Source organism: Citrobacter sp. wls711 (genome assembly GCF_005281055.1).
GTDB lineage: Bacteria > Pseudomonadota > Gammaproteobacteria > Enterobacterales > Enterobacteriaceae > Citrobacter > Citrobacter gillenii.
This window is the reverse complement of the sequence record NZ_SZXC01000027.1, coordinates 1-57671: the sequence shown is the minus strand read 5'-3', so window position 1 is coordinate 57671 and position 57671 is coordinate 1. Positions and strand designations below refer to the sequence as shown.

Genomic DNA, 57671 nt, shown 5'->3' with positions numbered 1-57671 from the left:
CTGGGTTCAGTCAGCAAAACAGCACCTAATGCCGCGATGGGGGCAAACAGGATGACGCTGTATCCGCGATAGGCTGCCAGCATCAGCAGGCCCAGCGCGGCCAGGGCGATTAATACACTCATCTTGACTCCTTATTATTATAGTTGGGTGCAGAAAGTGACATTATGGTTTCAGGGCAAAGCGCAGCTGATGTTCCCGGCGTTGCTGGATGTATTCCTTGCGCGAATCATCCCAGTGATAGAACCCCTGACCGCTGCGTAAACCGGTTTCACCGCGAGCAACCTTGTCAGCGACCAGCGACATCATGTCGCTGCCGGTGGCAAGTGTTGGAAGCAGATGGCGACAAATATCCTGCACGGTGGCAAGCCCGGTCATGTCCGCCGCTTCCAGCGGGCCGACCATCGCGTAACGGCGGCCCAGCGACGCACGCATCACCTGGTCTACCACCTCGGCGCTGGCAATACCGCTTTTGACGATATGCAGCGCTTCACGCAGCAGGGCAAACTGCAGGCGGTTGCCGACAAAGCCCGGCGCAGCACGGTCGAGCACCACCGCCTCAAGCTGCATCGCGACCAGCCATTGCTGCAATTCACTGAGATATTCAGGTTTGGTTGCTGTGCCCGGCACGATTTCAACCAGCGGAATAAAGTGCGGTGGATTCCAGAAATGTGCGATCAGCAACCGCTCCGGGTGCGCGAGTCTTTCCGCCAGCGCATCCGGCGGCAGGCCGCTGGTGTTGCTGGCGATAATCGCTTCCGGTGAGATAACGGCTTCCAGCTGTGCGTACAGCGCGTGCTTCAGCTCTAGCCGCTCCGGGATCGCTTCAATCAATAATCCTGACGCAGCGATATCCGCCAGAGAGGTTGTGCCGTGCAGTCGCGCGAGAACGGGGGCTTTTTCTGTGGCGGCAAACTGGTCGGTGGCAATCAGCTCGTCCAGAATGCTGCTGGCAACAGCCGTTATCTCGGCAATGCGGTTGCTGTCGGTATCAAACAGCCAGATAGGATGACCAAAACGGGCAAAGTGGGTGGCGATACCAACGCCCATTAGCCCGGCTCCCAGGACGCTAATGTGATTAGTCTGCATGGTGTGCTCCTGTTGGACGTTCTACCGTCAGCGCCACGCCATGGCCGCCACCGACGCACAGCGTCGCCAGACCTTTGGCGACGTTGCGCCGCGCCATTTCATGTAGCAGGGTGACCAGAATGCGGCAGCCTGAGGCTCCGATAGGGTGACCGAGCGCAATTGCCCCACCGTTTACGTTAACCTTGCTGCTGTCCCAGTTCAGCGATTCGCCGACCGCCAGCGCCTGGGCGGCAAAAGCTTCGTTGGCTTCAATCAAATCAATCTCATCCAGCGTCCAGCCCGCACGCTTCAGGCACTTCAGCGAGGCGTCTACCGGGCCGATCCCCATAATGGCCGGATCGACGCCCGAGACGGCGTAGCCGGTGATTTTTGCCAGTACCGGAAGGTTTAATTCAGCGGCTTTAGCGGCACTCATTACCATTACCGCTGCCGCGCCGTCGTTTAGGGAAGACGCATTGCCCGCCGTCACCGTGCCGTTGCCAGGACGAAATGCCGGTTTCAACTGCGCCAGTTTTTCTGCCTGAGTCTCCGGGCGAGGTTGCTCATCACGCTCCACCACGCGCGGTGCTTTTTTCCCTTGCGGGACGCTAACCGGGGTGATTTCTGCGTTAAACCGACCGGCTTCGAGGGCGGCGGCCGCTTTTTGCTGGGAGTGCAGGGCGAAGGCATCCTGTTGATCGCGGCTGATGGCAAATTTATCCGCCAGATTCTCGGCGGTAATGCCCATATGGTAGTCGTTGAACGCATCCCACAGCCCGTCATGTACCACGCTGTCCTTCAGGCTGGTATGCCCCAGACGTAATCCTGCGCGGGCACCGTCGAGAAAATAGGGTGCATTGCTCATGCTTTCCTGGCCGCCGGCAATCACGATGTCCGCATCACCGCAGCGAATGGCCTGTACCGCATGATGGACCGCTTTTAGCCCCGAGCCGCACAGTAAATTGAGGGTTATCGCCGGAGTAGTTACCGGCAAACCGGCACGAATTGCGGTCTGTCTGGCCGGATTCTGACCACAGCCGGTCGTCAGGACCTGGCCCAGGATCACTTCGTCTATTTGTTCTGGCACAACACCGGTCTTTTCCAGCAGGGCACGGATAACCGTTGTCCCTAACTCAACGGCAGAGAGCGGGGCAAGGGCACCATGAAAACTGCCAATTGGCGTGCGCGTTGCCGCAACAATAACAACATCCATCATGGTCAGATCCTCAGTTGAAGTGCATTTCGGGGACATGATCGGGAACGATCAGCTTGCCGGCGGTTCTGGCAACAATCTCGTCCACGCTGACGCCTGGTGCCCGTTCGCGCAGAATGAACGCGCCGTCGGCAATTTCCAGCAGCGCCAGGTCGGTCAGCACGCGCTTGATACAGGCCACGCCGGTCAAGGGCAGAGTGCAACTGGGAAGCAGCTTGGATTCGCCGCTTTTCGAGGCGTGTGTCATCACCACGATGATGTTTTCAGCGCCAGCGACCAGATCCATCGCGCCGCCCATGCCTTTCACCATTTTTCCGGGGATCATCCACGAGGCGATGTTGCCATGGGTATCCACTTCAAATGCGCCAAGAACCGTCAGGTCGACGTGGCCGCCGCGGATCATGGCGAAGGATTGAGCGGAGTCGAAAATTGCCGCGCCTTTACGCGCCGTCACGGTTTGCTTACCGGCGTTGATCATGTCGGCATCAATATCGTCCTCAGTAGGGAACGGCCCCATACCAAGTAAGCCGTTCTCTGATTGCAGCATCACGTCCATGCCGTCGGGGATATAATTGGCCACCAGGGTCGGGATACCGATACCGAGGTTGACGTAATAACCGTCGCGCAGCTCGCGAGCGACACGCATCGCCATTTGTTCACGCGTTAACATGGTCAGGCTCCTTGATGGCGTAGGGTACGTTGTTCAATACGTTTTTCGAACTGACCCTGAATAATGCGATTGACGAAAATTCCGGGGGTGTGAATAGCGGCGGGATCCAGCTCGCCGGGAGGGACAATTTCTTCCACTTCGACTACCGTGATGCGTCCGGCTGCTGCCATCAGTGGGTTAAAGTTTTGTGCGGTATGGCGGTAGATGACGTTGCCGTACCAGTCGGCTTTCCAGCCTTTGACCAGCGCGAAATCACCGGTAATCGCCTGCTCCATGATGTAAGGCCGGCCGGCAAACTCGCGCACCTCTTTGCCTTCGGCGACGGGGGTACCGTACCCGGTGGCGGTGAAGAAGGCGGGAATGCCCGCACCACCGGCTCGTAGCTGCTCCGCCAGCGTGCCCTGTGGTGTCAGAATGGCTTCCAGCTCTCCGCTCAGCACCTGCTTTTCGAACAGGGCATTTTCACCGACATAGGACGCCACCACTTTGCGTACCTGGCGTGCTTCCAGCAGCACGCCGAGGCCAAACCCGTCCACACCGCAGTTGTTCGACACCACGGTCAGTCCCTGAACGTTCCGACGGCGCACTTCTGCAATCAAATTCTCAGGAATACCGCATAAGCCAAAACCGCCTGCCAGCAGCGTCATGTTGTCAGTCAGCCCTTCCAGCGCCTGTTGATACGTGGCGACCCGTTTATCCAGTCCAGCCATACACTTGCCCCTCCAGTTGTTCCTGGCGACATCATTAGGGGTGAAAAATGATTTGTTAATTTTAAATTTGTGACTCACTCATTGGGTTTTTTTATCAATTTAATGTTAATTAAAGGTATTCAACAAGTTAAAGGAATGAGTAATGAGAATGAGCATCAAACAGTTACGCGCGTTTTTAGCGGTAGCTCACACTCTGAATTTTGCTCATGCCAGTGAACGGCTGAATATGTCGCAACCCGCGTTAAGCCTGGCGATCAAAGGACTGGAAGAGTCGTTAGGGGGCGCTTTACTGTTAAGAACCACCCGCAAGGTGACCCTGACGCAGGAGGGCGAAACGCTGCTGACCATGGGGCGACAGCTGCTTGCCGACTGGGAAAATACCGAAGAAGCCATGCGCCAGCGCTTTACACTGCAACGTGGCAAAATTTCGATTGCTGCGATGCCGTCATTTGCCGCGAATGTGCTGCCGCCGGTGCTCAAGACCTTTCGCGACAGCTATGCCGGTGTCAATGTCACGGTGCACGACGTAATTAACGAGCAGGTGATTGAAATGGTCAGCGAAGGGCGGGTCGAGATGGGGATTGCCTTTGAACCGGACTACTCCGGACACCTGCATTTTACCCCGCTCGGGATGGATCGTTTTATCGCCATCGTCCCTCCGACCAGTCGTCTGGCTGGCCGGGAACGCATCGCATGGAAGGACTTGCTGACGCTGGATTTTATTACCTTGCAACGTCCCTCTGCCGTACGTCTGATGCTGGAAGAACAACTGGTACAAAGCGGCCATGCGCTGGAAGTGGCGCTGGAGAGTCACCAGTTGGTGACCATTGGACGCCTGGTGGCGAATGGTTTAGGCGGCAGTGCCGTGCCTGCATTGTGCCGCACACAGATGACCGAACTTGGCGCAACCTGTATTGAGCTGGACGGCCCGGTTATCCAGCGTCGTATTGGGATCCTGCGTTCCTCGCATCATAAGTTGTCGACTGCATCCGAAATGTTGGTGGATGCGCTGAAAAAGGCATATTGCGCCTGATACACCAGGCACACTATGCCCGTGCGGTCAGATTTCGCTAACTGCCCGCCAGCAGCGGACTTCACTCCCGGTCTCGTTTTTCAATAATGCCTGTTTCTTCTCACATCCCTGAGTCGCCAGCGGGCAGCGATCGCGGAAATAACATCCCTGCGGTAGGGTTCGATTCCCCGGCAACTCGGTTTTACGTAACACCAGATCTTCCGCCAGCGGTGCACCGGTTTTAGGGACCGAGTCCAGCAACAGACGTGTATAGGGGTGCGCGGGAGAGGTTAATACCTGCTGCGTGTCACCCAGCTCGACGATTTGCCCGAGGTACATTACCGCCACCCGGTCGCTCATATGCCGCACGACCGACACGTTATGCGAGATCAGCACATAGGTCAGATTTCTGCGTGCCTGTAGCGCCACCAGCAGGTTGAGAATTTGCGCCTGTACGGAAATATCCAGCGCCGAGGTGGGTTCATCGAGCACAATCACATCCGGCTCAGAGGACAATGCGCGGGCAATGGCAATGCGCTGGCGCTGCCCGCCGGAAAACGCGTGCGGCAGGCGGTCAAGGTATTCCGGGCGAATCCCCACGTGTAACGCCAGCTCTTCCGCAAGGGCGCGACGGTGACGTTCGGCGCTGCGCTGTTGGATCCACACCGGTTCGGTAATGATCCGCCACACCGGCAAGCGCGGATCCAACGACGAGAGTGGGTCCTGAAAGACCATTTGCATGCCGCTGTGTTTTTCTGTGCCGCGAGCGTATTGCCCCTGACTCGGCCTGAGCATCCCCATGAGCAGTTGAGCCAGCGTACTTTTGCCACAGCCAGACTCACCAACGATACCCAATGTTTCCCCCTGGCGAATCTGTAAATCTAACCCGTTGAGCGCATGCACGCGCTCGGTGACCTTGCCAAGCCAGTTTTTTCGGGCCGGAAAGTTGACATGTATATCCTGAAGCGACAGCAAAATGTCAGTCATGACGAGTCTCCAGTTGGGGATACCAGCAGGCGGACTGCTGATCCGCATGCCCCTGACTGCGTAATGCCGGGACCGCGTCACACCGTGTCCCGGCCGCATAACAGCGTTCGCGGAATGCACATCCGGCAGGCAATTGGGTTAAGTTCGGCACGGTACCCGGGATTGCGGGCAGCGGCGCGCGGGGCTCTCCGTGTTCTGGCGCGCATTTCAGCAAACCAATGGAGTAGGGATGCGTCGGGTGCTGAATCACCGTCTGCGTTGGTCCGCTTTCTATCACGCTTCCGGCGTACATGACATATACCCTGTCGCACAGTTGCGAAACCACCGCCATATCATGGCTGATAAACAGCACCGCCGTGCCGCTGGCCCGCGCTTTATGCTTCAGCAAGCGCAGCACCTGCAGTTGCACCGTCACATCCAGCGCGGTCGTCGGTTCATCAGCAATAATCAGCTCCGGCTCGCAGGAAAAAGCCAGCGCGATCATCACCCGCTGGCGCATACCGCCGGAAAGCTCAAACGGGAAGCGCGACATGACTTCGGCGGCGTCCGGGATTTGCATCTCCTCCAGTAAGGCGATGGCTTTTTGTCGCGCATCCGTGCGGCTGAGTAATTGATGATGGCGGATCACCTCTACCATTTGCTGGCCAATGCGCCGGGTCGGGTTTAGGGCCGTCATCGGCTCCTGAAAAATCATTGCCACGCGCGCCCCGCGCCATTTGCGCATTTGCTTCTCGCTGGCGTTCAGCACATCTTCACCGAGCAGCGACACGCGCCCCTGGTGAATGCGATAACAGCCCTCCGGCAACAGGCGCATGGCAAGCATGGCGGTAACGGATTTCCCGGAGCCAGACTCGCCGACCACGCCGACAATCTCACCCCGGTTAATGTGCAACGAGACATGGTTCAACGCATGCACGTCAGCTTTATAGCCGGGGAAGCTCAGGTGCAAATTTTCAATTTCCAGTACGGGTTGGCTCATGACTGTTTTCCTCCGGCTTTCGGGTCCAGCAGGTCACGAATACCGTCTCCAAAGAGATTGAAACCCACGGCGGTGATCAGAATGGCAGCACCGGGAAACGCGCAGTACCACCACTGGTCGAGCACGTAGTTGCGGCCAATTGCCACCATGGCTCCCCATTCCGCGCTCGGTTGCTGTGCACCCAGCCCGATAAACCCCAGCGTGGCGGCCATCAGGATCGCACTGCCGATGTCCAGCGAGGCCTGCACGATCAGCGGCGGCAGCGAATTACGTAAGATATGCCAGCTAATCAGATGCCAGCGGGATGCGCCGTACGTACGGGCTGCCTGTACGTAGGTAAACTGACGGACGACCAGGGTTTGTCCCCGGGCCAGGCGTACGTAGAAAGGAATGCGCACAATCGCAATGGCCAGCATGGCGTTAAACAGGCTGGGCCCCAGCGCGGCGGCCAGCGCCATGGTCAGCACCAGCGAGGGGATCGACAGCATCACGTCCATCACGCGCATAATAATCGCGTCCGCACGTCCGCCCATCACGCCGGACAGGCAGCCCAACAGTGAACCAATCCCACCGGCGATACCCACTACCACCAGTCCTGCTACGATCGACTGCTGGCTGCCGACCAGTACACGGCTAAACAGATCGCGTCCCACTTCATCAGTACCAAACCAGTGAGTAGCTGACGGGGGGAGCAGACGTGCGGTGAGGTCGATCGCATTGGGATCGTAAGGCGTTATCCACGGTGACAGCACCATCATCAACAGCATCAACACGATGATCGCTCCGCCAATCAGCGTCAGCGGGCTGCTTTTCATCATCCAGAACAGTTTGGCCCAGTCGCGGCGACGGTGAGCGCTCGGCGAGGTGGCGGGCGTTTCTTGTGAGAGCATCATTGTGTACCTCCGCGTCCGATGCGCGGGTCAATCCACAGGTAGAGTAAATCCACCACCAGGTTGACCAGCACATAGGCAAATGACACCACCACGGCAAATCCCATGACGGCCGGGAAGTCGAGCGCCTGTATGGAGGTGACGACCCAGGCGCCCATGCCTGGCCACGCGAATACCGTTTCGGTAAGTACCGCGCCGTAGAGCAGATCGCCCAGCGCCAGCCCAAGGACGGTGATGGACGGAATGAGCGCGTTGGGCAGCGCATAACACAAAATGATGTACCAGCCCGGTAAACCGCTGGCGCGGGCGGTGCGGATGTAATCCTCGCTAAGCTGTTCGAGCATAGCGGAGCGGATCTGGCGGGCGACAATACCAAGATGTACAAAGGCCAGCGTCAGGGACGGTAAGATCAGATGCTGGAGCGCATTGAAAAACACTTCGCCATTGCCTTCCAGCAGCGCATCTATCAGGTAAAACCCGGTAACGTGCGTCGGGGGATCCAGCCAGTCATCCAGGCGTCCACCGCCGGGTAATATTTGCAGATGACCGTAAAACAGTACGATAACCCCGAGACCAAGCCAGAACGCCGGCGTCGAAATCCCGGTGATTGCCATCAAACGCACAAGGTGGTCGAGCCAGCGGTTACGCCAGACTGCGGATAAAATCCCCAGCGGGATCCCGATAATCAGCGCCAGCAGCAGGGAGCAAAAGGCCAGCTCAAGCGTTGCGGGGAAGAACACGCGCAGCTCATCCATCACCGGACGTCCGGTACGAATCGAGGTGCCTAAATCGCCCTGAAACACATCGCTGACGTAGCGAAAAAATTGCACGTACAGCGGCTGATTAAGACCCAGCTGTTGGCGAATATTCTCAACAATTTCATCACTGGCGCGATCGCCCGCCAGCAGCCGCGCGGGGTCGCCCGGGATCAGGTGCGAAATAATAAAGGTGATGACGCAAACACCGGCCACCACCAGGATAAGTCCCCAGCAGCGCTGGCGTAAAATGCTCCAAAAGGTCATTGGCTTCCCCTTGCGGAGCCAATGCGGCTCCGCATAAACGTGGTGAGATTATTTACTCATGGTGGAGATGTTGAAGACCTGTTCCAGCATTGGGTTAAATACAAATCCTTTGACGTCTTTGTTCATCGCCAGCTGGTAGTTTTTCTGGAATAAATAGACGTAGGCCGCTTCATCAATCACGATGGTTTGCGCCTGCTGGTAATCGTTGGTTCTGGCCACCTGGTCGGTCGTTGACAACGCGCTGCGCAGCAGCTTATCGACCTCACTGTTTTCATAGAATGAACGGTTGCCTGGTAAGCCTTTTTTATCCGACTCAAACCAGTAGTTCATAAACATGTACGGGTCGGCGAAGTCCGGGCTCCAGTTGCCGATGGCGATGTCGTAATCACCTTTACCAACGCGGTCACGCATGGTGGCGTTGGCCAGTTTTTCCAGCTTGACCTTGATCCCCAGCTTGCCAAGACTGGCCTGGGTGGCGAGGGCAATCGGCTCCCAGTTCGGGTCGTTATCCGAGTACAGGAAGCTCAGGCTGTCTGGTTTGTTTGCGACTTTGTCCCACTCGGCTTTGGCTTTCGCTTCATCAAAGCTGTATTGCATGGCTTTTTCATCAAAGCCCCACATGCCTTCGGGGATCGGGCCGCGCATTTGCTTACCGTTGCCGCTGAGGATCCCGTTCACCATGCCCTTATAATCCGTTGACCACGAAATAGCGCGGCGTAAATCCACCTGATTGAGCGGTGCTTTACTGTTGTTCAAGTACAGGTAGGTCACGCGCAGTGACGGGTAATCCGCTACTTTGACTTTGCCTTCCTGCTTTAAGGCGGCAAGCTGATCGACGGGCAGCGCATCAGCAATATCGATATCGCCGCGCGACAGCTGCAGACGGCGGGAGGCGCTTTCACCGATGATTTTCACCGATACCCGCTTAAACACCGGCTTGGTGCCCGCCCAATGCGGGTTCGGCACCAGAACCAGCTGCTGTCCTTTTTGCCAGCTCTTTAACATAAAGGGACCCGAGCCCGCCGTATTCTGGGCAAGGAAACCGCGCGCATCGTCGGCGGCATGTTCTTTTAACACCGCCGGGTTGATTATCGACGCGCCGTCATTCGCCAGCGTGTACAGGAAAGGCGCGAACGGCTGGCTGAGGGTAAATTTCACCGTACTGGCATCAATGGCCTCTACCTTCAAATCTTTCGGGAACGCTTCGGCAGGTCCCTGACCAATTTTGATCAGGCGTTCAAAAGATTGCTTCACGGCCTCAGCCGTTACCGGCGTGCCATCGGCAAATTTGGCCTCGCTTTTCAGGGTGAAGGTCCACTCTTTTTGATCGTCCGACGCCTTCCAGCCGCTGGCTAAATCGCCTTCTACTTCCGTGGAACCTTTATCACCTTCAGTTTTGTACTGCACCAGACGCTGATAAGACGGATAGGTTACCGTCCAGTCGTTGTTATCAATCGTGACGGCAGGATCGAGCGTTTGTGGATCGGCGGCTTTACCGATCACCAGCATATCCTTAGGCACCGCGGCTTGTGCAGCGGGCAGGGCTGCCGCTAATGCTAAAGCAATCAGCGCGGGGCGAAACAGCGATGTTAAGGCGTGTGTTGTCTTCATAACCAGGCTCCAGAAATTAAAGGGGGTGTGGTGTTGTTATTTGGGGGGCAGGGAAACACGCAATACAGTCATCAAGCAGGGGGTAACGAGCTGCGTCTGGTAATTCAAAATGCCACCATTCGCTGCTGATCCCGACAAAACCGCCACCGGACATAATGGCATTCAGCATCAGTCGATTACGCTGTGCGGGTGGCGCAACGGAAGGATGCCAGGCGTGGGAACGATCGTGCATTTCATCAAAATCGGCCCCCATATCGAGGACATTGCCACGTTCGTCCATCAGCGTGACGTCAATGGCCGTGCCGCGGCTGTGATTGGAGCCAATCGCTACATCGACAACGTACTGCGGATCCGGGCAGGCATTCCATAGCATCGCCTGCGCCTGCTGCGGACGATAAGCGTCGTACACCACCAGATTCAGGCCCGCCAGTTTCGCAATGCTGATGCTTTTGGCCAGTCCCGTGACCGCATCGGTGTGTAACAGGCAGCGCGCTTCCCGGTAGACGGGTGCGCCGGTAATGTTATCGCGGGTAGCGTATTTGAGATCGATATGCAGTGACGGAAAGATCACCGACAGATCGACCAGAACAGAGGTTTCTGGCATAGCACGATTCCTGTTTATTGTTCGAATTGACCAAACTGCTGTTGGAGTTGGCGATTGGTTTGCAGGCGCCCGGCGAGAGCGTCGCCCAGTTGCGCCACCACCGCGGAGAGTAATAAGTTGAACAGACAGCTGACGGGGGCAAGGGAGTCCCAGAAATGCCCGGTGTCGGTTTTCACCTGGAGTAAATCAATACCGTAGTCTCTGGCCCACGGACACCAGACATCGGTTATCAGCGCCAGCGGAATGTGGCGGTCGCGGGCGACCCGGCAATATTGTCGTGATGTTGCCGAGTAGGCGCGCATATCGGTTATCACCACATACGGCTGGTCAAACCCTGAATTCAGTGACTCAACCCAGCTTCCGGACAAGCCCTCGGAGTAACTGACTTTGGGTCGCAGGTATTCCAGATGGCTGAAAAAGGCGTTGGCAATCCCGCGGGTCGACTGAATGCCGAGGATATACACGGCCTCGGCGTGTGCCAGCTGTTGCGCAATGCGTAAAAATGTCTCGCTTTGCGCCAGTTGATAAACATGGGTAATGGCATCAATTTCCAGCAGCAGCGACTGATGTGCCCGGTCCGGCAGACGTTGCTGCTGGTGCCAGGAATCAAGCCGTTCATTCATTCCCCACGGCTGATAGGGGATAACAGGCAGTTCGCGCAGGCTGGCTTTGGCGTCTTCCAGATTGCGGAAACCCAGTTTGCGCAGATAGCGTCCAACGGTAATGCCACTGGTTCCCGTGGCCTTAGCAATGCCGTCTGCAGTTTCAAACGGGATCTGCGCAGCGTGTGCTAACAGCCAACCGGCAACACGCTTTTCACTCGGTGTAAGCTGGCTGAAGGTATGTTCTACGCGGGCGAATAATTCTGGTTTTGATGTCATTACCGTCTCGCTGTTAGTTGCCTGTCAGATGCCGTGTCGTTGTTACTGGATTAACAATGCAGGACGCGTGCCATGTCTGCGCCCCCGGTTTACTGGCGTCATTTGTTAAATGATGCGTGATTTTATTAACCAATGATCAACATTTGTGCAGCGTAGTTCAGTTTTGGTGCAACGGTAGGGGAAGCGGGGTATGAATCGGTGGATTTCGTCGGGACGATCACATTGTGAGCGATATTTTCCCCACTGACATCAGAATTGGTAACCCGAAATATAAATTTCAGCCATATCAACGACCATCATCTTTATTCTTTTAATAGTAGGGGTATTATTTTTCCCGAGCTACATTAACGGTTTAAAGCGCAAGTGTAGATATTATCTAGATTATAAATGGAGTACTACAATGAATAAATTCTCCCTTTCTACTGCAGGTATTCTGGTTGCCGCGTTGTTAACCAGTGTCAGCGTCAATGCAGCAACTGAGACCACAAAAACGGAAGTGACACCTAAAGGGATGAGCTGCCAGGAATTTATTGATTTGAACCCGCAAACTATGGCCCCGGTTGCCTTCTGGGTGCTGAACGAGGATGAAGACTTCAAAGGCGGTGACTTCGTAGACTATAACGAAACGATCACCACTGCGGTTCCCCTGACTATTGAAATGTGCAAAAAAAATCCGCAGAGTGAATTAAGCAAAATAAAAGCCGAGATCAAAAAAGAATTATCTAAATAAGATTAAACACTTATTAAAACCCAGCACTGTAGCTGGGTTTTGCTATACGTGACAGTGTCACATATATATTTTCAAATCATCTGAAAAATAATCATAAAGATATTAACGCCAGTGCCGATACTGCTTAAAAGTTAGCCTTTTGCAGAAGGAGTTTGTATGGCCTGGTATCCTACTCGTATTTCCACGCGTCTCACCATTGGCGGCATTCTGCTGCTTGCGGTCACCACCCTGGTGATTGTCGCGATTATGCTCTGGCGCGGTCAGCCTCGGGTCGTTGAGATCAATACCGCCCTGATAGAAGAGACGGGGCAAGGGTTAACCCGCCAACTGAGTACCGTGTTATCGCGTATTGAAGGCGAGACCGTCAGCCTGTCACGTCTGGCTGAAGTATTACCTAACGATGAATCTCTGTACCAAAGCGTAGTGCCGCATCTGATTGGCGAGGATAAGAATTCGATTATTACCGGCGGCGGGATCTGGCCGGAGCCAAATGCCTTCACTCCGGGCGTGGAGAAGCGCAGCTTTTTCTGGGCGCGTAACGCGGAGGGAAAACTGGATTTTTCCAACGATTATAACGCCGATGGTTCAAATGGTTATCACAATGAAAGCTGGTATCAGCATGCCAAAGGGCATTCGCAGAACAGCTGTTTGTGGTCAGATGTTTATCAGGATGCCAGTTCCGGCGTCAATATGGTGACCTGCAGCATCCCATACCTGCACTCGGGCTCGTTCGCCGGGGTAGCAACCACCGATATTCGTCTGGATAACGTCGCCACCTTTATGCAGCAGCAGGGTAACAGCACCGGTGGCTATGCGTTTGTGGTCGATAAACAGGGACAAATCCTGTACTTCCCGCAGGCCGATAACGCAAAACAGAAAACATTTAGCGATCTGTCCCGCAGTGCGCAATGGCTGGCTCCGGTCGAAAATGGCCTGAAGTCGCTTCGCGTTGCCGACGGGGTGAAAACCATCACGCTGGAAAACGATGGCGTGCTGAATGCGCCGTCGCGAGTGATGCTGTTCCCGATGGCGGACACCGGCTGGGTGGTGGGCCTGGTCACGCCAGAATCACGCATTGTTGGCCTTGCAAAAGTGATGATGCAGGACGTCCTGGAAGTGTTGATCCCGATTATGACGGTTCTGCTGGTGGGCTCCTGGCTGGTAGTGCGCAGACTGATCTCGCGTCTGGACGATACACGTCGCGCTCTGGATGATATTGCGCAGGGCGAAGGTGATTTGACCCGTCGTCTCGATGTCCGCGGCAAAGATGAGATTTCAGCCATCGCGGAGGCGTTCAATCTGTTTGTCGATAAAATCGCGGCCATCCTGATTACCGTCAGAAGCAGCAGCGTGGTGGTCGCCAATAACGCGGTCAGCCTGGCTGACAGCAATATGGAGCTCTCTTCACGGGTGACGCAGCAGGCAGCGGCGCTGGAAGAAAGTTCAGCGGCAATGGAACAGTTAAATGCGACCGTTCATCAAAATGCGAGCAATACACAGCTGGCAGATGAGTTATCCGACAATACCGCGCAAACGGCCAACCGCTGCGGCGATGTGATGCAGGGCGTGATCTCCACCATGGATAACGTCAGCGGCTCATCCGGCAGAATGGTAGAAATTGTCGCGGTGATCGACAGCATTGCCTTCCAGACCAATATTCTGGCCCTGAACGCTGCCGTTGAGGCCGCCCGCGCGGGCGATGCGGGGAGAGGATTTGCCGTTGTCGCCTCTGAAGTTCGTACGCTGGCACAGCGCAGTGCTACGGCCGCTCAGGAAATCAAAGCGTTGATTGATGAGTCGGTGTCTCATGTTGGCAGCAGCAGTCAGCAAATTCACACTGCCGGCGAACGGCTGGAAGAACTGGTCGGTAATGTGCGCCAGGTACGCCAGTTGATGGGTGAAATTCGCGTAGCGGGGGAAGAACAACGCAAAGGTGTTTCAGAAGTCACGCTGGCGGTAACTGAAATGGACAGCACCGTGCAGCAGAATGCGTCGTTAATCGATGACGCTGCCGCACGTACCCAGGTGCTTAAAGAAGAGGCCGAGCAGTTAGCGCTGCTGGTTTCGACGTTCAAATTGCCTGAACCAGCCGCGGCCTGATTCCGCAAAACCGGTATCCGGGCGTAACGTCTGCGCCCGGATACGTCATTAGTGATCCAGATACAGGTAGTGCATCCAACTGGTCATACGCAACAGTATTTTTCGCAGCAACGACAAGGCTTCAAAATGGTGTGTGGAATAGACCGCAACCTGCGCGGCCACGCCATCTGGCAACTGCTGTTCCGCCTGATTCTCACCGACATCAATGCTCACAAGCACTTTGTTGCTTCCTGACGCCATATTCAGTGATTGTAACGTGCCCTGGGCGTAATAGGCCCCGGTAGGGATTACCGGAGCCACGTTCACCACTTTTCCTTCGATTACCTGTCCCGGCAACCCGTTAAAAACAATCTCTGCGTCGTCGCCTACATTAAGACGTAAAATAGCATTCTGACGGAAAGCCGCCACAATTTGATTCTTGTGGGCAGGAATAAATACCATCACGGGTTTAAAAGGGAGCCTCGAGGCATAGGTTCCGGGCCGCACCAGGAGTTGGCTGATATAACCGTCGCCTGGAGCACGAACAATCGTTTGTTCATAATTGAATTGCGCCTCATCAATTTGTGCCTGTAAACTGGCAATCTGTGAATTTTGACCATTAATACTGCTGTCGAGTTCTTTTTGAATGCTGTTCAATTCAGCATGGGCGGCATCCATCGCCGCATCCTGCGCCAGATAATCCTGACGCGCGGTATCAATATCATTGGCAGTAAAGGGATTAACCTTAGCCCGACTTCCTTGCTGGTAGCGCTGATAATTTTTGTAATACTTATCACGCTCTGCTTTCGCCTGCTCAAACTGAAGACGCGCGCTGTTGCGTTTTTCTTCCAGCGCCATAACGTCATGTTTTTCCGTGACAATGTCCGCTTCCAGTTTTTCCAGTTTGGCTTTGTAGCGGGTAGGGTCAATTTTAAACAGAACCTCACCTTTTTTGATCGGTGTATTAATTTTATCCGTGACTTCAGACACCACGCCCGTAACCTGTGGGACAACAGGAATACCCACTACCAGTTTTTGCGCATCCTCGGTATAGGGATGGTTGTAATTCATGGTGAGAATTAACGCGCCCAGCATAACTATCCCACCAAGAACCGCTGTAGGGACTGTCCATTTATTTAACGGCACTTTAAATATCTTGAAAATGGCATAAACAATAGCGGCGTAACTTAATACTAATAATGTTTCCACGATCAATTCACCTTCGATTCCTGCACATTACCGGGTGCTATTTTTTCGAGTGTTTTCTCCAGTGATGCGATCCGCGCGGTAAGTTCCTGCGTGTCATTACGCGAGACATGACCATGCCAACCCTGTTTGTCACTGTATAACGTTGCCCATATCCACAAAAATGGCCAGAGCGCATGTAGCGTAAACAGGCTTACCCAACCGGCTACATGGATCGCATCCAGATGTGGGTGATTTCTCTTTTTGGCAATTTCATAGGGAATGTCATGCAAAATCAGTACGCCATAAAAAATAACTAAGAACACGAAAATGAGCATCGCTAATGCAATATAATTGAGTACCATAAAAACTCCCGTTGTTAGCGATACATTATCACCATATTTATAATGGCAAAGCGTGTTAATATGTTAAAAGTATAAAATAAGACTTTCTCGAAAATTATCCGATATAAGCTAATCCAAATTTGGATTTTCCTCATTTGCTTTTTTTGCTCAGAAGGATAATTATTAAAGAAAGACAATATAAATAACTTTGAGAACGCTATGACCAATCTCTCCGAACAATCTGGCCGCAGTGACGAACTTCTGGCGATAAATATTTCCAGACTTTTCAACGCATTATTACCACTCTCCGAGCCACAATCCTTATATCGCAGTGGGTCTTTTATTATGGACTCCCAGGGAGAGAATGGGATTTGGCTACTGACAGAGGGGAGAATCGTGATAAGACGTCGCGTTGATGGTCTTATTCTGGCAAGCCAGCAGGCGCCGATAATGCTGGGAATGGCAGAGTTTTTTCTTCCTACCGGGCAAAATTTTTATGATATTGAGGCCGTCAGTCCTTGTACGACACACGTTATCAAGAAAACAGATTTTATGACGGTCGTGAATCGCGATCGGTTATGGGAGTCGGTAGCAGTCGTTGAAGCCTATATTATCCAGGTGATGAGCCAGCGCGATCGCCTTATCACCAGTCGGAGTGCCACAGATATGGTCTGGGGACACCTCGAACTGCTGCAACAAGAACCTGAGGAGATCAGACAAAGGATCTCTGCAGCACAATATATTCGGGATCGTACCGGACTTTCGCGTAGCACGGTTATGGATACCCTTGCCAGACTCAAACGGCAGGGGGCAATCCAGCTTCAGCGCGGTCATCTGGTGTGTATCTGTATCGACTAACGCCCCTCATTGCCGTTTACCTTGTACGTAAATCCAATATAGAGCGTCTTATATTCGTTTAATGATGTTAACTCCCTTTTAACGTGTCTTATGTAATTTTGTATCCCGCCTTATTTAACTCTATAATATTGGGAGTAAAGGTCAAATTACCCTGATAAGGCCCAACATTATGGATTTATCCCTTCATACACCCGCCGATATCGTCAAACTACTCTGCGATCGATTACGTAAAGAGAGACTGGCAAAACAGATGACGCAAGCCGATGTGGCCGCCCGTGCCGGGATTGGAGTCAACACGGTATCTAATCTGGAAGCGGGTAAAAACGTAGGATTCGAGAACCTGGTAAAAGTAGCCATGGTGTTAGGGTATGGCGATGCTCTTGTGGAGCTGTTCAAACCTAAAATTGACAGTCTGGATGACATTTTGCGTTACGAGCGCAGCGCCGCGCGTCAGCGTGTGAAGCGGAAAAATTCTGATGCCTGAACAAGTCGATATTTTTTATGCAGGATGGGGTGAAAGCTGGTTGTGGGGAAGACTGGTTTCGTCTACCGCACTAACCGGGCGGCCGTTGATCGCATTTGAATACAGCGAAGAAGCCATACGCAAAGGGCTGGAACTGTCCCGATTAACGTTACCGTTGAACGGCCCACGTTTACGCAGAGATTTTCCCTCCCATCAACTGGGGTTACCCGGTCCGATTTATGATGCATTACCGGATGGTTGGGGAATGCTACTGATGGACCGCTTGTTTAAACGTCGCGGCGTAAATCCGGCACGTATTGGTCCTTTGGAACGGTTAACCTGGGTGGGTAACAGCGCAATGGGCGCCATGACGTTCCAGCCGGTACAACCTGATGCACAGCAAAACGTAAAAGAAGACGTTCCTCTCGAGAAACTGGCCGCTGAAGTTCAGGAAGTGCTCAGCGGCGAAGGCGGGGCATTTTTGCAAAAACTGCTGCAGATGGGCGGTTCACCTCAGGGGGCGAGGCCAAAGGCGTTATTATATCGTGACACTGTCACTAAATGTTTTACCACATCACCGTTCCCTGGGGCAGAGAGTTGGCTGATTAAATTTCCGGCCAGATATGAACACGCTGAAGTGTGCGCAATCGAAGCCGTTTATGCCGAGTGCTTACGCCAGTGCGTAATCAGCACGCCGGATACGGCCTATTTTAGCCTGCCAGGTGGACAGGCCGCCTTTGCGTCCCGCAGGTTCGATCGTTCGCATGAGATGCGTATTCCCATGCAAAGTCTGGCGGCACTCACCGGTGCCAATTATCAGGTGCCGGGCGCGCTGGATTACCGGGACTTTTTGCGTGCGACGCAAATTTGCACCAATGATGTCAGAGAAAAAGCGAAGGCATTTGAGCGTGTTGTTTTTAATGTGGCCTTCAATAACCGGGATGACCATCCGAAAAATTTCGCCTACCTAATGTCGGCAGAAGGTCACTGGACCCTCGCGCCAGCTTACGATGTTACCTACTGCGACGGGCCTGGCGGGTATCATCAAATGGATGTGCTGGGAGAAGCGTTGGATATTGAAAGAAAACATCTTGCCGGACTGGGTGAGCTGGAAGCTGAATTATCTGCGGCTCATGTCGCAGAGATAATCGAGAGAGTGTGTACCGTTGCGGCGAAATTTAGCCAGATAGCCCAAGACCGGTATCCTGAGCAAATTACGTCTGCCACGCTGAACGCGATACAGAAACAACTGAATGAAAATGTCCGCCGCTTGATGCCGTAGCGGCGGACAGTGGCAACATTACTGCCCCCAACGGTTGCGGATATAGGTTACCGCATCCTGGGTTTGGGGTTGATTAAGGTAATCCTCTCTGAACAGGATCGTACCGTTGATGTGCGGTTCAGTCTCGTTCATATCGAGCTGTTTTTTCAGTTCCGGAACACCACCGTTAACCGCCCAGTCGGGCTCTTTTCTTGACGGCTCACCAACCTTATACAGCGCAACCCCGATATACAGGCGCGTGTTGGTTGACTTGACCACGTTCGCCCACCATTTTGCCAACACATCGTAACGCGCGGCATCCCGGGCAAAAGGCCAGTAAAGCTGTGGGGCGATGTAATCCAGCAGGCCCAGTTGAACCCAGCGGCGTGTGTCTGCATAGGATTCATCATAGGCCGCCGCACCGCGCGTGTCGGAACCCGCCGGGTCGTGCGAACGGTTACGCCATACGCCTGCCGGGCTGACGCCGAACTCCACTTCAGGATTCAGTTTCTTGATAGTCTGCGAGACCTGCGCAATGAGCTTTTCTGTGTTATGGCGTCGCCAGTCCGCTTTCGAGGCAAATCCTTGACCATATTTTCTGAAGGTCTGACTGTCGTTAAGCGCAGAACCGGGTGATTCGGTATAGAAGTAGTCATCAAACTGCACGCCGTCGACGGGATAATTCTCAACCACTTCCGCCACAATGCTGGTTACCCAGTCCCTGACTTCAGGAATGCCCGGGTCGAGGACGAAACGCTCACCCGCCGTGCGGATCCAGTCCCGATGCAGAACAAAGACGCTGGATGGATTCTGGGACAAGGTATTATTTAATTCCGTTACCGTTCCGGGTTTGGTGTTGACAGAAACGCGATACGGATTAAACCAGGCATGGACTCTCATCCCACGCTTATGGGCTTCGTCGAGCATAAACTGCAGCGGATCGTAACCCGGATCTTCACCAATTTTGCCCGTCAGGGTATCTGACCACGGCAAAATTTTGGATTGCCATAGCGCGGTGGCATCTGGCTTGACTTGAAAAAACACGGTGTTGATCCCGAGACGCTTCAGATTATCCAGCTTGTCCGTCAGCGCTTTTTTCTGCTGGCTAATGCGGATGGCGGACGAACTGCCGTTAACCGAGGAGATCGGCGGCCAGTCCAGGCGCGAAACCGTTGCCAGCCAGACACCACGCATCGGCTCCTGACTACGCTGCGGTTTGGTTAACGGCGGCTGTGGCGAGGTTTTCGGCACCGGCGGCTCGGAAGAGCAACTGCCGAGTAAGAGCATGCTGCCGACGAGCACGGCGAACCATTTCACGTTGGTTATTGGCAGTATGTTGCGAGAACGGGCGACGAGATTCGCCAGCTTTTTCTGGTAATGACCTGAAATAAAACCGGGTGCAGACATCTGAAAGGGCTCTTATTTCTTATTAGCGCGACTATTAGCCCAGGGATCGAAGTCCGGTGACTCGGTGTTTTCCGGGGCGTCATCATTCAGGGAATCAAGATACAACGCTTCTACTTCAGCGCGCGCCCAGGGCGTGCGGCGCAGAAATTTTAAACTGGATTTAACGCTGGGATCGTTTTTAAAACAGTTGATGTTGATGAGTTGACTCAGCTCAGCCCAACCAAAGCGGTCAACCAGCGCAGTGACCTGCATTTCAAGCGTTACGCCGTGTAAAGGGTCTTTCGAAGTATGAGCATTCATATGAAGTCCAGTTCAGGGGTGCAAATTAATCATTCACGCACGCAGTAGGCTTGCGAAGGGGAAGGTTACAAGAAAGCAGGGCGACCAGCAATGGCATAAACAGGCCTGATGCTCGCGAATGAGCACCAGGGTTCCTGTCAGGGTAATGAATTGGCGATCAGTATTCTTTAAACGCCAGTTCCAGACGGGCGAGTAAGGGTTTAAACAGGTAGCTTAAAAATGTCCGCTCGCCGGTTTTTATCGTTACGCTGGCGGGCATCCCGGCTTTAATCTTGTAATCACCCAGCAAGCGCGCACCTTCAGAGGAAACCTGCACTTCGGCGAGATAATAGGGCTGTTGGGTGGCTTCATCAATTAACCGGTCAGCGGAGACGGTTAATACATGCGCAGGTACTGACGGCAGCAACGCGTGGTTAAGGGCCGGGAACAGGACGTCCACAGTTAACCCTGGCGCCAGTTTATCAATGGCATGTACCGGTATTTTGGCATCGATTTGCATCGGTTGTCCGGCGGCAACAATATCCATCAGATGTTCGCCCGGCTGAATTACACCGCCAACGGTACTGACCTTAACGTCCAGTACCACACCGTTAATGGGGGAGCGAATTTCTGTGTTATCCAGCTCATGACGGGTAGATACCAGTTCATCTTCCAGCATGGCGACTTCTTTTTGGTTTTCGGTCAGTTCAGACTCTACCTCACGCAAGTATTGATGACGCGCCTGATATGCTTTGATTTTCAACTCATTTTGCTGAGATTTGAGTTTGGCAATGTTCAGAATATCTTCGGATACACTGCTGGAGATTTCAGCGGCCTCACGTTCAAGCACCAGTAATTGCGCTTTCGGGTAGTAGTTTTTTTCACTCAATGCACGAATTGCGCCGAGCTCGCGGTTAATCAGCGTGAACTGATGATCGCGATAACCTTTTATTTTGTTGAGATTTTCCGTCTGCCCGATCAGGCCATCAAGCGTTTCCTGAATCATCGACAATTCATCCTGAATCGTTTTACGCCGGGTATCAAAGAGTTTGGCCTGCAAATTTCTGACTTCTGTCAGACGCTTATTCCCGGAAAATTGCTGAGTCAGCGCGCTATTGAAGGCAATCTCCTCCAGGCCGTCTCGCTCTGCCATCAGCCGGTCTTCAATACTTTTTGCTGAAATATACTGCGCGTTTAAGGCACTGAAACGCATATCGAGCTGCATTTTATCCAGACGGATGAGGACCTGATTTTTTTTGACCAGGTCACCTTCTTTAACGAAGATATCCGTTACCCGTCCGCCGCTCAGATGTTGAATTGTTTTCCGGTTGCTTGATACCGTCACCGTGCCATCCGCGACCACCCCGGCATCCAACGGCGCTTGTACCGCCCAGAGCAGAAAGCCGCCAACGCCGAGCACGATGACGACGATTCCCCGAACAATCGGCGCCCAGATATTGGTATCCACACCTGAAGACCCCGGATTTCCAGAACCTTTTGTATTCTTTTTCATCTTCATGCCTCGCGTTTTTGTTCATTGTTGGATGAAGACGCTGTCGCCACTGGTTTTAATACATTGGCCTGGCGTAACGTGGTAAAGACCTGATCACGGGTACCAAACTCCTGGATAGCCCCTTCATTGAGCAGTAAAACCTTGTTCACCACACCGAGCAGCGTGGGGCGATGGGAAATGATTACGGTGGTTTGCCCCTGGGTTCTGAGGGTATTAATCGCCTTGATGAGGGCAAATTCACCGGCATCATCCAGGTTAGCATTTGGCTCATCAAGGACCAGAAAAGCAGGGTTGTTATACACTGCGCGCGCCAGCCCGATACGCTGACGCTGACCACCTGATAATTGATATCCACCTGAACCCAGTAAAGTGTCATACCCCTGCGGCAGGCGCAGGATCATCTCGTGCACACCCGCAAGCAGCGCGGCCGCCACGATAAGTTCACTGTCATTTTTCGTAAAACGGGAGATGTTTTGCGCGATTGTGCCATCAAACAGTTCGACATCCTGCGGTAGGTAGCCGATGGACGGACCCAGCAGTTCTTTATCCCACTGACAAATATCCGCGCCGTCGAGCCTGACTTTACCCGATAACGGTTTCCACACCCCGACCAGCACTTTAGCCAGCGACGTTTTGCCTGAGGCTGACGGGCCAATAATCCCCAGTACTTCGCCTTGTTCAAGCTGAAATGAAATATTGCGTAGCAGCGGAGTATGCTGACCGGGGGCGGCCGCAAAGACGGCTTCGACGCTGATATTGCCTTTGGGTTTCGGCAGGGTCAGGACATCTTTCGGTGCCGGGTACTCCTTCAGCAGGTTTGATAACTGGTGCCACGCGCTGCGAAATTGCACAAACTGCTTCCAGCTGCCGATCACCTGTTCAACCGGGTTCAGAACGCGCCCCAGAATAATCGAGGCGGCAATCATCAGGCCGGGGGTAATTTGTCCCCCGATCACCAGTAACGCACCGGCGCCCAGCGCGATGGACTGCAATAACACTCGCACGAAGCGGCTAAGGCTGCTTAATCCTGCCGTTTTGTCGGCGATCTGCGTTTGTAATACCAGCACCTTGTCATGCTGGGTTTGCCAGTTGGACTTGAGGGTAGAGAGCATCCCCATCGCTTCAATGGCATCGGAGTTTTGCAACTGCTTATTGAGTTTGGTGGCATTGTTGATGGTCAACGCATGGGCTTGTTGAATAGGTCGCTTCGTCGATAATTCAGACACTATGGTGAGAATAAACAGTATGGATATCCCGCCGAGGGAGAGATATCCCAATAAAGGGTGGACAAGAAAGGCGATGAATAAATAAATGGGGGTCCACGGAATATCCAGCAGAGCAAACAGGCTATTGCCTGAAAGAAACTGACGAACCTGGTCAAGTTCTGCTATTGACTGCGCGGGGTTGTTCTCACCGGTGGCAATCTTTCTTTTAAACGCTGAGTTAAAAATCAGCTGGCTTAACTTCACATCCAGCCGATTTCCCAGACGAACCATGACCTTAGCACGGGCTGATTCAATCATGGCAATGACAGTATATAAACCGACAATAAGTAAGGTTAACATTAACAGCGTGGTGGTGTTTTTACTCACCAGAACGCGGTCATAAACCTGTAGCATATAAATTGCCGGCGCCAGCATAAGCATATTAATCACACAACTAAAAAATAACAGGATAAGAAATGTAGGTTTCGTTCCTTTTAATGCATCATTCAGTTCTGTTGGCGTATGCTGGCGCGACATAGTCTTCTCCTTATACGATCAATGAACCGTTGCCGTTATTACTGGCAAGGGTGTTTGGCGTTTCCAGATAAAAATCACCTATCGTGACGGTGCTTGAATTGACGCCGACCAACGTGATGTTGTCAGCCCCGATAGTGACGATGGTATTGCCGTTGCTGCCGGTGATGGACACGCTGCTGGCAAAATTCCCCGCATTAATGCCCAACTGAACCAGGTCAAGATAGTCCTGACCACCATTAGGATTACTGTCAAAACCGGTGATGCGGTCTCGCCCAAAGTTGGCGGCAAAGGCGAAGATGTCATTCCCGGTACCGCCATCCAGATTGTCATTGCCTTCCTGACCATTGAGGATGTCGTCACCGTTACCGCCGGTGAGGGTATCGACGCCCGCGCCGCCAATCATGACGTCGTTACCGTTTCCACCTTGCAGGTTATCATTGCCGTCTCCGCCATCCAGGAAGTCATTCCCGATCCCACCGAACAGCTGATCGTTGCCTCCCATACCAAATAGCTGATCGTTGCCCGCACCACCGGTAATGATGTTGGCGAGCCCATTACCGGTACCGATAAAGCTGCCGCTGCCGGTGAACACCAGTTCTTCAACGTTACCGGTCATGTCGTAGCTGCTGAGGCTGGTGCGAACCACGTCCGTCCCGCCGTTCAGACCTTCGATCACCACATCACCAACGTCATTTACGATGTAGGTGTCATTACCGGCACCCCCGGTCATGCTATCTGCCCCCAAACCACCATCGAGGAGGTCATCTCCGGCATCGCCTTGCAGCGTGTCTTGTCCCGCGTCACCAGACAGGCTGTCGTTTCCGGCCCCTCCGACCAGCAGGTCATCACCCGCACCACCAAACAAATTGTCATTGCCGTTTTCACCGCGCAGAATGTCACTCCATGCGGTACCATTCAGCGTGTTGTTTCCGTTATTACCAACAATCAGATCCCCCACCGCTTGAGTGGTGGTTGATGTCAGAACAACAGGGGGGTTGCCTTCGTCATCAACGACGGTGACCACTACCTGCAACGTGCGTCCCACAGCGGCCTGACCTGGGGTATAGGTTGCCGATGTTGCACCAACAATGTTGATGAACCCTGTCGGGGAACTCATTCGCCATTGGTAGCTGAAGTTGCCGCCACTCAGACCGTCAGCATCAGCAATGCCGGAGACCACTGCGGTCAACGTCAGGCTTTCAGTCGGCGTCAGGTCGTTAATCACCGGTGCGCCGGTGGTCGCCTGATTGCGTGGCATAATGGCCTGGGTTTGTGCTGAGACTAAGGTTTCCGCATCGCCCATCTGGTCGTTAAAACTGGCGACCACGCGCAGCGGAGCGCCCTGAATAGAGCCCGGTACTCTGAACTCTACGCCGGTTGCCTGATCGCGCCATTGTCCGTTGACCAGAGCCTGCCAGGTCATGGTGATCACCGTATTTGCCGCGAGTCCGTTACCATCCAGCAAGTTGGCCACGTTAACGCGCAGCAAGTCACCGACCGAAGGTGTCGCGCTGCTAATGTTGACGTTACCTGTCGCTTTTTGTGCGGTGACCCACAGCTGTTGACCGTCGCCAAACTCCAGTTTTTCAATGTTCAGCAGGCGGTCAGTGCCGTCATCCAGGTTGAGGGCGGCATTCGGCGTTGCGTGGTCGACCCGAAGGCTACCGTCCGCCATACGGGTAAAGGCATAGTTAGTACTGATGTCGCGATACACCGCAACGTCAGTTTCGGTGCCGTCACCTTCACGCAAGATCTCACGCACGATCGACAGCTGGTTCGGTTTCAGGGTGCCGGCCAGCATGTACGACTTCAGCTCAGCCATGCTTTCTGCGCTGGTGAGTCCGGCCATGCCGGTGACGGCAATCCGCACGTTCAGCCAGGCATCGCCATCAATGATGTCGTTACCCGCTTTACCCATAATACGGTCGCTGCCGCCACCGCCGAGGATGATGTCGCTGCCGTCATCCGGATTCAGCAACACTGCATTCGGATTAGAGGAACGCTCGACGCCGAGAATGGACTGTAGGCCGTTGATCCTGTCCGCACCTTCCTGCGTCAGGTTATTGGAGAGCGGGGTGCCCTGAACCGGCGCGGTGCCGATCGGCTGTTCCGTGCCGGTCAAAATGTCGTTGTGCTTCCATCCTGAAAGCCCTTCGACCAGGTCAAAGCGGTCACGCAGAATGAATTCCTGCTGATTAACGAAAATCGGGATCCCGAGATCGGAGTTCGCGCCGTTCGGGTCGCCTTTATGGATTGCCCAGTCGAAACCGGCCATACCATTGTTGCGTTGAATACCCGCGCCCTGAACCATAATATCGTCGCCAGCTTCACCATCGTAGTCGGTATCGTTGCCCTGACCGTTCAGCACATCATGACCAATAATGGTACTGTTGAAGAACAGCTCAGAGTTATCACCGGCAAGCGTGTCGAAGCCGTCGCCGCCTTCCAGCCAGTCGTCACCTTCGTTACCCATCAGGGTATCAGCACCCGAACCGCCCAACGCAAAGTCGTTATCCAGACCGCCGAAGACCTCCTGTGCATCTTCGCCAACCACCACGAAGTCGCTACCGCTGCCGCCAAAGACCAGGTCGTTACCGTTACCGGAGAAGATGACATCATGCCCGGCATCGCCGTGCAGGAAGTCGGCATCGCCAACAGGTGTTCCGGTGTCGGTAATAATGTCATTGCCGTCACCACCGTGGACCACATCGGCTTCGTCGCCACCGTCCAGACGATCATCACCGCCGTCGCCCCACAGGCTATCAATACCTTTACCGCCAATTAACGTGTCGTTTCCGGCAGTGCCGCCGAGTACCACGTGTCCATCGCCGATGTATTTCAGGTAGCCGCCGTCGGCATGGTTATCACCATCAACATCATTCCCCGGTGCGCGACGCACCAGCAAAGGTGTCAGCAGGTCTTTCAGCGGATTCCCCCATGTTGGATCACTTTCCATTTGCAACACGGTGTTGACTTCGAAGATATGATCCGGCGTCTGGAACAGGTTAGCGGGCAGGTGAGAGGAATTCGCTTCGCCAAGGTCGCTGTTACGCATCACCAGTGCGGAGAACGAGTTTGCCTCCAGTTCGTTGAGTAAGTTCAGCCCCTGAACACGGCTCAGGTAGTAGAACCGGTCGCCGTCCTGCAGCATTTCCATCTGCGTTTCAAACACAAAGTTGAAGGTCGAACCCAGCATGCCGCCAAATTCGTTTTTGCGCTCGGCCAGGCCGCCGATCCAGAAATCGACCATATTCAGGCCGGTTTCTTTGGTAGCCCATGCGCCGGTACTGTTGAAGAAATCGAGCGCATCTGCTGGTGGGGCATTGTTTTTATCGCCAAACAACAGGAAGTTAACCGCTGCGCGTTTACCTTCAAGCGTGGTGGCGTTAAGGATCAGCTCATGCTGACCGTAGGCGGCCATAAAGTTAATAATGGACGCCGGGTTTTTCAGGTAGGTGGTGAAATCGGCCCAACTGGTATAGGGGCGCAACTGCGAGTCACCGCTGAGTTCAAAGAACTGCTCGCGAGCCTGGTTCAGCGTCGGCATTGCGGTATCGCGACCGCGCGCAATGTTGAGTGCACCTAAGTCCAGCGGTAACCCGATGAGGTTATTGCGCAAGGCATCGGTAATAAACTCATCAATCTCGTTGCCCACCTGACGCGTCATGCCGCGAACAATCGCACCGATGGCCACATCATCAGAAACACCGACACCGTTAATTTGATTAAATGCCACAGGGTTGAGGAACGCAGTAATCAAATCGAGATCGCCGTTTTGCATATCGATGTCAGTACGCGCCACGGTTTCTGTAAGCATCGAGTGGCCAAAGCGGTAAACCACATGCGCAAACTCGGCAAAGATCAGCGGGTTAATATCCGCCGTGTTAGAGAAGACAAACGGGTCGACGGCAGGTTGCACTGTACGGGCAAATTCCTCGAACACCAGGTGCTGGTACTGCATTTCCGTAGAGAAACGTCCTGCCTGGAATAAGTACTCCCCATTCCAGACCAGGGTGCTGGTATCTGCGGGTAGTTCAGTTATCTGATGGTTCGGCATCAGCCACTGGTTGATGAGGTCAATATCGCCGGTTTCCAGCAGGGTGGTTTTATATTGTTCCACCAGGCGGTTATGTTCGCTGTGGAACACCGCATGGACGGCAGTCAGGCCAATGTTTTCATTACCACGCCCGTCGCCGGTGATAAAGTGGCGATCGAGAAGCTCATCATCATATGTTCCGGGAGCTTGTTCGCCGCCAATGACATCATCATCATCTGCGACCAGACCCGCTTTTGGTGCAGCCGTGTGGGCAATATCATCGAGGAACGCATGCCCTGTCCGGAACGTATCTGCGGGTAACACGCCACCGTTAGCCTCAACCAGGCCACCTTTAGTGACAATTTGTACTTTACCGCTGTCACTTAAAATCAAATTACCGTAACGGTCGGTCGCCAGCAGTGGAACACTAAAGACATCCTGGTCGGTAAGTGTAATACCGAGTAAGGTCTCAGCCTGCTGTTTGACGTCAGCCCAGGTCGCCAGACCACCGTTAGCACCGCCCAACAAATTACCGGTAGGTTCAGGTTTACCGTCAATTAATACGTATTCACGGATGAAAATCTGATGCGAAGGGTGAGAGGTGTAGGTTTGGTTTTGATCAATGAAAGGCGTCGTCGTGTTGACCGTTTCACGGTTTTCATCAACCGTGGCCCGGGTTAGGATCATAAAGTTAGTTTGTGAACCTTCCACGTACAACGGGTCATCGGGTTGCAACGGAATGAAAACAATCCCGTTGCCACCTTTGGGGATCAGATCCAGGCCGTGGTCAAAAAATTGACCAAAGAACGTCATCCAGCCGTTAAAAGCAGGGGAGAGCCCAACATCCGGAGACTGGTTAGGGATGGTTAAGGTGTTGCCTTCCCCGGTGATGGTCCCACCACCAGGCACACCCTTTAATGCGTCAAACACCTCCTGAGCGGCAGGGTTAGAGGCCGTTTGATCAGATATTAAATTACTGATAGTACGGGGGTCTGCATCAACAACCGTACCGCCGATTTGGAAGTAGCTGGTGCCTAGATCGGCATCCTGCCAATTCAATGCAGTTAACCTCGGCATTGTCTGGTCGGCAGAGCCGTATAATTCCTGGCCGGGCAAAAGGCTATTCCACGAACCGTCTACCGTGCGCAGTCCATAGGGTAATAGCGGGCTGGATACTGACTCTCGAAGGGCATCGCCATTGATCGAACCATCCGGATTAGTTGCTGCTTCAGATATTTTGATCTGCTTAAGAATAAAAGCGAGATCGTGGAGTGTGACAGTAAAGTCATATTGTGAGGCCATAAATAATTACCCCTATCTTTACTTTGGATTAGCTATCATCTGTCATCTCTGTTGCTAACTAAAACAGATATGAGAATGAGTCTTATTTGATTCTCGTGTGCTATTACGTGTACAGATTCCATTCTTCAAATAGTTAAAATACTGGCGTCATTATTAAAGTTATTCTCCTGGTTTGCGTGCTAATATATTCACCTCACTTATTGATTAGATTTGAAAAAATGGAAGTATGTTTAACCCATTGAATCTAATCACATACTCAGGGCACACAGTTTTGCGAAGACGATGTCTTCGCAAGGGTTAAAAGTAGCGTTTTTATCTCACATGACATTTTTGTTATGATCATAACTATGGATTTTCCTGTGGCGACTTCACTCATACTTTATAATGAAAGTATTAAATTTTCATTTCTTTACACTTTAGTTAATTATCACCACGCGGTGCTGACGCCCACCATTAAATAATGCTTCAAAGACCAATATGTATTGAGGAGTGGTAAGGTATGAGGACCTATGATTCTTTAAGAATTTTGGTCATTATTTAACAAACTAAGCCACTGAGGGTAAGCAAACCCTGTGACGATCGTCAATGTAGTCTTATTCTTAATACTCTACGTAAAACAGATGATTTAAATGTGTTTTGTAATAGTGAAGTCGTAGTACTGAATTTGAAAATTTAATATTGGATCGATTTTGTCACGACACCACGCCAGTCCCCTGATTATGATGTTACCGAAAACAATAAGACAATCTTTGCGAAACAGTGGGGTAACTCTATAGTTTTTAGAGAGACAGGCACGTTGTTAGCCATACTCCTTACACAAAAAGATTATCCATCAATGCAGGTAACCAAATGAAGAAAAAAATCATTCTCATCTCCGGGATGCTATTTTCAACGCTCAGTCATGCAAGTGCGCTCTATTTTTACGAAATAGGCAGGTAATGCCATGAGTCGCCGCGCCAGTTATATGTATGGCAACTTATTACAGCCCGATGCGAAAGGACAGGTTGGAGAGGGGCTTGGGACGACAACCGCTGATTGAACCTACCAACTACATCACCCACACCGGGCAGAAAGAAGCTATCGACGGGCTGACCTACGATTTTATGATGGCTCCAGGTTCGGAAGCGCCATCAGAAATGCTGTGGTATGTAGAAGCGAAGGGCATGATTGAAGCGGCAGAAGATGTGACTCACACGCTGCACAATACCTATTCGTTACGCGGTGCGAAAATTCGCGATCCGTTGGCCTGGTCAAAATATATCAACGACGTGATTGGTCGCTGGGGCGGTAAAGCAAACATTATTATTGCTCAACACCACTGGCCAACATGGGGCAATGAAAATGTCGTGACGCTAATGAAGAGCCAGCGCGATATGTATCGCTACATTAATGATCAGACTTTACGCATGGCTAACCAGGGACTGACCCGTGATGAAATCGCGGCGAACTTCACGTTGCCGCCCGGTCTGGCAAAATCATGGGCCAGCCGCGGTTATTACGGTTCTGTCAGCCATGACGTGAAAGCAACCTATGTTTTTTACCTCGGCTGGTTCAACGGCAACCCGGCAACCCTCGATGAATTGCCACCCGTCGAAGCGGCAAAGAAATATGTTGATTACATGGGCGGCCCTGATGTCATTATGCAAAAAGCAAAAGCAGATTATGCCCAGGGCAATTGGAGCTGGAAAATGGCGTGCTTAATCATAGTGCTAACGTGCAGGCCAGTAACGCTGATGCCTCAATTGTATTGAACCGCGCGACCCTGAACAAAATCATCCTCAAAGAGGAGTCGCTAAACATCACCAGAGGGCGCAAGACAATCCAACTGTTATGCGAACTAACTACTGCACCAATCTGGCTACAATCCTCGTTACCTGACGTTAGTGCGCATAATGTATATTATGTTAAATATGGTGGGTTTATTCTTAGGTTCATGAGTTCCTCTCTTTCAGGAACTTACCGATGAATCAGTCAGTTGCCAAAGTTTAGTTGTGGACTTACGATGACTTCATAACGCAAAAATTACGGGGCATCCGCTAAGTTCATGGCATATTCCATCTTACATTTATCGAGGAACAACCAGAGAACTCATCTCATAGTTGATGATGTGACTACCCTACCGGTCATGTTCGCCACAATTTATGGAATGAATGAACTGAGCAAGAAACATCTGGGGACTCAAGAAAACATTCTGTGTTCGCTGCGCTTCTTTTACGTCTATTACTTTAAGAAGCACAAACGAACATTTGACTACGATTTCTATCGGTCTGTCTACAATATCTCCTGTTTTATCAGGGAGCTTGATGGCTTCTTTACTTACCTGCTCGGGAAGCAGCACCTGAGTGACGAGACCGACATAATCTCTACCGGGTTTTTACATTCTGCACTCTCCAGAACCAACAAGTCCACCTATGGTAACCACGTCAGAAACGTTGGCCGATTCCTTAAGTATCTCAACTATAGATATATGAATCTGGCATACCAGGATATGTCACCTGTTGAAGCTCACCAGATTAACCAGGCGAACCACAGAGATCTCGCTGACAGAATTAAGGTCTTCAACAGAGTTGATGTATCCAGGAACGAACCCGCACACCGATACAAAAGTATCACCAGTCAGCAAAGTGTCGAACTAACGAACATGTTAATCCCCTCCACTCCTGAATTTTCAGATATCGAGACCGGCGAATTATTCACGGCTGTGGTTAATCCCCAAAACCCATTCGATTCAGGATTTCAACAATACCGTAACTACCTTATCCACCGGTTAATGTTTAACTATGGCTTACGTGTTGGTGAAGTTCAATTGTTGTTGAAGGATTGCGTGGGGCCAACCCTTCCAGACTCACGAGGTAACATTCGTTTCATCCTGATTGTACAAAATCTACCAGATGATGTAGTTGATCCAAGGAAACAACAACCTTCACTCAAGACTGAGCATTCACAGCGACAAATCGAACTGACCGAAGATGACTTCATTATTTTTACCATTTATATGGAGCAATATCGGTCCCCATTATTTGAAGAGAAAAAAATTGATGACCATGAATTTGTTTTTATTAAAGGCTCAGGTAGGTTAACTCCATTAACTTACGATGCAATTCGAACATTTTATAAGGAAAAAATTGATCCGGCATTCATTGCCCTATTCCCTCATTATCGTACGAAAAGTAATAAAATTATTAATAATATGGTTAACATAACACCACACGTTGGGCGGCATACTTGGGCTAATATTACTCTTGAGTTTATTTACAATAGTCTCCTGAGTGAATCACTTATACTGGCGCAAGACTATGGTATTCGAGCAAGGATGAATGGAGTACTTGAACCAGCTATTGAACAACTTCGTGCTTTAGGCGGCTGGTCACTGACCAGTAAAGTTCCATTAAGATATGCCAAGCGGTTTATTGAAGTGGTGAGTAACCAGAGCAACTATAAGCGTACGAAACATTCAGATATGCATTTAGCTTCCCCAGAAACAAACATTTCGCAAAGAAAAACCTACAACTTGCTAGAAGATAATATTTATGACGAAGACTTCTCATTCAAAGATCTATTCAACTGAGAGCGGTATCACCGGGGGTGGTTTATTTAACCCCCCCCCCCTTCACTTTACAAAAGAACAGCTTGAATGGATTGAAAATATTCAGATCCCTAAACGATTGTTTTTAATAAGTGCAACAGAATTTGATGACCGATATTTATATCTACATGATGATTGGCGATACAGATTCTCAGGTAATAATGTGGCTATATTATTCTCTAATGGTAAATACTTTTGTGATTTATCACCAGTTTCACTCAAGCTCTTGAAATACTTAACAATCGCGTACATTAATGAGAACTCGGCAAGTGTTGCTGATAAATTTGCTCAGTTTGTTGCAACAACTTTGAAACAAATTGAGGTTATCACTCGCGAAAGCCTTATTGAAAAAATGCAAATGCTGGTTGCGAAGACTGAGCGAAATCACTCAGACTGCAGTCAGTTCTATTACACCCTCTATGCGTTACGAAAACTTGATCGTAGTGGATTCTTCGAAAGTAAGGATGACAGTAATGAGCTGGAAGATCTATTGCTGGAAGTGCCACGCCCTAGGAACAATAACTGGGCTCGCTACCAAAACCTAGACCTCGTTATACCAGAAGAAGTATGCCTAATGATAGAAAATGGCATTCAACGTTGGGCATCTAAGCTATGTCCAAAAATTGATGTTGAAGAAAATAAAAACATTCATCTGGAAACTGTAAAGAAAACCATTAAAATTGATACATTACGGGACTGCATTATTATTGGCATAGTTTATTACATTGGGGCCAGACCTGTACAGATCGGTAAACTTTCCGGAGGCGATTTTATCGTTGATACCGAGAATAAGTACGGGATGCGTTATTCAGTACTTGTGCCATATGCCAAAAAGTCAAAACTAACTATCGATCGAGTTCGAGTCGCAATTCCGGAAGAACTTGGAAAGTTAATCTTACTGTATAAGTACCTAGTTGGAATTGGTGATACCGACCCAATGTTTTCCATCACAGTATCTTCAATGAAGATGGTGGAAGCGTCATTAAAGAAAATGCTTTTCAGATTTTCACCACAGGAGATTCAGGAGGCAGTAAAAAACGATGATTATCAACTACCTGTATATACCGCAAGCCTCTTTCGTCACAACGTTGGTCACTCAATGGCAATGAGTGGTGCCAGTGCTCCTGAGATAGCTTATATATTGGGTCAATCCTCTTATGTTGTTGCAGATCGATACATTGCAGCCACTCCTGAGCTGGCTGATATTCGTGAGGCAGCTTTGGGTCGCAACCCTGTGTTTAAGAACATGATGGCACTCATGTTGACTGGGAATTTGGTTCACAGCAGCGAATGGGAAGGCCGCAGTGTTGCAGGGTCAATTGGTGGGCAACTTCACTACCATCTCGGTGGATGTAATTATGAAGAAGACATGTGCCCCTTTGCACAGGGTCGTGGATGTTACGGTTGCCTGTATTTCAAACCATTTATAGATGGAGACCACAAAAAAGTATTTCTTTCGCTGAATGATGAAATCAAAAATGTCCGTGATGTTGCCGATGATGCTGGCGTTTTAAATCATCCACTTCTCAAGGAATTAGTACGGCGGAAACAGCATGTAAATCAGGTTATGGCTCGCATTGAAATAGCAAACTTACGGAGGGCTATCTAAACGATGACTACGCAAATAACAATACTTAATAAACAGGCGGATAATCTTCTTATTTATATAGAGAAATATAAAGCAAAATTTGAAGAGCGTCTTGTTGCCTACAATGCTGTTGGACAACTGGAGTGGAATGCCGGCTCCTGGCATTTTGGTGAGAAAGGTGTTGCATGGCTTAAAGAAACAAAAGATCGCGGCTTTAAGTGGGACGAAGTTTCTAGTCGTGTTAAGGGGCTCTCACAAATGAATATTTCTTCGGAATTTCAGGATTTTATGCGAGCTTATCACATGCATCTGGTGTGTATCACTGGCGGATTACCATCAGGTTCTACACTAGACAAACCATTACAGGTGATGAAGCGCTGGTATTGGGAAATGGTAAATAAAACAAGTCAAACGCACCCAATGTATCTGACTTCCGATATTATTCATGCAGCGATGGAGCGGCATCATGAGAATTCTGACAGTCCTGATAATGTCAGCGACTATTGCGATATTGCAGTAAAGGCCATTGATTTACTACGTCAATATGATCTTTTCTTAGTTAATATTGAAGTAAAAAATAAGTTTCCTTATCGAAATGGTTCTAACAGCACTAAAGAAAGGAAGAAAGCGCAAGAAGCCACCCCTGATCAAACTGATGATGAAAGACTCATATCAATCCGTGCATTTATGTGTGTTATTGAGTTGATCGCTTTAGCTGAGAATAGTTATCAGCGTATCTTTTACAATATGTTGTTACTCACAATTATTTGCGGTTTCCGTTTCCAGGAAATAATGTTGCTGAAAATGACTTCTTTGGTTAAGCGAGAAATTACGGATAAAGAAAAACGTCAGCACGCAATAGATCAAGACTGGCCTACTTACAGGTTGGGTATTGAGTATCTTGGTGCAAAAAAGGCTGGATGGCGGATCCATTGGCTGGCGCCAAGCACTTATTCTGTCGTTGAGATGATTTATAAATCTGTGCAAGAATTGACCTCTGGGTTCCGTAAAACGATTCAGGGCTTCAGAGATTCTAATTTCACTAACATGCTCCCAGGTAAGATCGCTGATTTTCCTGATGAATGGATTGAGCAAAATTATCTTGAAGACATCATGTTTAGTGGTTCTGGTGGCTCCAGGAACGATCTTGGAAAGAGTATTCGGAATTCCATTGCGAACTTTAGCGGACATAAACCTAAGGTAATACCCGTTCATAAACAGAAGAACAGCTGGTACTTCACTAAAGAACAGTTGAATGATTATGTCTATCAGCGTTACGCTCAAGCAAAAAACTTTGAGCCTGGGCACCAGTGCATAATTTCAGCCAAAAACAATGGTGACTGGGTACACTTCAATTATGAAGACCTGATGTTCATCATGCCGGAAGGTGCATTTGGAATTGGTAAAGATTTTGTTTCATTGCAACATATTTTTCCACTTGATGAAAACTCAATAGAAGCATGGTTAGGCGGAACACAAAACCGAAAATCTATCTTTGATCACTTTAATCTTTTTGAAGATGATGGATCCCGTGTCATTATCAAAAAGCATGTACCGAGACATAATATAAATACATTCTTGGCAATCGCTGGAGTGACGGATCATATTCAGGCCATCCTAATGGGGCGTGTTGATATCACCCAGAATAAACACTATCAGCATCAGGCCGAATCACAGTCCTATCAGACCGCTTCTCTAGCAATCAATATGCTGGAAAAGGCTTATGATGAGAACAATCAAGCTCTCACGAAGAGTTTCCAGCTTTCACTCTTTACTACGCAGCAGAAGCCCTGCATTCCGGTCAACCTACCCTCCCCCAGAACTGAGGTTAGCCGCAGAATGGCAGCTCTATCACGGTCTTCCAAGACGGTAAAAAATACAGGTGTTGCAAACGTTAAATTAACAACCTCACTAATGATAAATCCTGAGCTCAATACCGAGCATAATCTGAAGCAGAACATGCAGACTTTTGGTGAAACAACTGCTGAGGTTGTTGACTATATAACTGGCACAATGTCTGATAACTTTCTGCCTGAACTAAAACGTGCACATGACAAGTTAGTACAACAAAATTTGGCTGATAAGGCGAAATCACTGCTTCAACGCCATGCAAAACTGCATCCTCTTGGATTTGGAGCCTGTACGAGAGATGTAGCTCGGTGGGGTTGTCCTCATGCGCTTAAGTGTCAGTCTGGTCTACCTTGTGGCTACTTCACTCTTACAGGTCGTCTTGGCGAAGCGGAAGAAGCATCACGACGTTTATCAAACAAGCGAAAAGAAATCATTCAACTCCGTAAGTTGACTATAGTGAATCCAGGCTTCATGCTGGCTTTAAAAGAACAGGAAGAAGCTCTCATCGTGCTCGAGGCTCTTGAAGCTGATGCTATAAAGGTTCAAGGCGAGAAAAAATTGGTTTCCCTGTTTTCTGATGATCTGAACAACCCATTATATAAAGTTATTGAGCGAATTAATAAACAAATGCTAATTGGCAAAACCCCAAAAACCCTAGCTGATCTTTTCTTTATTGAACAGAAACGTATAGAGAGAAATAATAATGGCTAAGACCCCGCGCAGTCGCAATGCAGACGATAAAGTCATTCAGGGTAAGGAACTTGATGCTTACATCAAAGCCGAGCTACAAGCCATGGTGCAAGAGGGACTGGAAAAATCCCCAATTCAACCATCCACGTTACATGCCCGTCTTAAAGCCAAAGGAATAGTTAAAGGTGGCATTAGTACCCTCACCTCTCGAAAAATTATCATCAATAATTACAGGCTTCGCCAGCATAACAACTACGAAGATGGTAAACGAGAGTTGACTACAGATGAAAAGGCTAAATTGGCTATGGGGCGAACCGGCGCTGCTTATATAAGTAAGGCAAATCGTCTTGATGCTGAAATTATAGCATTGAAAGCTAAATATGAACGAAATGTACTGGCGCTCGCCGACATCATTGAGTATATCGACAACGCAACTCCTATCAAAGTAGAGGACATGCTTGCAGACGATCTCATTCGAGAACTTGCTGAGCGCAAAAGAAATTCAAGAATGAGCTAATGAGTAAACGGCCTACTCTATTCGTAAAATTAGCGCACTAATTATCAATACTCCCTCTTCTATGTCCTTTATGTCGAAGGGAGTCTTCCATTCTAATGGCGATTTGGCTCTTTACACCAGTTTAATGCTGCACTTTCGTTACCTTCTAAAAGATCAATAGCCTTTTGTAGAACATCAGTTGTTACCACCATGTTTTACACCTGAAGACGTTTTGAGTGCTTCGATAAGATTACTTCGCTCTTCTTCTGTCATCCGGGATATGAGTAATGCAAGTTCTGCTGTGGTCTGATCATCACAAAAAAAGTAGTTTAACGGCACGTTTAACTCTGACGCCATCCGTCGGAGCGTATCAATATCGGGGACATGCCGCCCTTTCTCATAATGATTCATACGACTGCTAGCCGAAGCGGGATCAAACCCAACAAGGAGGCCCAGTGAGCGCTGTGATAAACCCGCCCTGCATCTCGCTTCCTTAAGTCGTTCTGGTATCGGATTTTTTTCAGACACTGATTCATCTTCATTGGCCTCGAATGCTTAGATTGTCTAAGTATCTGTCATTGTTGTATACTTAGCAATCCTAAGTTAACTGCATTGTTTTAGTCATATGAATAGTCGAGTATCCAACCCTGAGTCGTACATATTTTCTGCAATAATCCACATTTGCAAGGATAACTTCACCAGTAATGATGTAGCAAAAATTCTTGTCGAGCGATTCTCACTCCCGAAAACTTATCGAAAGGCAAAAGCTTTTTCTTATAACCAAATTCAATATCTAGTTAAAAAAGGATTATTAAATAAAGTAAGAAAATCAGGCGTGTATCAATATTTATACTCAATCACATCAGAATTCAATATAGCAAAAGAAAATGTGCAATTAATTGAGGTAAGCCAAAAAACCTCCCTTCAATTTTCAAGTGCTACCAGCCATGAACACAGTGATGTAAACATTCAAATAAGATCTCTCATTGAAAAATACAGCAGTGAATTGGAAAAAGTGTCAGGAGCAAAAGAAATTTATGAAGAATTGATAATTGCCGTGCCGAGCAGGGAAAATGAATTCAGAAAACTTTCTCTTGAGCAAGATAGAAGACATATTAAGATAAATGAAAAAATAAACACACTGATTGGGATTGTTAATAAAAATATCGCAATAAGGCAATGAGTTTTAAAAAGAATTTGAAGTTTAATGCAGTCATGAAAAAGAGAGGGCAAAGCCTACCCTGCCCTCTCCCTTCATGCACTGATAAGCCTCACTAATATGAGTGTTAGCAGCGCGTACCACTATATGCTAGTCCTGAAAAATATAATCTTAGTCAGTCCCAGATGCAACCTTTAACACTTTAATGCAACAAATTAAACAACGAGTTCATCCTTACACCTTAAAAGCTGTAAAGTAAAAAAACACCCTGAAGGCTGTTATTTTTACGCAAAGTGGACTTATTTTAAATAATCGACATGGTCACCTACTTATGGATAATGTTTTCCCGGTCAGACTTCTTAGCCAGTTACGGCCACTTTTAATTGGTTTTCGTAAATCAAAAGGATTAACTCAAAGAGAATTATCCGCCAGGTTGGGTGTCACTCAGCAGACTTATGCTGGGGTCAGTTTGGATATCGAAAATTATTGTACGTTAAGGCTAAAAATTAATCTCAAAACCCTCGATTAAATATTGGAACTCCAGACGTTATCTCCTCCCCCCTCAGATATGATGTGTTCCCACCCCAGCGGAAACAGATAAGAAGTCAATACCAGTCTCTGGTGTTCAATCTTGCATCTGACCTCCGAGTTAGCGCACCAACCTTAAGGTAATAGTGAGATTTATCACATATGTTTTTGGTTATGTGTTGTTTGACTTAATATCAGAGTAGAGGGATACTTGTTTTCTACAAAGGAGAGGGAAATGTTGCAACTAACACCACTTCAGTTATTTAAAAACCTGTCCGATGAAACCCGTTTGGGTATCGTGTTGCTGCTCAGGGAGATGGGAGAGTTGTGCGTGTGTGATCTTTGCATGACACTGGATCAATCGCAGCCCAAAATCTCCCGTCATCTTGCAATGCTGCGGGAAAGTGGAATTCTTCTGGATCGTAAACAAGGAAAATGGGTTCACTACCGCTTATCACCACATATTCCTTCATGGGCTGCTCAGATTATTGAGCAGGCCTGGTTAAGCCAACAGGACGACGTTCAGGCCATCGCCCGCAAGCTGGCTTCAGTTAACTGCTCCGGTAGCAGTAAGGCTGTCTGCATCTAAAAAATTTGCCTTAACATATATGCTTTATCAAATATGAGGTATTGAAATGAAAACGTTAACGGTATTTGACCCGGCGATGTGCTGCAGCACCGGCGTCTGCGGTACAGATGTTGATCAGGCTCTGGTCGATTTTTCTGCGGATGTGCAATGGCTCAAACAACGTGGTGTACAAATTGAGCGTTTCAATCTCGCACAACAGCCGATGAGCTTTGTACAGAACGAGAAGGTCAAAGCGTTTATTGAGGCTTCCGGGGCAGAAGGTTTGCCATTGTTGTTACTGGATGGCGAAACAGTGATGGCCGGGCGTTACCCGAAACGCGCTGAGCTGGCTCGCTGGTTTAGCATTCCACTGGAGAAAGTGGGATTAGCGCCAACAAGCTGCTGTGGTGGTAATACTTCTTGTTGTTAAGTATGTCAGGAGGACATATGAAATTCTTACAGAATATCCCCCCTTATCTGTTTTTTACTGGTAAAGGAGGCGTTGGTAAAACCTCTATTTCCTGCGCCACGGCGATCCGTCTGGCAGAACAGGGGAAACGGGTGCTGCTGGTCAGTACCGATCCGGCCTCAAACGTAGGCCAGGTGTTTAGCCAGACGATTGGCAATACCATTCAGCCAATAGCCTCTGTTCCTGGATTGTCGGCTCTTGAGATTGATCCTCAGGCCGCTGCACAACAGTACCGGGCCAGAATCGTTGACCCTATTAAAGGCGTCCTGCCTGATGACGTTGTTTCCAGCATCAACGAACAACTGTCAGGTGCATGCACAACAGAGATTGCGGCTTTTGATGAATTTACCGGATTACTGACAGATGCCTCTCTGCTGACGCGGTTTGACCATATCATTTTTGATACCGCGCCGACGGGTCACACCATTCGCCTTCTTCAGTTGCCGGGCGCCTGGAGTAGCTTTATTGACAGCAATCCCGAGGGCGCGTCCTGTCTCGGCCCAATGGCGGGGCTGGAAAAGCAGCGTGAACAGTATGCCCATGCCGTTGAAGCGTTGTCTGATCCAAAGCGTACCCGACTGGTATTAGTTGCTCGTCTGCAAAAATCCACGTTGCAGGAAATCGCCCGGACTCATCTGGAACTTGCCGCAATCGGCCTTAAAAATCAGTACCTGGTTATTAATGGCGTTCTGCCTAAAACTGAAGCGGCAAACGATACACTGGCTGCTGCAATATGGGACCGTGAACAGGAGGCGCTGGCCAATCTTCCCTCTGAACTTTCCGGTCTGCCCACTGACACGTTATTCCTCCAGCCGGTCAATATGGTCGGCGTGTCTGCACTCAGCGGGCTTCTCTCTACTCAGCCTGTAGCGGCGTCATCACCTGAAGAATACGTTCAACAGCGCCCTGACATTCCGTCACTTTCTGCGTTGGTCGATGATATTGCCCGTAATGAGCATGGCCTGATCATGCTGATGGGTAAAGGTGGCGTGGGGAAAACCACGATGGCTGCAGCCATTGCCGTCAGGCTGGCCGAAATGGGATTTGATGTCCATCTGACAACATCTGACCCTGCGGCGCATCTCAGCACAACCCTGAACGGTAGCCTTAACAACCTGCAGGTCAGCAGGATCGATCCTCAAGAGGAAACGGAACGCTATCGTCAGCATGTTCTTGAAACAAAGGGAAAAGAACTGGACGAAGCGGGGAAACTCCTGCTGGAAGAAGACTTACGCTCACCCTGCACCGAGGAAATTGCCGTTTTCCAGGCCTTTTCACGGGTGATTCGTGAAGCGGGTAAGCGCTTCGTGGTGATGGATACGGCACCGACCGGGCACACTCTATTGCTGCTGGATGCTACAGGCGCGTATCACCGCGAGATTGCGAAGAAAATGGGCGATAAGGGGGATTTCACCACACCGATGATGCAACTTCAGGACCCGGAGCGAACCAAAGTGTTACTGGTGACGCTGCCGGAAACCACGCCCGTGCTTGAGGCGGCAAATTTACAGGCCGATCTTGAGCGTGCAGGCATTCACCCTTGGGGCTGGATTATCAATAACAGCCTTTCCATCGCGGATACCCGTTCGCCGCTGCTTCGTCTGCGAGCACAACAAGAACGTCCGCAGATCGAGAGCGTTAAACTCCGGCACGCCAGCCGTGTCGCACTTGTTCCTGTACTGGCGTCAGAGCCGACCGGCATCGACAAACTCAAACAACTCGCTGGTTAATTTATTGTCATCACGCAGGGCAGCATTGCTGCCCTGTCAGGAGGTTTTATGTTACTGGCAGGAGCCATTTTTATCCTGACCATCGTGTTGGTTATCTGGCAGCCGAAAGGATTAGGGATTGGCTGGAGCGCAACGCTGGGTGCCGTACTGGCTCTGGCGTCGGGTGTGATACACATTGCTGATATTCCGGTGGTGTGGAATATCGTCTGGAACGCGACGGCAACGTTTATCGCCGTCATTATCATCAGTCTGTTGCTGGATGAGTCCGGCTTTTTCGAATGGGCGGCACTGCACGTTTCCCGCTGGGGGAATGGTCGTGGTCGCCTGCTGTTTACGTATATCGTATTGCTTGGGGCGGCGGTGGCGGCGTTGTTCGCCAACGATGGCGCGGCGCTTATTCTGACACCTATCGTTATCGCCATGCTGCTGGCGCTGGGTTTCAGTAAAAGCACCACACTGGCGTTCGTGATGGCGGCTGGCTTCATTGCTGATACCGCCAGTTTGCCGCTTATCGTCTCGAACCTGGTCAACATCGTTTCGGCGGATTTCTTCCATCTGGGATTCACTGAATATGCCTCGGTAATGGTGCCAGTAGATATTGCTGCGATTATTGCCACACTGGTGATGCTGCATCTGTTTTTCCGCAAGGATATCCCGCCTACTTATGATCTGGCGCGACTGAAAGAACCGGCAAAAGCCATTAAAGACCCGGCGACGTTCAGAACCGGCTGGATAGTCTTAATCCTTCTGTTAGTCGGTTTTTTTGTCCTCGAGCCACTCGGTATTCCTGTGAGCGCGATTGCAGCAGTGGGTGCAGTCATTTTGTTTGCGGTGGCTAAAAAAGGTCATGCGATTAATACCGGTAAAGTGCTGCACGGCGCGCCCTGGCAGATTGTGATCTTCTCGCTGGGGATGTATCTGGTGGTCTATGGGTTGCGCAACGCCGGTCTGACGGATTATCTCTCCGACGTGCTGAACGTACTGGCGGATAAGGGACTGTGGGCTGCGACATTTGGCACCGGATTCCTGACCGCATTCCTGTCTTCCATTATGAACAATATGCCTACCGTACTGGTTGGCGCATTGTCGATTGATGGCAGCGCCGCGACCGGTGTTATCAAAGAGGCGATGATTTATGCCAACGTCATTGGCTGCGATCTGGGACCGAAAATTACCCCTATTGGTAGCCTGGCAACGCTGCTCTGGCTGCACGTACTTTCACAGAAGAATATGACAATCACGTGGGGATATTACTTCCGCACCGGGATTATCATGACCCTGCCTGTGCTGTTTGTAACGCTGGCTGCGCTGGCGCTACGTCTCTCTGTCACTTTGTAATGAGAAACTGATATGAGCAACATCACCATTTATCACAACCCGGCCTGCGGCACCTCGCGTAACACGCTGGAGATGATCCGTAACAGCGGTACTGAACCGACCGTGATTCTCTACCTTGAGACCCCACCTTCACGCGATGAACTGGTCAAACTCATCGCTGATATGGGGATCACGGTACGATCATTGCTGCGCAAAAACGTTGAACCTTATGAAGAACTGGGGCTCTCGGAAGATAAATTTACTGACGATCAGCTCATCGACTTTATGCTGCAACATCCCATTCTGATTAACCGCCCGATTGTGGTGACGCCGCTGGGTACCCGCCTGTGCCGCCCGTCTGAAGTGGTGCTGGATATCCTGACAGATGCGCAAAAAGGGGCATTCGCCAAGGAAGATGGTGAAAAAGTTGTTGATGAAACAGGTAAACGACTGAAATAAACATTAAGGGGGCATTTGCCCCCTTAATCATTAAGTTGCCATTTCTTCCTGCAGATGGACCCGCTCGCCATCAGGAATGTTGAGAATGACCTGGCTGATGCTAATGCTGTCATTGTTCGCCATACCAACTTCAAATCTTGCTCTGATTTACTCGCCTGGAAAGTGCTTCTGCTGATTCTTTTCGTTCACTATAACGATCAACAAGATAGGCTGCATTTCCCCGGGTCAGCAAGGTAAACTTCATCAGCTCTTCCATCACATCCACGATGCGGTCGTAATATGATGATGGTTTCATTCGTCCACCTTCATCAAATTCCTGCCAGGCTTTTGCCACCGAGGATTGGTTCGGAATAGTGATCATTCTCATCCAGCGACCAAGAACACGCATCTGATTGACGGTGTTGAATGACTGGGAACCTCCACATACCTGCATGACAGCCACCGTTTTCCCCTGAGATGGTCGAACCGCACCTTCCGATAACGGTATCCAGTCAATTTGTGCCTTCATAATACCGGTCATCGCTCCGTGCCGTTCCGGAGAACACCACTCCATCCCTTCAGACCAGCGAACCAGTTCACGTAACTCCATGACTTTTGGATGTGACTCCGGAGCATCATCAGGAAGGGGAAGGCCTGATGGATTGAAGATGCGAACTTCTGCACCCATAGCAGTTAACAAACGAGCTGCTTCCTCGGTGGCCAGGCGACTGTAGGAACGCTCACGAACAGAGCCATACAGCATGAGTATACGAGGGGGGTGAGATACTGCCGGTACCCCCAGTTTTTCCTCTGTGACCGCAGCATCGAATAAATCTGGAACTATATTATTTAATGTATTCATTTTTTAATTTTCCATATAGATTCATGAAATTAGCATGATTAGATTCATGCGAGCCGATGCAGCACGCGTCAATCATGACGGTATGAGCGCTTAACTACTTAGCTATTTACTCCAGCGGAGTCTTGTTTCATCAGTTTTTGCTGTTTACGCAACACTCTTCACGCAAGAATTCAATGATCGCTTCCAGAATTTCGTATTGAGAGACGCACATAAGCGTGCGACTTTCCCGATTCTGTTTGACGAGTCCTACCGATACCAGTGCTGAGATATGGTGGCTTAACGTTGATGCAGGAATGCCAAGCTGTTTTTGTAAATCACCCACGGGCAGACCTTGTTCTCCGGCTTTGACAAGATGCTTAAATATGAACAAACGGGTCGGATGACCTAACTCTTTCAATGCCTTGGCGACTTCTTCCAGTTGCATGTTACATCCCTCTGATGAATTGATATTTCGATATTACCAGAAATATCTTGACTAGAAACATAATTCGATTATTCTGGAAATATAGATTTTGTCAAGGAGGTTTATCATGAATAGTTGGTTGTCTATGCTGCAAGATGCCGCAGGGATGTTTCTGTTCCTGGCCGTCGAGCTATCAGTGCTGTTTATTGTCATCAGTGCCGGTGTGAGTCTGATTCGACAAAAGATCCCGGACCATAAAATCCAGCAGATGATGGGGGCGCGAAAAGGTAAAGGTTACCTGCTGGCCTCACTGCTGGGCGCAGTTACCCCTTTCTGTAGTTGCTCAACCATCCCGATGTTACGCGGGTTGTTGTCGGCAAAAGCAGGGTTCGGTCCGACACTCACTTTTTTGTTTGTCTCACCGCTACTTAATCCCATTATCGTGGGTTTGATGTGGGTGACCTTCGGCTGGAAGGTGACATTGCTGTACGCCTTCATCGCTGCCGCAGTCTCAGTCCTTGCCAGTATCGTATTGGATTCTTTGGGATTTGAACGCCATATTGTTGATCATAAAAACTCAACATCAAGTAGTTGTGCCACTAAATGCGATGATTCCGAAGTTTCGGCAAAAACTTCGGCAAGTTCCAGTTGTTGCAGCACTAATTCGACACAATCGCCTGCAAAAACGAGCTGCTGTACTTCATCAGCAAAACCCATAATTAATTTAAAGACGGTAAAGAACGCGCAAAGCGTAGCAGCGTGTTGCACATCAATATCATCTGAACAACCGGTTGTTAGCTGTTGCAGTGGCGAGACTGTGGGGAGTGTAAATTTCACAAAGAATACTTCCTCCGCACCAATAAAGTTAGCAATGAAAGATGCCATACAGCAGTTTAAGGATGTTCTGCCATATCTTTTACTGGGTGTTTTCATTGGTTCATTTATTTATGGCTTTATCCCCTCAGAGTGGATTGCCGCTCATGCGGGTACGGATAATCCGTTAGCCATTCCTCTCAGCGCTGTTGTGGGTATTCCTCTGTATATTCGGGCAGAAGCAGTGATACCGCTTGCATCGGTACTGATGGCAAAAGGAATGGGACTCGGGGCGTTAATGGCACTGATCATCGGTAGTGCAGGAGCCAGTTTAACAGAGGTGATCCTGCTTAAATCCATGTTCAGAATGCCCATGATAGTGGCGTTTCTGACGGTTATCCTGGGTATGGCCATACTTATGGGTTATCTGACTCAATTGCTTTTTTAATAAATATAATAAGGGTCTTCTGCTTTCATGTTGAAAAAAGAAGACCTTTTAGCTTCTGTAATCCATTTAATCACTCTGAATGAAATAGATTATAAATTCTGCTCTGCATACCTGCGTAACCAAAATCTCACGATTCTGACTGTCGGTGCAGTGCCTGAATGCGGCATATCTGGGAGGGGCTGTACCCTGTTGCATCTGCCGTTTCACGGATACTCAGTTTCTTGACCTGCCGGTAGTACAGGACTTTTTGATGCCGTTCCTGATCGGCCTGTTTTCCCCGGTATTTACCCAGCGTATGTGCGCGTTCAATTCCTTGTTTTTGCCGCTGGCGGCGGCTCAGCCAGTCTTTATGCGACATCGCGGCCATCAGATCGATAAGCATGTTATTAATGGCAGTTATCACGGCGTGGGTGATTGGGTCTGCCTGTGAAGGGTCTTTATCTGACAGCGCCTGCCATGAGGTGGGGACATCCAGGCTGACAATCCGCAGTTCGTGTTGTTCTATCTGCTTTTTCAACGTTATCCAGTCGCTGTTACTCAGTCGGGTCAGGCGGTCTATCTGCTCGACCAGCAAAATATCATTACGGTGACTGTCCATCAGTAAGCGTTTCAGTTCCGGGCGGTCAAGTTTTGTACCGCTGATATTCTCCCGGTAGTAGCTGGCAATTTTATGCCCCCGTTCCTGAACGAACTGCTCCAGCATCTCTTTTGCCCGATCGGCGAACTGATCTTCCGTCGATGCCCTCAAATAAGCTCTGATGAACATTTTTCCACCGCATTATCGCATTTAGATTATTGCATTTACTCTATCGCATATAGGTTATGTCATTCATTGTGTGCCGTCACGTTTTGGTTGTAGCGTCAGGGTGTACCCTTATGCGATAACCATTTTTGTTAAAAATACCGCATCAAATAATTTACGAGGGAAACTATATGGCAAGGAGGCAGATTCTTTCGCTGTCGGAAAGAGAATCATTACTGGCATTACCGGATGATGAGTTAACGCTGACCCGGATGGCGTATTTCAGTGAACATGATTTGGCACTTATCAGTGCCCACCGTAAACCTGCCAGCCGTTTTGGTTTTGCCGTCCTTCTTTGCTATCTGAAAAATGTCGGCTTTGCCCCGGATAAAAAAATCCCACCCTCTGATGCGCTGCTGAAGCATATCGCCAGCAGGCTAAAGCTTACCGGGGATCTCTGGCCTGCTTACCTTTCCGGCAGGGATACGACACGGCGTGAGCATTTAACCGAACTGTACCGCTATCTTGGCGTAAAGGCGTTCACCGGTAAAATACAGCAGGACTGTATTACACACCTGTTGCCGATGGCGACGCGCACCGATAAAGGTATTCTCCTGGCCGAAGAGTTACTGGTCTGGCTCCGGCAGAACAACGTGATAATCCCCGCGATTGATGTCGTGGAACGTACCTGTGCGGAGGCCATGGCTGGCGGCGATAAAATCGTATTTCAGACCCTGAATGCCCCGTTAACTCCGGCTCACAGGGATGCCCTGGATCGTTTACTTGAGTCATCAGATAATCAGCCTTCCAGGCTGACATGGCTTCTGCAACCGCCGGGTAAAATCAATGGTAAGAACGTGCTGCAACACCTCGATCGGCTCAGCAGCATTGAATCGCTGGCACTACCTGAAGGTATAGATCGTACCATTCACCAGAACCGGTTGCTGAAACTGGCGCGGGAAGGCCGAAAGATGAGTAGCCGGGATTTGACCCGATTTTCAGCAGCCCGCCGTCATGCGATCCTGGTGTGCGTGCTGGAAGAAGCCAGAGCCACACTGACAGACGAAGTGATTGAGCTGCATGAGCGAATGCTGAACAGCCTTTTCAGCAAAGCCAAAAGAACACAGGCTGAGCGCCTTCAGCAGACCGGAAAGCTGATCCAGTCCAAACTGAGGCAGTACATCGATGTCGGTCAGGCACTGTCTGATGCCCGCGATTCCGGTGGCGATCCATGGCTCGCAATAGAAAACATACTCCCGTGGCCTGAATTTGTCGCCAGTCTGGAGGAAACACGCCATCTCGCCAGAAAAAATAATTTTGACCCGCTGCATATTATTACTGAGAAATACAGCACATTACGGAAATATGCCCCGCGCATGTTGTCCGCTTTACAGTTAGTCGCCACCCCGGCAGCGCAACCTCTGGCTGATGCGCTGGTTGTGATCAAGGATATGTACCGGAAGCAGTCACGTAAAGTTCCGGCGACAGCGCCGCTTGAGTTTGTCCCTGAAAGCTGGCGCAAGGTGGTTATTACACCTGCGGGTATTGACCGGCAGTACTATGAATTTTGTGCGCTCAGCGAGCTTAAGGGGGCGTTGCGCTCCGGGGATATCTGGGTTAAAGGCTCGCGCCGCTACAAAAATTTTGATGATTACCTCATACCCGAAAAGGACTTTGACAAACTCACTCCGGCGCTGCCGCTGCCCGTATCTGCTGATTATCATGAGTACATTACCAGCCGTATGACCCTGCTTCAGTCCAGACTTGAAGAGGTCAATGCCATGGCTGCCCTTGGTGAACTGCCCGATGTGGAAATATCCGACAAAGGCGTAAAAATCTCTCCGCTGGATAACTGTGTTCCGGTGCAGGTTTCACCGCTGGCAGAACTGGTTTACAGCATGCTACCGCGTCCTAAAATCACGGAAATCCTCGATGAGGTAAACAGCTGGACGACGTTTACCCGACATTTTTCGCATATAAAAAATGATATTACCCGTCCCGATACCTGCCTGCTCCTCACCACCATTCTTGCGGATGGCATCAATCTTGGCCTGACCAAAATGGCAGAAGCCTGCCCCGGGAGCACCAAATCATCACTCGAAGATATTCAGGCATGGTACATCCGCGATGAAACCTATTCAGCCGCTCTTGCAGAGCTGGTAAATGCGCAGGGGAAAAGACCACTGGCGGCATTCTGGGGAGACGGGACAACGTCATCATCAGATGGACAGAATTTCAGAACAGGCAGCTCAGGCCGCTACGCAGGGCAGGTTAACCCGAAATATGGGCAGGAGCCTGGACGTCAGTTTTATACCCATATTTCGGATCAATACAGCCCGTTTTACACCTGCATAATCAGTCGGGTCAGGGATTCAACCCATGTTCTCGATGGTTTGCTGTACCACGAAAGCGACCTGGAAATCAGGGAGCATTACACCGATACCGCGGGTTTCACAGATCATGCCTTTGCCCTGATGCATCTGCTGGGCTTTGCGTTCTGTCCGCGAATCAGGGATCTCCACGACAAGAAACTGTTTATCAAAGGGAAAGCAGACCAGTACCCGGCACTTCAGTCACTGATATCAACGACCAGCCTGAATTTGAAAGAGATCGAAATTCACTGGCGTGAAGTGTTGCGGTTGGCAACCTCGATAAAGCAGGGAACCGTGACAGCATCCCTGATGCTGAAAAAGCTAGCCAGCTACCCCAAGCAAAACGGACTTGCCAAAGCACTGAGAGAAATCGGCCGTATTGAACGAACGCTGTTTATGCTCGACTGGTTCCGCGATCCGGCACTTCGTCGGCGGGTACAGGCGGGACTGAATAAAGGAGAAGCCCGTAACGCGCTGGCGCGTGCGGTATTCCTGCATCGGCTGGGTGAAATCAGGGACCGAAAACCGGAAAATCAGAGTTACCGCGCCAGTGGACTGACGCTGCTGACGGCAGCTATCTCGCTGTGGAATACCGTCTATATGGAAAGAGCGGTCGATGCCCTGAAGCGTAAAGGGGTGAAGATCAACGAGCAACTGCTGTCGCATTTGTCCCCGCTAGGCTGGGAACACATCAATCTGACAGGCGATTATATCTGGAAGAGTAACCGGATACCGGCTTCCGGCAAGTTTCGTCGGCTGAGGCCAGCTAAAGTAGGAAGGTCAAAAAATAACCTTAACGTACAATAATTTTCGATATCCAAACTGACCCCATGCTCGACTTGAGGCAAACCCTTCAAAAGCAAGTTTTCAGCGTCTATACAACGTGTTAAATACTTTAGGAGTGGAGATTTCGCTTAGTTCTGGACCTATTTCAACTTATACAAAGGCTTCAAATTTGGTTGAAAAGGAGTTTGATTCACCGGCAAGGCGTGAAGAATGGTGATAGAAGCCAGGCTATTTGATAGGGCTGTACGTCAGGCACTGCCCCTAAGGAAGGTGCGATTTGCGAGCAAGGGCGCTTTGCATCGGAGTTAGCGGGCCGCCAATATGGGAGTTAGCGAGCACACAACCAGCCGCGAAGATCCCCGCGTCATAGCGACATAGAGGTGTCGTGCATCCATCTCTTCCGGGGATGTGATGACTGCCACCTCCCCTTCCAGCCCCTTTAGCAACAATGTGCTGCCGATTACACGCCGGGCCAGGGGTCGACTCTCGTGGCGATTGCGTTCGCGCTCGTTTACCGTGGCGTCTGCAAAAGTGCAGCCTCCAGCAGCAGCCGACTGCAGGGCGCGCAAACAACAGCGCAAAACCTCTGGCCGATAGACCCGCGCATTGTCCTGACGGGTCAAAAGGCGCAGCGCCTCTGCGGCCAGCATAAAACCTGGTCTCTCCGCAAATGCCACTAACGCCGCTTCGGCAACCGTCGGCGGGTTGCGGGCTCGCCCTCTTCGTAGCGTTTCCAGGCGGGGCAGCAATGCTGCGGGGCCAACCTGGGTCATGACGTCTGCGGCAAACTGCACCGGGCGCGTCAACGCATCAGCAGCTTCCAGGTTAAACGCTGCACCAAAGTCGGTAAGGTCGACCAAATCTACGGCTTCGACGGTCGTTGCCCCCGGGATCTGGCTGGCCATCTGCTGACGCCCGCGTGTGTCGTAGCTGTTTCCAATCACCAGTACCTGCCCGTTCGCGGTGACCGCGCGCGTCAGGGCGGCAGTAAGACGCTGCTGAACAGCGGTTTCTGCCTGTAACGGTACCCAGGTCACCCCGGCAGGCACCTGGCGAAGGTCAATGGCGTTACCATTCAGCAACATCCGCCGGCAGTCCAGAAGCCAGCGACCGAGCTCCGGCGACCCTGCGTTAGCCCAGCGCCATGGATGATTGAGCTCACCAATCAGTGGAAAGTGAGCGAGTACATGTGTATCCCAGTCCACGAGCTGGTTACCCCTAAAGCCAAAAATGGCCTGCATGGGGTCACCCAGTACACAGGCGGGCAGCACCGTTGATAACGCGGTTACCAGTGCATGTTGCACCAGGTTGCAGTCCTGGTATTCATCCACGATGAGGTGAGCGTAACTGGCCGCCAGAACATCATCGAGATGCCCTCCCTGCAGCAGCTGGCAGGCAGCCAGCCGTATAGCGGGATAGTCAGCCCCGCGATTGCGCAGTTGAAGAACCTCAACGTTGAGCCCACTGCGCGCCGGAAACATCGCAACCAGACGCATGGCAAATCCATCAATGGTGGCGATACGGTAGGTCGCAGCAGTAACACCGGCGCGTTGCATACGCAGACGCAGTGTTGTCACACCCGCGTTGGTGTGCGTGAGAATAAGTACCGGCCTGGCCCCCGTATACAGGGTCAGGGTATCCGCGATGATTTGTGTTTTACCGCACCCGGCCGGGGCCGTAATCGCCCCCCGATGATATTCCAGCAGGTTGTAGTCAGGCGGCATGGGCCCACCCGTAAAGCCGGTTAATCAGCGCCTGGAACCCGGCATCGGAGGCGGGAAGATGAGGGCCAAGGATATCGTGCGCCACATCCTCATACCGGGTCACCGATTTAAACCACCCATTTCGTCGATGACGAGAAGCGATCCCCAATAATTGTCGTATTTCTAGGGAATAAGGGGTGCCATTCAACCGGCGCTGCTGCCGGATCTGAGCAAGCGTTACCTGACCGTTGGACTGCGTCTGGATATGTGCCGCCACCAGTTCCTCCTCCATAAGCTCAATGCCTCGCTGAAGCAGCGCGTCGACGCCTGCATCCGGCAGGCTCATAAACAGCTCATCCTCCAGCGCGCGACCGGCTCGCCAGGTGATATGTTCTCCACCCGCGGCCTGGAAGGCCTCGACCGTCGCCGGGGTGGGCGGCTTATCCGCATCCACCAGAACTAGCACACGGTAGCCAAGCCGACGCAGTGCCAGCCCACGCACAAAACATCGGTCAGGCTCTCCTCCACCAACATTCACGAATGCGGTTCCTGCACTCAGCATGGAATTACCGTTGAGGGCGGTCCAGTAATGATCCAGCCCGCGGATCAGCCCCACCTCGCTAGCCCCTTCACAGACGATCACGCTACGCGCCAGAAAGGCTTCGGGGTCGGCCCGGACCGTACTTTGAATATCATCGGCAATGCCCACCGGCAGCACCAGGTGGGGAGCTGTCGGATGGCCCCGCACAACGAAGAGCTGGTTGCCATTAAGCTCACGCACGGCCACGGGAGAGTGTGTGGTCAGAAAAACCTGAAGTGGCGGCGGTGTTTCCCTGGCCCCCAGAGAGTTCAGTAACCGGGTAAGCCGATGCGGCTCCAGTCCGTATTCCACTTCATCGACCAGAGCCACGGAGGCCCGCTGCGCGGCAGCACGCTGCATTCCTGCCACCAGAAGACGGGACGACCCCGTACCAAGAGAACGCAGCGGCACACCGGCTGAGTTGTGCAGCGCAATTGCACCATCGCCGATGGAAACCGCGTGAGCGTCCAGTAAGGCTTGAGTCCGACCACCGACCGGCACACCCAGCTCATTGGCCTTCTGAGTAACCACGTCCAGCGTTGCCGCGAGTTGTACCGCAGCCTGACCACCGAAACTGGTTCGGGCCTGGCGCGCAGCGTTTGACAGCTCAGCCCCCAGATTAGGGCGCTCCTCCGTGAGCCGATTGAGCACCGATCCGCGTGCCCAGGACAAATTTGAGCTTGCATAGGTGCCAAGTCTCGCCGGTGCGATGAGCAGCCGATCCTTCCAGGCAAGATTGCGTTCCTGACCCAGGGCCTCGCCACGCAGAGATACCAGCGTCCAGTTGGGCTCAAGCTCACTGTCTACACGCAGACGCAGACAGAGAACCGTTTCCAGTCCGAACTGGGGCTCTTCCTGAACCAGCCCCGTCACGCTGTTGAACGCCTGCAAATAATTACCGTAGGCATCCATTGCCCTAAGAGGATCCGGCAACGAACCCAGTGTCAGGGTAATACTGATAGGCTGAGTCACATCGAGACCAAAAAAATCGGTATCGCTGAAACTGACGTTACGCCGTGCTCCCAGGCACAAATCGATAGCGTCAAGAATGGTGGTCTTGCCACTGTCCCCAGGACCGATGAGGCAGTTAAGCCCTGGCGAAGGCTGCCAGGTCAGTAAACGAATAGAGCGGAAGTTCTGGATTTCAACTTTACAAACTCTGACCACGGCACTCTCCCTCTTTTATTATTTTTATCCACACGCTTTTCGTAAAGATAGCCACAAACGTGTAGATAGTGCACTGATACGGATAAAAGTAACGCCCCTGAATTGCCCAATCAATGATATATAACCTGTTTTACTGACATATCTGACAGCGGGTGAATTTTCTTTAATTATTGATGTAACACCATACGCACTACATCTGTCTCCACCAGAATATGAGGTGAAATTGTTGCGCACCGATTAATCCGGGTGTACTGGTCAAACTGTTGGTAGCCATGCTTAAGTTCTATTACGCAGGCTGATATGCAAATCTGGGATATTTCTGACAAGTAACATAAGGACCAAAAATGAAGGGGAGCGAAGAAAAATCTACGCCGGATGTTCTGGACTCTGCCCAGTTGGTACGTATTGAAGCCGTACACCGGGGATTCCTTTATCAGCACTTGTATGCCGTTGGCTGCTTGCTGCTGGCACAGAAAGTCAGCGTGGAGACAGTAACCGTTGAGCTGGATGAGGATATTGAGCTCAACTCCATACAGGAGCGCATTTACGTTCAGGTTAAAACCCGCCAGAAACCCATCATTCCCAGCGATGTGTCTGGCGCGCTCGCGAGGTTTGCGGAGATGCGTAACGAGCACATTGTTGGGCGCCGCCAGGGAAGCGCTTCTTTCGTTATCGTCGCCAACCAGGCACCAGGTCCACACCTGCAGAAGATGATTGAGGATAAGACGCTTCCTGCGGATGTCCGTTTTATCTGGCCCCAGTCAACCGCTGAGCGCCATCCCGCACTTCCCCCTGCCTGGGACACCGTGGCTAATGCGGCCGCGTGGTGCATCTCGCAAGCAGAGCAGCTGAAGTTTTCGCTATTGTCGCCAGAATCCCTGATCTGGAAGCTGGCCGGTCTGGTCCAGCTCGCTGCCACCGGAGGTGATGCCGACGGACAGCATGCGTTTTATACCCGGGATCTTCCTGCCCTGTTCGAACAGCTCATCGTTCAGTTACAGGACTTCCCTGCACCGCCGACACTCTACCGGCCACAAAGAGAGGAACCCTCTTTTGTGTCGGATGAGCGGATACGCATCATTTGCGGCTTGTCCGGTGCAGGTAAATCAGCATGGGCAGCACAGGCCGCCCAGCACAGTACCCAGGTGTGTGCGTATTACGATGCTGGCGACCTTCCAGGCCCTGCACTTGCCAGTACGCTGGTTCGTGAGCTGGCAGCCCGGTTTGCGACTCAGGAGCAAGGTGGCCTGCGAAGAATACTGCTCCCTGGTGCCAGTGGCGTTGAAGCGCTGAGAACGTTCGACACCTTCTTGCAGCAACGGAACGACAACCTGCTGCTGGTTCTGGATAACGCGCATCGTATCCCTGTGGAGAACCTGCGGGATGTTCTGCACGCCACAACCCGTATCCATTTTGTGCTGCTGTGCCAGCCCCATGACAATGTCCGTCAACTGGAGGCGATGACTGGACTTCAGCGTGAATCGTTACAGGGATGGGATATCGACACAGTGGCTGCCGCAGTGGCCGACCTCGGTGGGCACGCCAGTGCGCTGGGATATGAGCAGCTACGAAGCTACACCGGAGGGTTGCCGCTGTATGTCGAAAGCGCGGCGAGAGTTGCCGCAGAGGAATACAAAGGGGATATAGACACGCTGTGTGCTGAACTGCGGCAACAGGAAAACAGCACGGAAACCGCGCAGGAAGTCATTCTCAGCCGTGTCTATCAGGGGTTTGAGCCACTGGTTCAGAACGCTCTGGCGTTGTTCAGTCTGTCCGATGTGGGGCTAAGCCGTGATGAAGTTTCAGGGTACCTTGCCCGCTCATTAAATATCCCTTCAAACGGGGCAGCCACATTAATTAAAAAAATGCGGGCCACCGGAACCATTGAAAACTATGGAAACCAGACGTTAAAGGTACACGATGCTGTCAGGGCGCTGGGGCTGCAACACCTGACCATGATGGACGTGGATATCGTAAATAACGCGTTACTGGCGTTAAAAGATCTTTTGATTGAGAGCCTTCAGCAAGAACGCGACACTTCGCGATTTTCTCTTCTAACGCAGATATACATCAAGCTTAACGATGTCATGACGCTCATCGCTCTATCTGGTGAAGAGCTGTTTTATGAGATGGGCATTACTGTCGACATTATGGAAAGCCTGAAACAGGCGACAGCTTCGGACTCTCTGCCGCCTTTACAAACGTTCTGGGCACTCGATGGGCTAGTTTTTTCCGAGCTTAAAGACGGTGTTTCTGAGCAAATTGCACAATGGCTGGAAGCGATGGGAGCTTTGCTTACAGAACATGAGTTTGGTTACCGGGAACGCACAGCCTACACCATGAAACGGATGCTTTTCTTATCCGAAAAGGGAGACTTTAGTGAAGTGCAAACGCTGGCTGAAGATGCCCGCCTCAGCCTTCCGGATGAGGAGCATGCGCGTATTTTTGACTATAACCATGCTATCGCGCTATGGAGACTGAAAAGATACAAACAAGCAGAAACACTGTGTCTGAGCGTAGTGAATCGCTACTACGCGTTATTTGGTATTACCCCACAGGATGTCATGGGTAAAAACTCGGATGTGCTGTGGGCAATCATCAACCAGCCTGAAAATGTTCACGAGCACATCAAACATCTGGCCGATGCCCTAGAGTTGCTCGCCAGAATTAATGACGCGCAGGGAAAGGTGTCACCGTTTCTGCGCATTCATGCGATGAAATTTTACAATATGATCGCAGCCCCCGAATCTCTGGTCCGGGTAGGACAGGATCTAGCTGATGAGTTTGTCGCAATAAAGGACTATGTCGGTGCCAGAGAGGTGATGGAGCAATACGTCCTGCCAGTCGTCAATGAAGCCGGTCTGGTACAGCGACTGGTTCAGGTCCGAAGCCAGTACGCCGTTATACTGGCACTTGCAGGCGAACATGAGCAGGCAGAAGCGGAGATGTGTCGGCTAGCCCCCTTTTTTGAAGGGTTAACAGGTGAGCAGCGACAGGAGGTTGAAAATCAGTCGAACTACATCGCGCAGCTTGCTTACAAGGCGGCTAAATCCGAAGTAACGCGATTTTTCGGGGCGGTAGGCAGAAATGAACCTTGTCCCTGCGGGTCGGGAGTAAAGTATAAAAAATGTCATGGAGCCTGAGTGCTGGTTTCGCTATGTTAGACGCGGCCGGGGGGTAAGTCCATGGGAGCCATATCAGGATGCTGTCCACATCGTGCAACCGAGCGCTTTTTATGGGTATTGCCGTTGACTCTCTTAAAGCACATCGTCGTACGTGGAAGCAGTATATGGCCTGCGAAAGCAGGCCAAATTCACCCAAGAGTGAGGAAAATACGCGAGTGCGCACTAAAACACGCTATCGTAGCGCTGACCTTTAGTTGCAACGTCAAAAATGAACAACTCCCAGGTAGGGTTACTGGCTTCGGCTCAACGCATATGGTTAAAAACCCACCAGGAAAATTGTCTCTCTGCTTCCATTCTTAGTTCTGGGTCAGTTTTCATCGATGCTGTATCAGGCATACCATCCGGACAAAAATCAGCAAGCTGACTTTGAATAAACTTTAGCTTTTCTTCTTTTTCCCCTGCGTTCTCAAACACCATAAATGGCAGCTCGATAATCGGCGGTTTGGTCTGGGTGGTTAACGGCATGGTTATGCCTGAATTACGGCCAGGCAGTGAGTGTAATTCTCTGATATGACTCAACAGATTGTAGGGTAAGGTGTTTTTTACGAAGTAAAAAACGTCTGCATAATAATCAGTTACGAATCCATCCCTTTTTCCCGGATAAGCCAGCGTATCCATCTCTGGAAAGGGAAACTGTAAACCCTCTTTTCTGTAATGTACGATTGGCACTCGTTCAAGTACACGCCCACGGTATTTGAGGATGTATTCATAGTGACAAGGTTGCTCAATGCTAATCGTTGACCACCAGTGTTGTCCTCCTATATCTTTTTCTGTGTCGCCAATATGAATGGCATAATCCGGGTCCAACCGATAATAGGCCTCGCTGATACCGTCATATTCCCAATTGTCGTAATCCAGAAGCAGTCTGACTATGCGGTCAGCGGGTGCCAGGTCCAGATTAAAGCGCTCTCTCCACATTGCCATGACATCTCCAGGGCTGGCACAGCTAGTTACGGGCGTATTGGCATCTTGTTGCCGGGTGTAAACGACACCGGCTCTGACAGTTTTTCCCTCTTTTATATAGTCCTGGGTCAGATAGTAGGGTTTTATTCTGACGTTACGAATTTGTAGAATAGCCAGCACCTTATGCTGGAGTGTGATGTGGTGCAGCTGAATATCCGGACAATGGTGCTCTGCAAAACTGACTTTTCTTAACAGATCGATTAAATTTGCTTGGTTAAGTTGCTTACCATCTTCCGGCACGCCAGTAATCAACCCTTCATCATTCACGCCAAAAATCAGATACCGGTCACCGTCATGCAGGACGTTTGCCATGCAGAGGATATCGTGAACAAGGGCTGCATTGTTTTGGTGGTAGGTTTGTTTAAAGTCCCACCATGGCCCTTC

General features: G+C 50.8%; 46 protein-coding genes and 2 pseudogenes (1 of these 48 running past the window's edge). 22 read left to right on the top strand and 26 right to left on the bottom strand.

Annotation, left to right across the window (positions count from 1 at the left end; genetic code table 11):
- The 5 genes in view from FDW98_RS12760 to FDW98_RS12740 are tightly spaced (at most 40 nt apart) and all read right to left on the bottom strand, a layout consistent with a single transcriptional unit that may run on beyond the window.
- Positions 1–122, bottom strand: partial view of a GntP family permease gene (locus FDW98_RS12760; protein ID WP_096757039.1) — the 5' end (the start) only. It extends 1270 nt beyond the left edge of the window; only the first 122 of its 1392 coding nucleotides appear in the window; the start codon lies at positions 120–122; its stop codon lies off the left edge, out of view.
- 40 nt (positions 123–162) lie between these two features.
- Positions 163–1086, bottom strand: a complete 924-nt coding sequence (locus tag FDW98_RS12755; protein ID WP_096757040.1) for a 3-hydroxyacyl-CoA dehydrogenase family protein — start codon at positions 1084–1086, stop codon at positions 163–165.
- The gene (locus FDW98_RS12750; RefSeq protein ID WP_096757041.1) at positions 1076–2281 is read right to left on the bottom strand and encodes an acetyl-CoA C-acetyltransferase; all 1206 of its coding nucleotides are present in this window, start codon (positions 2279–2281) and stop codon (positions 1076–1078) included. The genes FDW98_RS12755 and FDW98_RS12750 overlap by 11 nt, the downstream gene beginning before the upstream one ends.
- 10 nt (positions 2282–2291) lie before the next feature.
- Positions 2292–2948, bottom strand: coding sequence for a CoA transferase subunit B (locus tag FDW98_RS12745; protein WP_096757042.1), 657 nt, complete (start codon positions 2946–2948; stop codon positions 2292–2294).
- A gap of 2 nt (positions 2949–2950) precedes the next feature.
- On the bottom strand, positions 2951–3658 hold the full coding sequence (locus FDW98_RS12740) for a CoA transferase subunit A (RefSeq protein WP_096757043.1): 708 nt from the start codon (positions 3656–3658) through the stop codon (positions 2951–2953).
- Positions 3659–3800: 142 nt separating this feature from the next.
- Here FDW98_RS12740 and FDW98_RS12735 point away from each other — a divergent pair, with 142 nt between their 5' ends.
- On the top strand, positions 3801–4691 hold the full coding sequence (locus FDW98_RS12735) for a LysR family transcriptional regulator (protein ID WP_096757044.1): 891 nt from the start codon (positions 3801–3803) through the stop codon (positions 4689–4691).
- Positions 4692–4718: 27 nt separating this feature from the next.
- Here the strand turns inward: FDW98_RS12735 and FDW98_RS12730 are convergent, their stop codons facing one another.
- Genes FDW98_RS12730 through FDW98_RS12700 form a run of 7 tightly spaced genes read right to left on the bottom strand, consistent with a single transcriptional unit; the run spans position 4719 to position 11644 of the window.
- Positions 4719–5657, bottom strand: a complete 939-nt coding sequence (locus FDW98_RS12730; protein ID WP_096757045.1) for an ABC transporter ATP-binding protein — start codon at positions 5655–5657, stop codon at positions 4719–4721.
- Complete coding sequence (locus FDW98_RS12725; RefSeq protein WP_096757046.1) at positions 5650–6636, bottom strand: ABC transporter ATP-binding protein; 987 nt, start codon at positions 6634–6636, stop codon at positions 5650–5652. The genes FDW98_RS12730 and FDW98_RS12725 overlap by 8 nt, the downstream gene beginning before the upstream one ends.
- A complete protein-coding gene (ddpC, locus tag FDW98_RS12720) occupies positions 6633–7529 on the bottom strand; it encodes a D,D-dipeptide ABC transporter permease (RefSeq protein WP_096757047.1) in 897 nt (298 codons plus the stop codon). Before ddpC ends, FDW98_RS12725 begins: the two co-directional genes overlap by 4 nt.
- On the bottom strand, positions 7526–8548 hold the full coding sequence (locus tag FDW98_RS12715) for an ABC transporter permease (RefSeq protein ID WP_096757048.1): 1023 nt from the start codon (positions 8546–8548) through the stop codon (positions 7526–7528). The genes ddpC and FDW98_RS12715 overlap by 4 nt, the downstream gene beginning before the upstream one ends.
- Before the next feature lie 48 nt (positions 8549–8596).
- Positions 8597–10159 carry an ABC transporter substrate-binding protein gene (locus FDW98_RS12710; RefSeq protein ID WP_096757049.1) on the bottom strand — a complete coding sequence of 521 codons (1563 nt, stop codon included), beginning with the start codon at positions 10157–10159 and terminating at the stop codon, positions 8597–8599.
- Positions 10160–10175: 16 nt separating this feature from the next.
- Positions 10176–10763, bottom strand: coding sequence for a D-alanyl-D-alanine dipeptidase (ddpX, locus tag FDW98_RS12705; protein WP_096757050.1), 588 nt, complete (start codon positions 10761–10763; stop codon positions 10176–10178).
- A gap of 14 nt (positions 10764–10777) precedes the next feature.
- Entirely contained in the window at positions 10778–11644 is an 867-nt protein-coding gene (locus tag FDW98_RS12700) for a MurR/RpiR family transcriptional regulator (protein ID WP_096757051.1), read from the bottom strand.
- Positions 11645–12044: 400 nt separating this feature from the next.
- Here FDW98_RS12700 and hdeB point away from each other — a divergent pair, with 400 nt between their 5' ends.
- Complete coding sequence (gene hdeB / locus FDW98_RS12695) at positions 12045–12374, top strand: acid-activated periplasmic chaperone HdeB (RefSeq protein WP_096757052.1); 330 nt, start codon at positions 12045–12047, stop codon at positions 12372–12374.
- Between the two features lie 156 nt (positions 12375–12530).
- A complete protein-coding gene (locus FDW98_RS12690; RefSeq protein ID WP_096757053.1) occupies positions 12531–14474 on the top strand; it encodes a methyl-accepting chemotaxis protein in 1944 nt (647 codons plus the stop codon).
- A 48-nt stretch (positions 14475–14522) separates the two neighbouring features.
- Here FDW98_RS12690 and FDW98_RS12685 read toward each other — a convergent pair whose 3' ends face one another.
- Both FDW98_RS12685 and FDW98_RS12680 read right to left on the bottom strand, forming a co-directional pair.
- A complete protein-coding gene (locus tag FDW98_RS12685) occupies positions 14523–15662 on the bottom strand; it encodes an HlyD family secretion protein (protein ID WP_096759400.1) in 1140 nt (379 codons plus the stop codon).
- A gap of 2 nt (positions 15663–15664) precedes the next feature.
- Positions 15665–16003, bottom strand: a complete 339-nt coding sequence (locus tag FDW98_RS12680) for a DUF3302 domain-containing protein (protein ID WP_096757054.1) — start codon at positions 16001–16003, stop codon at positions 15665–15667.
- A gap of 375 nt (positions 16004–16378) precedes the next feature.
- Here FDW98_RS12680 and FDW98_RS12675 point away from each other — a divergent pair, with 375 nt between their 5' ends.
- The 3 genes from FDW98_RS12675 (at position 16379) to FDW98_RS12665 (ending at position 18585) form a co-directional block, all read left to right on the top strand.
- Entirely contained in the window at positions 16379–16840 is a 462-nt protein-coding gene (locus tag FDW98_RS12675; protein ID WP_170975211.1) for a helix-turn-helix domain-containing protein, read from the top strand.
- Positions 16841–17009: 169 nt separating this feature from the next.
- Entirely contained in the window at positions 17010–17324 is a 315-nt protein-coding gene (locus FDW98_RS12670; RefSeq protein ID WP_096757057.1) for a helix-turn-helix domain-containing protein, read from the top strand.
- Positions 17317–18585, top strand: a complete 1269-nt coding sequence (locus FDW98_RS12665) for a type II toxin-antitoxin system HipA family toxin (protein WP_096757058.1) — start codon at positions 17317–17319, stop codon at positions 18583–18585. Before FDW98_RS12670 ends, FDW98_RS12665 begins: the two co-directional genes overlap by 8 nt.
- 18 nt (positions 18586–18603) lie before the next feature.
- Here the strand turns inward: FDW98_RS12665 and FDW98_RS12660 are convergent, their stop codons facing one another.
- The 5 genes from FDW98_RS12660 to FDW98_RS12640 all read right to left on the bottom strand — a co-directional run bounded on the left by FDW98_RS12660 (position 18604) and on the right by FDW98_RS12640 (position 28843).
- Complete coding sequence (locus FDW98_RS12660; RefSeq protein ID WP_096757059.1) at positions 18604–19971, bottom strand: glycoside hydrolase family 10 protein; 1368 nt, start codon at positions 19969–19971, stop codon at positions 18604–18606.
- A gap of 12 nt (positions 19972–19983) precedes the next feature.
- The gene (locus FDW98_RS12655) at positions 19984–20271 is read right to left on the bottom strand and encodes a VF530 family DNA-binding protein (protein ID WP_096757060.1); all 288 of its coding nucleotides are present in this window, start codon (positions 20269–20271) and stop codon (positions 19984–19986) included.
- Positions 20272–20428: 157 nt separating this feature from the next.
- Positions 20429–21763 carry an HlyD family type I secretion periplasmic adaptor subunit gene (locus tag FDW98_RS12650; RefSeq protein ID WP_096757061.1) on the bottom strand — a complete coding sequence of 445 codons (1335 nt, stop codon included), beginning with the start codon at positions 21761–21763 and terminating at the stop codon, positions 20429–20431.
- Positions 21764–21765: 2 nt separating this feature from the next.
- A complete protein-coding gene (locus tag FDW98_RS12645; RefSeq protein WP_096757062.1) occupies positions 21766–23505 on the bottom strand; it encodes a type I secretion system permease/ATPase in 1740 nt (579 codons plus the stop codon).
- Between the two features lie 10 nt (positions 23506–23515).
- Entirely contained in the window at positions 23516–28843 is a 5328-nt protein-coding gene (locus FDW98_RS12640; RefSeq protein WP_137398859.1) for a peroxidase family protein, read from the bottom strand.
- 931 nt (positions 28844–29774) lie between these two features.
- On the opposite strand from FDW98_RS12640, the pseudogene FDW98_RS12635 reads away from it, so the two are divergent.
- The 6 genes and pseudogenes from FDW98_RS12635 to FDW98_RS12615 form a co-directional block, all read left to right on the top strand.
- Positions 29775–30528 (top strand): annotated as a pseudogene (locus FDW98_RS12635) (alkyl sulfatase dimerization domain-containing protein); the annotation flags it as partial.
- Positions 30529–30536: 8 nt separating this feature from the next.
- Positions 30537–30809: a hypothetical protein gene (locus tag FDW98_RS23820; protein WP_371683359.1), complete on the top strand. Its 273-nt coding sequence runs from the start codon at positions 30537–30539 to the stop codon at positions 30807–30809.
- A 522-nt stretch (positions 30810–31331) separates the two neighbouring features.
- Positions 31332–32411 carry a site-specific integrase gene (locus FDW98_RS12630; RefSeq protein WP_223411741.1) on the top strand — a complete coding sequence of 360 codons (1080 nt, stop codon included), beginning with the start codon at positions 31332–31334 and terminating at the stop codon, positions 32409–32411.
- Positions 32374–34038, top strand: a complete 1665-nt coding sequence (locus FDW98_RS12625) for a site-specific integrase (protein ID WP_137398858.1) — start codon at positions 32374–32376, stop codon at positions 34036–34038. The genes FDW98_RS12630 and FDW98_RS12625 overlap by 38 nt, the downstream gene beginning before the upstream one ends.
- A 3-nt stretch (positions 34039–34041) precedes the next feature.
- Complete coding sequence (locus FDW98_RS12620; RefSeq protein ID WP_057072629.1) at positions 34042–36579, top strand: hypothetical protein; 2538 nt, start codon at positions 34042–34044, stop codon at positions 36577–36579.
- Positions 36572–37075, top strand: coding sequence for a hypothetical protein (locus tag FDW98_RS12615; protein WP_001140767.1), 504 nt, complete (start codon positions 36572–36574; stop codon positions 37073–37075). The genes FDW98_RS12620 and FDW98_RS12615 overlap by 8 nt, the downstream gene beginning before the upstream one ends.
- A 174-nt stretch (positions 37076–37249) precedes the next feature.
- Here the strand turns inward: FDW98_RS12615 and FDW98_RS12605 are convergent, their stop codons facing one another.
- Complete coding sequence (locus FDW98_RS12605) at positions 37250–37582, bottom strand: helix-turn-helix domain-containing protein (protein WP_071598204.1); 333 nt, start codon at positions 37580–37582, stop codon at positions 37250–37252.
- Between the two features lie 97 nt (positions 37583–37679).
- On the opposite strand from FDW98_RS12605, the gene FDW98_RS12600 reads away from it, so the two are divergent.
- From FDW98_RS12600 to arsC, 7 genes and pseudogenes are all read left to right on the top strand, one after another.
- Positions 37680–38237 (top strand): hypothetical protein, encoded by a 558-nt coding sequence (locus tag FDW98_RS12600; RefSeq protein ID WP_048231712.1) that lies wholly within the window; start codon positions 37680–37682, stop codon positions 38235–38237.
- 307 nt (positions 38238–38544) lie between these two features.
- Positions 38545–38673 (top strand): annotated as a pseudogene (locus tag FDW98_RS12595) (helix-turn-helix domain-containing protein); the annotation flags it as partial.
- A 303-nt stretch (positions 38674–38976) separates the two neighbouring features.
- Positions 38977–39330, top strand: coding sequence for a transcriptional regulator (locus tag FDW98_RS12590; protein ID WP_019213436.1), 354 nt, complete (start codon positions 38977–38979; stop codon positions 39328–39330).
- 46 nt (positions 39331–39376) lie between these two features.
- The gene (gene arsD, locus FDW98_RS12585; protein ID WP_011817072.1) at positions 39377–39739 is read left to right on the top strand and encodes an arsenite efflux transporter metallochaperone ArsD; all 363 of its coding nucleotides are present in this window, start codon (positions 39377–39379) and stop codon (positions 39737–39739) included.
- Between the two features lie 17 nt (positions 39740–39756).
- Complete coding sequence (gene arsA / locus FDW98_RS12580; protein ID WP_130055036.1) at positions 39757–41508, top strand: arsenite efflux transporter ATPase subunit ArsA; 1752 nt, start codon at positions 39757–39759, stop codon at positions 41506–41508.
- 48 nt (positions 41509–41556) lie between these two features.
- Positions 41557–42846: an arsenite efflux transporter membrane subunit ArsB gene (gene arsB / locus FDW98_RS12575; RefSeq protein WP_096200178.1), complete on the top strand. Its 1290-nt coding sequence runs from the start codon at positions 41557–41559 to the stop codon at positions 42844–42846.
- 12 nt (positions 42847–42858) lie between these two features.
- Entirely contained in the window at positions 42859–43284 is a 426-nt protein-coding gene (gene arsC / locus FDW98_RS12570; protein ID WP_019213439.1) for a glutaredoxin-dependent arsenate reductase, read from the top strand.
- A gap of 130 nt (positions 43285–43414) precedes the next feature.
- Here the strand turns inward: arsC and arsH are convergent, their stop codons facing one another.
- Both arsH and FDW98_RS12560 read right to left on the bottom strand, forming a co-directional pair.
- Complete coding sequence (gene arsH / locus FDW98_RS12565) at positions 43415–44125, bottom strand: arsenical resistance protein ArsH (protein ID WP_096200180.1); 711 nt, start codon at positions 44123–44125, stop codon at positions 43415–43417.
- Positions 44126–44255: 130 nt separating this feature from the next.
- On the bottom strand, positions 44256–44549 hold the full coding sequence (locus FDW98_RS12560) for a helix-turn-helix transcriptional regulator (RefSeq protein ID WP_080213601.1): 294 nt from the start codon (positions 44547–44549) through the stop codon (positions 44256–44258).
- 106 nt (positions 44550–44655) lie between these two features.
- Between FDW98_RS12560 and FDW98_RS12555 the strand changes: the two genes are divergently transcribed.
- Positions 44656–45789, top strand: a complete 1134-nt coding sequence (locus tag FDW98_RS12555) for a permease (RefSeq protein ID WP_130055037.1) — start codon at positions 44656–44658, stop codon at positions 45787–45789.
- Positions 45790–45916: 127 nt separating this feature from the next.
- Here the strand turns inward: FDW98_RS12555 and FDW98_RS12550 are convergent, their stop codons facing one another.
- Positions 45917–46555 carry a recombinase family protein gene (locus FDW98_RS12550; protein WP_096200184.1) on the bottom strand — a complete coding sequence of 213 codons (639 nt, stop codon included), beginning with the start codon at positions 46553–46555 and terminating at the stop codon, positions 45917–45919.
- 167 nt (positions 46556–46722) lie between these two features.
- Between FDW98_RS12550 and FDW98_RS12545 the strand changes: the two genes are divergently transcribed.
- The gene (locus tag FDW98_RS12545; RefSeq protein WP_137398857.1) at positions 46723–49710 is read left to right on the top strand and encodes a Tn3 family transposase; all 2988 of its coding nucleotides are present in this window, start codon (positions 46723–46725) and stop codon (positions 49708–49710) included.
- 284 nt (positions 49711–49994) lie between these two features.
- Here the strand turns inward: FDW98_RS12545 and FDW98_RS12535 are convergent, their stop codons facing one another.
- Together FDW98_RS12535 and FDW98_RS12530 are read right to left on the bottom strand one after the other, a co-directional pair.
- Positions 49995–51413, bottom strand: a complete 1419-nt coding sequence (locus FDW98_RS12535; RefSeq protein ID WP_137398856.1) for a UvrD-helicase domain-containing protein — start codon at positions 51411–51413, stop codon at positions 49995–49997.
- Entirely contained in the window at positions 51403–53139 is a 1737-nt protein-coding gene (locus FDW98_RS12530) for an ATP-dependent endonuclease (RefSeq protein ID WP_046402015.1), read from the bottom strand. Before FDW98_RS12530 ends, FDW98_RS12535 begins: the two co-directional genes overlap by 11 nt.
- 344 nt (positions 53140–53483) lie before the next feature.
- On the opposite strand from FDW98_RS12530, the gene FDW98_RS12525 reads away from it, so the two are divergent.
- Positions 53484–56282, top strand: coding sequence for an ATP-binding protein (locus FDW98_RS12525; RefSeq protein ID WP_137398855.1), 2799 nt, complete (start codon positions 53484–53486; stop codon positions 56280–56282).
- A gap of 285 nt (positions 56283–56567) precedes the next feature.
- Here FDW98_RS12525 and FDW98_RS12520 read toward each other — a convergent pair.
- The coding region (locus tag FDW98_RS12520; protein WP_137398854.1) for an ATP-binding protein at positions 56568–57671 on the bottom strand (1104 nt) is incomplete at its 5' end.

What these genes read in the sequence shown, in the direction of transcription:
- FDW98_RS12625 (WP_137398858.1), top strand. Translation starts at nt 32,374, where the DNA reads ATGACGAAGACTTCTCATTCAAAGATCTATTCAACTGAGAGCGGTATC.
- arsA (WP_130055036.1), top strand. Translation starts at nt 39,757, where the DNA reads ATGAAATTCTTACAGAATATCCCCCCTTATCTGTTTTTTACTGGTAAA.
- FDW98_RS12620 (WP_057072629.1), top strand. Translation starts at nt 34,042, where the DNA reads ATGACTACGCAAATAACAATACTTAATAAACAGGCGGATAATCTTCTT.
- FDW98_RS12560 (WP_080213601.1), bottom strand. Translation starts at nt 44,549, where the DNA reads ATGCAACTGGAAGAAGTCGCCAAGGCATTGAAAGAGTTAGGTCATCCG.
- FDW98_RS12545 (WP_137398857.1), top strand. Translation starts at nt 46,723, where the DNA reads ATGGCAAGGAGGCAGATTCTTTCGCTGTCGGAAAGAGAATCATTACTG.
- ddpX (WP_096757050.1), bottom strand. Translation starts at nt 10,763, where the DNA reads ATGCCAGAAACCTCTGTTCTGGTCGATCTGTCGGTGATCTTTCCGTCA.
- FDW98_RS12645 (WP_096757062.1), bottom strand. Translation starts at nt 23,505, where the DNA reads ATGTCGCGCCAGCATACGCCAACAGAACTGAATGATGCATTAAAAGGA.
- FDW98_RS12640 (WP_137398859.1), bottom strand. Translation starts at nt 28,843, where the DNA reads ATGGCCTCACAATATGACTTTACTGTCACACTCCACGATCTCGCTTTT.
- hdeB (WP_096757052.1), top strand. Translation starts at nt 12,045, where the DNA reads ATGAATAAATTCTCCCTTTCTACTGCAGGTATTCTGGTTGCCGCGTTG.
- FDW98_RS12735 (WP_096757044.1), top strand. Translation starts at nt 3,801, where the DNA reads ATGAGAATGAGCATCAAACAGTTACGCGCGTTTTTAGCGGTAGCTCAC.
- FDW98_RS12715 (WP_096757048.1), bottom strand. Translation starts at nt 8,548, where the DNA reads ATGACCTTTTGGAGCATTTTACGCCAGCGCTGCTGGGGACTTATCCTG.
- FDW98_RS12555 (WP_130055037.1), top strand. Translation starts at nt 44,656, where the DNA reads ATGAATAGTTGGTTGTCTATGCTGCAAGATGCCGCAGGGATGTTTCTG.
- FDW98_RS12525 (WP_137398855.1), top strand. Translation starts at nt 53,484, where the DNA reads ATGAAGGGGAGCGAAGAAAAATCTACGCCGGATGTTCTGGACTCTGCC.
- arsB (WP_096200178.1), top strand. Translation starts at nt 41,557, where the DNA reads ATGTTACTGGCAGGAGCCATTTTTATCCTGACCATCGTGTTGGTTATC.
- FDW98_RS12650 (WP_096757061.1), bottom strand. Translation starts at nt 21,763, where the DNA reads ATGAAAAAGAATACAAAAGGTTCTGGAAATCCGGGGTCTTCAGGTGTG.
- FDW98_RS12655 (WP_096757060.1), bottom strand. Translation starts at nt 20,271, where the DNA reads ATGAATGCTCATACTTCGAAAGACCCTTTACACGGCGTAACGCTTGAA.
- FDW98_RS12550 (WP_096200184.1), bottom strand. Translation starts at nt 46,555, where the DNA reads ATGTTCATCAGAGCTTATTTGAGGGCATCGACGGAAGATCAGTTCGCC.
- FDW98_RS12630 (WP_223411741.1), top strand. Translation starts at nt 31,332, where the DNA reads ATGTCACCTGTTGAAGCTCACCAGATTAACCAGGCGAACCACAGAGAT.
- FDW98_RS12665 (WP_096757058.1), top strand. Translation starts at nt 17,317, where the DNA reads ATGCCTGAACAAGTCGATATTTTTTATGCAGGATGGGGTGAAAGCTGG.
- FDW98_RS12710 (WP_096757049.1), bottom strand. Translation starts at nt 10,159, where the DNA reads ATGAAGACAACACACGCCTTAACATCGCTGTTTCGCCCCGCGCTGATT.
- FDW98_RS12755 (WP_096757040.1), bottom strand. Translation starts at nt 1,086, where the DNA reads ATGCAGACTAATCACATTAGCGTCCTGGGAGCCGGGCTAATGGGCGTT.
- FDW98_RS12590 (WP_019213436.1), top strand. Translation starts at nt 38,977, where the DNA reads ATGTTGCAACTAACACCACTTCAGTTATTTAAAAACCTGTCCGATGAA.
- FDW98_RS12615 (WP_001140767.1), top strand. Translation starts at nt 36,572, where the DNA reads ATGGCTAAGACCCCGCGCAGTCGCAATGCAGACGATAAAGTCATTCAG.
- FDW98_RS12535 (WP_137398856.1), bottom strand. Translation starts at nt 51,413, where the DNA reads ATGCCGCCTGACTACAACCTGCTGGAATATCATCGGGGGGCGATTACG.
- FDW98_RS12670 (WP_096757057.1), top strand. Translation starts at nt 17,010, where the DNA reads ATGGATTTATCCCTTCATACACCCGCCGATATCGTCAAACTACTCTGC.
- FDW98_RS12730 (WP_096757045.1), bottom strand. Translation starts at nt 5,657, where the DNA reads ATGACTGACATTTTGCTGTCGCTTCAGGATATACATGTCAACTTTCCG.
- FDW98_RS12740 (WP_096757043.1), bottom strand. Translation starts at nt 3,658, where the DNA reads ATGGCTGGACTGGATAAACGGGTCGCCACGTATCAACAGGCGCTGGAA.
- FDW98_RS12680 (WP_096757054.1), bottom strand. Translation starts at nt 16,003, where the DNA reads ATGGTACTCAATTATATTGCATTAGCGATGCTCATTTTCGTGTTCTTA.
- FDW98_RS12690 (WP_096757053.1), top strand. Translation starts at nt 12,531, where the DNA reads ATGGCCTGGTATCCTACTCGTATTTCCACGCGTCTCACCATTGGCGGC.
- ddpC (WP_096757047.1), bottom strand. Translation starts at nt 7,529, where the DNA reads ATGATGCTCTCACAAGAAACGCCCGCCACCTCGCCGAGCGCTCACCGT.
- FDW98_RS12700 (WP_096757051.1), bottom strand. Translation starts at nt 11,644, where the DNA reads ATGACATCAAAACCAGAATTATTCGCCCGCGTAGAACATACCTTCAGC.
- arsH (WP_096200180.1), bottom strand. Translation starts at nt 44,125, where the DNA reads ATGAATACATTAAATAATATAGTTCCAGATTTATTCGATGCTGCGGTC.
- FDW98_RS12745 (WP_096757042.1), bottom strand. Translation starts at nt 2,948, where the DNA reads ATGTTAACGCGTGAACAAATGGCGATGCGTGTCGCTCGCGAGCTGCGC.
- FDW98_RS12750 (WP_096757041.1), bottom strand. Translation starts at nt 2,281, where the DNA reads ATGATGGATGTTGTTATTGTTGCGGCAACGCGCACGCCAATTGGCAGT.
- arsC (WP_019213439.1), top strand. Translation starts at nt 42,859, where the DNA reads ATGAGCAACATCACCATTTATCACAACCCGGCCTGCGGCACCTCGCGT.
- FDW98_RS12600 (WP_048231712.1), top strand. Translation starts at nt 37,680, where the DNA reads ATGAATAGTCGAGTATCCAACCCTGAGTCGTACATATTTTCTGCAATA.
- FDW98_RS12725 (WP_096757046.1), bottom strand. Translation starts at nt 6,636, where the DNA reads ATGAGCCAACCCGTACTGGAAATTGAAAATTTGCACCTGAGCTTCCCC.
- FDW98_RS12660 (WP_096757059.1), bottom strand. Translation starts at nt 19,971, where the DNA reads ATGTCTGCACCCGGTTTTATTTCAGGTCATTACCAGAAAAAGCTGGCG.
- arsD (WP_011817072.1), top strand. Translation starts at nt 39,377, where the DNA reads ATGAAAACGTTAACGGTATTTGACCCGGCGATGTGCTGCAGCACCGGC.